Genomic DNA, 57,671 nt, shown 5'->3' on the forward strand with positions numbered 1-57,671 from the left:
TAAACAAGAATAAAGCAATTAAGTAAACGATAAAGCTCACAATGTATTGTGGTACGGCAGCTACATAACCGGCGATGTTTTCAAGCTGTAGGTTATTTTTAATTGTTTCGTTAACAATCAATACATTTTCCTTTATACTATCTTTTACCTGATCTACAAATTCTGTAGGTAGATCCTTCATCACACGGTCCAAATCAGCTTCCCACTCTATGACTTTTCCATTTATTTGATTGACATATGTTGGCGTATTCTCAGCAAGTGTAACGACATGCTTTACAACACTTGTAACTGTATATGTACCAATAATTCCGACAATTAATATAAATACCAGAAAGACAATAGTAACTGCAAACTTCCGATTTATCTTAAAGCGAAATTGTAACCATCGAATGGTAGGGTTCAAGAATAATGCTGTAAAAAAGGCAAGTATTAGCGGAATAGAAACAGGTAATACAAAGTAACCAATCAAAATAAGTAGTAATGCTAATAAAATTAATATCCAATGACGTTTACTAAGATAACGGAACAATTTATGTATGTGACTCCTTTCAAGAGGAAACTGTTTTCAAAAATCCTTTATACAAAATATAGCATGAAGTTGGTTAATTTAATAGTGCTTAAGTAAGTTAATCACTTTATTTTGTGAAATTTAATAATAGACTCAATTTTCCTCAGTTTTTGCTTTCAATATTCAGAGTGGAGAGAAACTGCGACGTAGATTCTATACCCGCTCCACAATTGAAATGGGCTCGCTTTCCGAGTGGATCTTCAGCCCGCGCTGTTCCCACAGAAAGGGAGCCCATTTGCTTCCGTAGCGGGTGTTAAGTCGCAGTTGATATAAATCTTGACGCAAGGAATATTAAGTTGGAGTCTATAGTCATTTAGTCATAAACAATCCTCCTTTAGAAAGCTGCCTACCATTAAGGTGACTATCGGATCTAAATTCACTTCAAGTTTTTTTCTTCAGAAATGCAAGTTTTTTACTTAGTCGGTCATAATAACAAATGATGAATAGTTGTATTCAATCAATTAACACGGAGGAGGATATTTATGAAAACTGTAAAAGATATAATGACGCAGGACGTTACTTATTGTTCCCCAGATGACTCGCTTATTAAAGCAGCTGAAATGATGAAGCAACATAACGTTGGTGCTATTCCAGTTTGTCAAGATAACAAAGAAATAATGGGTATGGTGACTGACCGTGATTTAGTCCTTAGAGGTTATGCTTTAGATAAACCAGGAACAACAAAAATTAAAGAAGTTATGACAGATCATCTTATTACAGCAGAACAAAACACTAATGTTCAAGAAGCAAGTTCTATTATGGCAGAACATCAAATTAGACGCTTACCAATTGTAGAAAACAAGAAAATTGTCGGTATTGTCGCATTAGGTGACTTATCATTAGATGACAAGTCAAATATGGCTGCTGGGCATGCATTAGAAGAAATTTCAGAACGTCCAGAATTACACTAATATAATTGTTGACTATCTAAAGGCTCTTTACTGAAGTTAAGTAAAGGGTCTTTTTATAGTTTCCTAATGCATTCAATAATAAAAGGTTGTACACATACATAATATAGTAGTGCAGGAAATTGGATTCGCAAAGGAGCTAAAATGCATGAAAAATGTAGTAAAAAGAGTCCTCTTTGTTTTTTTATTAGGTGCAGGTGTTTTTTATATGTTACAAGGAAAAGTGGGAACGCAGGAAGTAATATCTAATGTTGAGAGTTTGATGAGCCAAAAAGAAATAGTAAACGATGCTAAAGTATCGCCAGTATATATAGCCTCAAAGACAACTACTCACAATGGAGTATTTAGTTGGATTGGTGAAACAACAGATGCACTACGAGAAGAAAAAGGGGAGCCAATTCGTAAAGATTTAAGTCCATATGGGTATACGTGGTGGGTTTATCAAAATGGTGATGACCAGTACATACAATTTGGCGTGAAGGAGAAAAGGATTGTTACGCTCTATGCTACTGGAGTTGAATCTAACTTTGACCCGATTAAAATTGGGACATCTTATCAAGTATTAGCAGAAGAATATCAATTTGAAGATCAAATTAGTTTTTCTACTTATACATTTAAACTTACAGAAGAAGATAAGAAAATGAGACCATTAAAACAGATTAATGAAAATCTTTTCATTCAATTTTATTTTGATTCATACAATGAAGTATTGTCGTCATTTCGGTTAATGACAGAAGAAGTCTTGCTGATGCAGCAACCTTATGAAATTAGCTTTCGTGGTAAACTTCCTGAATCGCCATTTGTTTCAGAAGAGGATTGGCAGTCTATTGCTTCGGGTGAAGAACAACAAATTTTCGCAATAACAAATGTAATTAGAAATAGATTTGATAGAGATCAACTTGTATGGAATGAATCAGTGCAAGAAGTTGCTTATAACCATAGTAAAGATATGGAAAAAAATAATTATTTCTCTCATTATTCACAATCAGGAGCAAGCCTTAAAGAACGATTAGAAGTAAATGATGAAATATACAAATTAGCAGGAGAAAACATTGCAGCGCAATATGTAGATGCTCCTGCTGCTGTTGAGGGCTGGTTAAATAGTGACGGGCACCGAGAGGCACTTCTAAAAAAAGAATATACAGATTTAGGTGTTGGTGTTTACCGTGACTATTATACACAAAACTTTTTAGGTAAGTAACGATACTATTCACGTATCACCTTTTGTGCCTAATTGACATAAACTATTTTGATAGTAAATAGGGATAAGAGGTGATCGTTTGTGTCTAATCCTGAACTGGATCCGAGCATTGCAAAATTCAAAAAATTTGTTCAAGAACATCCAGGCTTAATTAGAGAAGTTCGAAATGGGAATAAAAGGTGGCAAGATTTCTATGAACAATGGGTGTTATTAGGAGAAGATGATTCAAGTTGGGAAACGTATCTCAAAGATGCATCCAGTAAAAAGGTAGAAGAGCCTGCCAAAAAAAAGAAAAGTAAACAAGAGTGGATGAAACAAGTAACAGGTTTGATGGAAAAAGTAGATATGAATAAAATGGAAGGGAATATTGAGCAATTAAATGGAGCCATTACAAACATCCAATCATTACTGGCTCAATTTAAAGATGAAAATCAACAAACGCCAACTAAACCATCAAATCCATCAACACGTAGACCTTTTCAGTTTTATCGTGATTAGGAGGAGATCTTTATCGATCCTAGAGTATACAATCAAATAAATGCGAAACCGGAGTTGTTGTTTTTTCTGCGTAATCAACCAATTTGGTATCGAACATTATCGAGAGATCCTACCCAATTTGAGCAATTCGAAAAAGAAGCAAAAAGTTACCTTGGTAAAACGATTCCGCAACGTGTTGAGAAAGTATCGGAACAAATGCAAATGATGGCAATGTTTCTTCAAATGGCAAGTGCTTGGAAAGATTAGCACTTGCCCTCTTTTTTTTTAGGCACTTTACTGGTATGATAATCCTTATGGAGGTGAAGATTGTGTTAGCTACATCTGAAATTGTTGATTTGATAGATGAATCTGAACGTATTGGTCAAATGATTATGCAATCAGAACTCATGATTGATTATATAGAAGCAAAAGAAGCATTGGCAAATGATAAAGAAGCACAGCGTCTTATTACTACTTTCCATGATAAAAAGGAACAGTATGAAGAAGTACAGAGGTTTGGGCGTTATCATCCGGACTATAGTGCGATTACGAAAGAAATTCGTGCAACGAAGCGAGAGATGGATATGAATGATTACGTTGCAAAATTTAAAATTACGGAACGAAATGTGCAAACATTATTAGATGAGGTTAGTGAACGTATTGCACAAAGTGTTAGTAGTCAAGTTAAAGTGCCAAAAGATGGCGCATTATTAACAGACAGTGGATGTGGTTGCGGATCTGGTGGCGGTTGCGGCTGTGCATCATAGATAGAGTAATCTATATTTATCCTGTTAGATGCGAAACAAAAAAGTAAGCGAGGAAAACACAAATGCGAACACAACGACAAGGACTTATTATTTGGTTTCAACATATGAAAAATATGAAACAAATCAAGCGGTACGGCCATCTCATTTATGTTTCAAGAAATTTGAAGTATGCTGTAGTATACGTTGATAAAGAAGAAGTAGATGACAAACTAATAAAGTTAGAGAAGCTTCCCTTCATTACACGTGTAGAGAAGTCCTTTAAACCATTTATCAGAACAGAGTTTGAAAATGCTAAAAAGGATAAAGCGAAAGAGTATGATTACAAGATGGGAATTTAGAGGTTTAACTACTTAAATGAACAAAAAAAGCCTGCAGATCAATTAATCTGCAGGCCCTTTTTAACTTCTATATTAGAAATCAAAAAGGCAAAGGGAGAGGAGAAACCGGAGGAAGTACTTATGGGGAAACGTAAGCCTTCTCCGTCTTCAAGAAGTAACCAAAGCCTTGTTTAGCTACCTCACTAGCCTAGTATAGACGAGAAATATTTTTCTATACATTTCTTGTTAAGGAACTTATAAATAAAAGTTTTAGTGCCATGTTTTGACACAGTTTGATTAAAATTTCTGTCATGCAGCATTTTATGGTAGGATGGAAGTCGAATAATATAAATAAGAGGTGTGCATGATGAGAGTGATTGCAGGTACATATAAAGGTCGGAGATTACAGTCCGTTCCGAATAATTTAACCAGACCAACAACAGATAAAGTAAAGGAAGCTTTATTTCAAATGATTGGTCCATATTTTGAAGGTGGAATGTGTTTAGATTTATTTGCAGGCAGCGGCGCATTAGGAATAGAAGCATTAAGCAGAGGGATGGACAAAGTTATATTCGTTGATCAACAGTCAAAAGCAATTCAAACTATCTATGCCAATCTGGAAATTTTAGATCTAGAAGATCATGCTGAGGTATTCCGGACAGAAGCATTTCGTGCATTAAAGGCTGCTGGTAAAAGAGACCTAACCTTTGATCTTGTCTTTCTTGATCCGCCTTATGAAAAGATATCATACGAGAAACTACTAGAAGCTTTACTAACCTATAAGCTTGTAACGGATAAAACAATTATTGTTTGTGAACATGAAAGAAGACAATCATTACCTGACTATTACGAAGGTTTTCACAAGTTGAAAACGGAAAGATACAGTAATTCAACTGCTATTTCATTATATAAGAAGGGAGAAGAAAAGAATGAATGAGAGGCTAGCGATTTGTCCTGGTAGTTTCGATCCAATTACTTTTGGTCATTTGGATATTATTCAACGGGCAGCAAAAGTATTTGATCATGTAATAGTAGCTGTATTTAATAACCAATCAAAATCACCCTTATTTACAGTCGATGAAAGAATGAAGATGCTTGAATTAGTTACAGCTAATATACCAAACGTTTCAATTGATTCGCATGGGGGTCTATTAGTTGATTATGCACGAGAAAAGAATGCGCAAGCAATTGTGCGAGGCCTTCGTGCAGTTAGTGACTTTGAATATGAGTTACAAATAACTTCAATGAATCGCAAACTAAATGAAGATGTAGAAACTTTTTTTATCATGACTAATAATCAATATTCCTTTTTAAGTTCTAGTATGGTGAAAGAGGTAGCTAAATATAAAGGCAATGTATCTGATTTAGTTCCAGAAGTGGTCGACAAGGCCTTAAAAGAAAAATTTATTGAACAGCAAAAAAACAGCTAATCTAATTGATTAGCTGTTTTTTTGGGCTCGAATCCGACTAAGAAGAATTAAAAATGCAACGAAAAGGGAAGCTAGTGTGATAATTGGTCCGTATTCTTGGATAGCTGTATACAATTGGAAAGATCCTTGTGTTTCCGTTGATAAGAAAGCAGGAATTAATTTTCTTGTTTCTAGTGCTTGATTGGAATATAAATACGGAAATAGTAAAATAACTAAGCAACTTGCAAATATACCATGTAAAATTCTTGCGAAAAAGTAGGGGATGAAGCGAATATCTGTTTCTGCTAGTATGCTAGCTACTTGTGCTTGTACGGAAAAACCATTAAAAGCAAAGATAAAACTTAAAATAACAGCTTGTGGTAAAAGATCGGTCATATTTGTATTAGCAATCATTTGGGCACCAAGTGTAATTTCAAAGAGACCTGAGAATAATGGTAATGCTAGTTCGCTTGGTAAATTAAAAGCTACAAGTACCACGCCGATCCCATTAGAAATAAAGGTTGCTAGACCAATAGCGTGAAGTAGTGCGGTAAACACAGAAAACATAATGATAAATCCACCAATCATTAATAATGTTTGTACGGATTGCGTGATAGCATCACCAAAAATTTTACCAAAAGGTCTACTATCTTTTAATCGTGTCTCATGCAGTTCACTAAATGCTCTACCAATGGCAAGTCCTTTCACTCTATATCTTGGTTTAAGCTCTTTCTCCTTACCGTAAAAACGCATGCACACACCAACAAGTGCATTACTGGAATAATGTACGACAGCAAGCAGAAATCCTAGTGAGGCATCATGAAAGAAGCCAACTGATACTGCTGCAATAATAAACAAAGGATTTGAAGCGTTAGTAAAAGAGACTAACCGTTCTGCTTCTATTTTAGTTAATTGTTTTTCTTGTCGCAGTCTTGCTGTTAATTTAGCGCCAGATGGATAGCCGCTTGCCATGCCCATTGCCCAGACAAAGCTTCCAACCCCAGGGACATTAAATACAGGACGCATGATTGGTTCAAATAAAACGCCAATAAAACGAACCACACCAAAACCAATTAATAACTCTGCTGTAACAAAAAAAGGAAGTAAAGAAGGGAAAACTGTTCCCCACCACATATCAATTCCGCGTATACTTGCTTCTAGTGCATCTTTTGGAAAAGTAATCAGCGCTACAGCAACAAATAGTGCTATGCTTGCTAAGAAGCCTGACTTCGTTTTTGATTTCAATTGTTTTATGCCTCCTAATTCGCTTTCACTATTCTGTACTTCTAAATTAAATAATAGTAGAATAAGTATAGTTTCTCTTGTCCAAGCCTCTATAACAATGTATACGCAAGTACCGCTTTTTTTTATGCTTAAGAATAGATAAAAAGTCTATCTAAAATAGAAAAGGCATAAAGTAAATAGTAAACTAACAGACAAGTGGGGGAAAAAATGAATTGGAATAAGAAAAAGATTATAATTTATAGTGTATTAATGATTGTCATTGCTTTTCTAGTTGCTTATCGACTACCGTATTACATATATAAACCTGGTGGAGCAGATGCGCTTAGTCCCGTTGTTGAAGTAGCCGATGGATATGAAAGTGAAGGAGACATGCACTTAGTAACGGTAAGGGGTGGACAAGCAACGCCTTTACAATATATATGGGCTTTAATGCAACCTCATCAAGATATTGAACGTTTGGAAGATGTATTTCCAGAGGGGATTAGTCAAGAAGAATACTTTCAAGCTCAACTACAAATGATGGAAAGTTCACAAGAGGCATCTACTGTTGTTGCCTACCAAGCAGCAGATCAGGAGATAGATATTTCTTATGAAGGGGTATATGTTGTTTCAGTTTTAGAAGATATGCCAGCTTTTGATAAGTTAGAAACAGGCGATAAAATAACAGAGATAAATGATCAAGTAATTAAAGATGCTGATGAATTAATCGAAATGGTAAGTGGCATGCAAGTTGGTGAAGAAATTTCTTTAACGATTGATAGAGAAGAAGAACAAATAAATGAAGTGGTTACATTAGCCGAATTTCCTGATAACCCTGATCAAGTAGGCATTGGGATTCAACTTGTTACCAATAGAGAAGTTACGGTTGATCCTGAAATTACATTTACAAGTGGTGAAATCGGTGGACCTAGTGCTGGATTAATGTTTTCTTTAGAAATATATGATCAATTAACAGAAGAGGATCTTACAAAAGGACAAGAGATAGCAGGTACAGGAGAAATTAGCTATGAAGGAGATGTTTTACCTATTGGTGGTATTGATAAGAAAGTAATCGCTGCTGATAAAGAGGGATGTACGATCTTCTTTGCACCAAATCAAGGTGGAGCTGAAGATTCAAATTATCAAGTTGCACTGGAAACAGCTAATGAAATCGATACAGAGATGGAAATTGTGCCAGTAGACACATTTGAAGACGCCATTACTTATTTAGAAAATCTAGAATAGAACATGAACCCCCATTAGTATGACTAATGGGGGTTCTGTATTATTAAAAGCTGTCGTACCTAAAGCAATTTATCTTTTGTTAAAATGTTGTATCGCATTTTCCATCAACTGAGACTTAATAGAATTTCCTGCCCCGCTCCTCAAGTGAAATTGACTCCCTTTCCGCAGGCACGGCTTCAGCTAACTCGAAAACTAAGAACGTTTCCGAGTGGATCTTCAGCCCGCGCTGTTCCTGCAGGAGTGTCGCCAATTTCACTTGATACGCTAGTTTATTACACAGTAATATTAGAGAGCATAAATTAATCACATGTCGAAAAGGTACGCTATCAAGCGAAGAAAGCAAATGGATGACACTCCTCGAAAATAAAAAACGATTTTCGTGCGATGTGAACTCTTAGAAGCATTCCTTGTCCTGTGGGAACAGCAAATGTTTTAGGGTGGGATGAGTAATCCCAATCCCACAAGTTGATGATCCACTCGGAAAGAGACTTTTGGACCTGCGATTACTCGCCACATCAAGATCGTTTGCTGACGAAGCGGGTAAGGATCTTATAATGGTGAAATGGAAATGTTAACACAAATTAGCGAAGGAAAAATGCGAGACTCCTATGGGAAAGGAACAGTCTGAAGACCCCGCAGTGAGCGTTTTTTGCTCACGAGGAGGCTGAAGCGTTCCCCATGGAAAGCGAGTGTTTTTCTGCAGCGACAGATTAACAAGGAATTATATAGCATAACCTTTATAATCTATGTCGTAGTTTCGTTCGTTCAAGTTCGTCAGTCAAAGCACTATGATACTTACGAAAGGGATACGAAGTCAACTTCAAATTTGTATTATGAGACTTTCTAGTTATGCTAAGACATATCTGCCACTTTTACTCTGCTAAAGTTGAGTAACAAGTAATTAAGTTTACGAAATAAGTTCATTTAAGAACATTTCATTTCATGTATGGTGGATTAAATTCTTGTTTACGCATTTGGTTGCGCATTGTGGCAGGTAATACCGTGTAATAGGCATCACTTGCTCGTTCATCTAATGCTAACATTTGTGATAAGTTACGACTTAATTGCGTCACAATTGGTACGAGACGTTCTTTCTTCGTGTTATTCAAATGAATCTTTCCTTGTTCCGACATACCAAGTAAACGAATGTAAGGAATAGACTGTTCAAATTGGATTTGTTTGATCTCATTCTTTGTTGTATGGGTTAAAATATGAACAAACATACGTTGTATACGCGTATTAGTAAAACGTTTTGTATGTAATGCTGTGAGCCATTGCTTGAAACTCGTTACTTCGTGGACGGTCTTTTTTAACCGATACTCCATCCCTTCATCTACACCTTGGATCATTTGCAACGCTTCTAAAGACATAGTGGCTACACGGTATTGTAGGAATGAAAAATAAGCTTCCCAGGTGTGCCAAATACCTGTTTGTTCCTTATAAGCTGTTAGATACTGTTGAGTACTTTCTGGTAAAGACTGTGACACGTCATCTGAAATGTCATGTCGATCTAATAAACCTTTCCGAATGCTCGTAGCACTAGCATATGGATGCTTAATAACTTGATCATGGTAATCACTTTGTACTCTTTTAATCGTGATAGCTTTAATTAATGGATTAATTTTGTGAATACTTTTTACGTAACTAAAGCCTAAAATGTTATTTGGTTTACTAAGATCAAGGCCATTCGTGTTGGTTGTTAAGCCGATTTTTTGAAAGGCTCTATTATTTGCTACAGGATAGGATTTTCCTAAGGACAACTCATTTTTAATAATAGCATTGAATTCGATTTTATTTTCTTCTAAAATTTGATATGCTTGATGAAAGGAATCTATATTTCCTTGTTCACTACCAAAACAAATAGACGAAACTTTTAGTTCGTTTAATAATGCAATTGCACCAGAAGCGAAATTGTCACTATGTTGTACTGCACTAGCATATGGTAATTCAATGACAATATCGACACCTTGATCAATTGCCATGCGGGCCCGCATAAACTTATCAACAATTGCAGGTTCGCCTCTTTGTAGAAAGTTTCCGCTCATACAGGCGATGACACATGTTGCATCTGTTTGTTCTTTTGCCTGCTTCACATGATATTGATGTCCGTAATGAAAGGGATTATACTCTACAATAATGCCACAAGCTTGCATAGATTTCACTCCTTCTGGATAGTATTGTACCATAGCAAGTAAGTAATAAAAAAATCACATCGAAGTGTAAAGAAAAAATGTTGACAAACAACCAATTTCCTTTTACAATAAACGATGTGCCTTGAGGTGATACAAATGAAAATTTCTATTCAAAAGATAATTCGTTCTGAAGTTATTCAATTTGACGAAAAAGTAGATATTTCGGAAATTGAAACGTGGAACAATGATATTAGAAGGATCGATCCTGTTTTAGTTAAGGGAAGTCTTACAGCACAAGGTGATCAGATAACGTGTCAAATGACACTAAAAGGTATGATGGTCCTACCATGTGCGAGAACATTAATCGATGTCGAATATCCATTTGAATTAGAAGCAACAGAACTTTTTTCTATTAGTCCTTATTACAATGAAGAGGATGATTCAGAAATTCATCCAGTTGATGGAGAATTACTTGACCTTGATCCTTATATCATGGAGAATGTGATATTGAAAATTCCTTTACGTGTTTTTGCTAGTGAGAAAGAATTAGAAGAACACGCGTTAACTTCAGGTAATGGATGGGAACTTGTTCTCGAAGAAAAAAAAGAGGAAACGATTGATCCTCGTATGAGAAAATTACAATTTCTATTAGATAAAGAAAACAAAGAAAATCAATAAGGTAAAGTGATTTAAACTAATGCCACTTCCTTGCCTTAATGTTTGATATAGTAAGGGAAGATTTTCGTTTCGTAAGTGAAGGAGGTGTAAGACATGGCTGTACCAAAAAGAAAAACGTCTAAAAAAGTTAAAAATCAACGTCGTACACATAAAAAATTACATGTACCGGGTATGATTGTATGTTCGAATTGTGGTGAACTTACTAAACCTCACCATGTTTGCAAAGCTTGCGGACAATATGATGGTAAACAAGTAGTAGAACAATAGAACGTTGAAAAGATGGCAGGGACTTCCTGTCATCTTTTTTGTTTGTCAAATTCTATTGATAAACTATGTTGCTTTAACAACATAATAGGATACTGTTCTACTTGTTTTTAAAACGATGACGTTTAAAATTCTGCTATTAAAATAGACAGGTTTGATTCTAGCACTCCTATTTTTTGCATATAGTAATAGCAAAAGTAATAGGAGGGGGAATAAAATGAGTACGACTAGACAAGATGCGTGGTCACAGGATGAAGATGCGCTTTTAGCGGAGACGGTATTACGCTATATACGTAATGGTAAAACACAATTAGAGGCATTTAAAGAAGTTGGTAAAAGGTTAGTTAGAACGCCAGCAGCTTGCGGTTTTAGGTGGAATGCTTCGATACGAAAACAGTATCAACAAGCAATTGATTTAGCTAAAAAAGAAAGAAAAAAACAACCTCATGAGTCAATATATCTTCCGACAGAAATGAATCAGCATCTAACGTTAGAGGCCGCGATTTCTATCTTAGAAAAAGTAAAAGGTAATTATGATGCGATTGAACAAAAGCAAACTATTGATTATCAACAAGTTCATGACATAATAGATGAAAATAAAGCGTTAAAAAAACAACTAGAGAAATATGAAGAGGCTTTTAATGAAATGCAACGATTATGGGGAAATTTTGATAAACCTACTATTAAGTTATAGACCTTGTAGAAAGTTTGCAAGGCTTTTTATTTGCTAAAAAAGAGGAATAACTAGTTTGCACTAGACGGATAAATGACAATATTATATGCTAAGGTATGGAAATATAAATACAATGAGTGAATTGAGTGTATATAAATAGAGCTATTATCTTGACGCGTCTCTAAGAAAAGTGTCATAATTAGCTCGGTTTAACTGGTATTTATAACTAGTTTGTTCTATAAAAAAACAAGCGTGCATTCGTAGTGTAAAAATCAAAGTTAGTGGGTTGAAGTAGATGTCACACATCATTGCATACCTATTTGCAATTAGCATTACATTCCCTATATTAGTTACAGTTGGACTTTATTACATATTCAAAAGAATATATAAACATCCCAAAAAGGTATTGCATAGTAGCATTGCATATTCTACGCTATTTTACATTATTTCTGTTATGATTATGTTAAAACACTTATTCCAGTCATCTTATGTCGGTATAATCATTCTTTTTTTGTTAGTAGTATTGATGAGTTTTGTTATTTTACAGTGGAAATTCACGCATGAAGTTATTTTTAGACACGCTTTTAAATTGTTTTGGCGTTCTATGTTTCTTTTCTTTTTGGTTGCCTATGTCTTACTTGGATTAACAGGTATCATAATGGAACTTATTATCACCATGTAATACTATTTCAATCGTAATTACTTATAATCTAGCATAAATAGAAGAACCCATAACAGAAGGAGCAGGTACTTGTGTACATTAATCCCATAACATTAGCGCATAGTAAGTTATTAGAAGATTATTATCAACAAAAAGAAGAGATTATGCAACAATTTGATTATGATCCATTTATGGAAGAAACAATGAAACAACGTGTATTCGACTTACATAATCAAGCTTATGATCGAGATCGACTTGTTTCTGTATTAAAACACCTAAATAAAAAATGGCATGCAGATGAAGCTGTCTTTGCCAATATAGAACGTCTAAAAGATCCAACAAGTGTCACTGTTATTGGTGGTCAACAAGCAGGACTTTTAACAGGGCCTCTTTATACGATTCACAAAATGATTTCAATTATTGCCTTTGCTAAAAAGCAAGAAGACGAATTAGGGATTCCGGTCATTCCAGTATTTTGGATTGCAGGGGAAGATCATGATTTTGCGGAAATTAATCATATTATGGTAGCACAAGAACAAGGTAAAATGAGAAAACATAAAATTGCGCACTATGTGAAACAAAAGCAATCTATGTCACTATTACCGCTAGATAATCAACTGGCTAGTGATTGGTTAGAATCTCTTTTTAAAGAATTGGATGAAACAATACATACGAAAAGAATCTACAAACAAGTAAAACAGGCATTAAGCCATTCGGATACTTATGTTGACTTTTTCGCGGAAATTACGAGTGTACTATTTCAAGGAGAAGGGTTAGTGTTAATAGACTCTGGTAATCCGATGGTACGTCAATTAGAGAAAAAGCATTTTCAAGCGATGATTAAGCATCAACCAGAGATAAGCAAGGATGTATATCAAAGTTTGCAAACGACGAAAAAAAACGGTTATTCTATATCTGTTGATGTCAATGAGGAAGACGGTCACTTATTTTATCATTTAAATGGAGAGCGGATTTTACTAGTGAAAACGGATAAAGATAAGTGGTCTGGTAAAAATAAAGAATGTCAATTTACAACATCTGAATTAATAGAAATAGCTGAAAATAATCCTGAATTGTTGAGCAATAATGTGGTAACGAGACCATTGATGCAGGAGTGTTTATTCCCCACTCTTGCGTTTATGGCTGGACCAGGTGAATTAGGTTATTGGTCCATTTTAAAACCTGCATTTCATGCAATAGGGTACAAGATGCCACCAGTGTTACCAAGACTTTCATTCACGTTGCTGGATCGTAAGACAGAGAAAAAGATAAAGCAACATGGTATGGATGTTGGAGAAGTAATTCGAACAGGAGCGTTACAAGATAAATTAACTTGGCTAGGCTCTCAATTAAATCCGCCACTAGGTACGTTAGTTGAACAGGTGAAACAGTCGATAGATCATATTCACCAGCCTTTGCGAGATGTTGCGAAATCAATGGGACCAGATCTTGAGAATTTGGCAGATAAAAATTTGGAATATCTCTTACAAAGTATAGATTACTTACATGAATCTCTAGAAAAAAATGTGGTAGGAAGACACGATCAAACGATTGAAATGTTTGATAGGGTACATGTTACGTTGCATCCTAATAATGGTTTACAAGAAAGGTCATGGAATGCAGTTTCCTTCATAAACCAATTTGGAGAAAATTGGATTAGAGATATAATTAATCAACCGTATACGTTTAGACACTTTCATTATTCTGTTACACTATGATCCCCACATCTTACCACTAAATAATAATGAAGCTGATAAAAAGGGCGCTAACCTCATGGTTAGCGCCCTTTTTTATCTGTGTATAAGTCTTACATTATTTACTAAACTAGCTCAAACCATCGCTAAAAGCCAATAAATCTAAAAGGAATGTTACTAAATTAAAAAAATGGTGGAGGATAGTGGGGGGTTGTGGTAAGATAGAAAAAAAGGTGGGCGATCTATATGTTTATGGGAGAATACAAACATAATATTGATACCAAGGGTCGCATTATTGTTCCTTCAAAATTCAGAGATGGGCTTGGTGAAACCTTTGTTGTTACGCGAGGTTTAGATCAATGTTTATTTGCTTATCCAATGACTGAATGGCGCCTTTTAGAAGAAAAGTTAAAAAAATTACCGTTAACAAAAAAAGATGCACGTGCCTTTACACGATTTTTCTTTTCTGGCGCAGTTGAATGTGAGGTAGATAAGCAGGGTAGAATAAATATTCCTGCAGCACTACGCAAATATGCTGTATTAGATAAAGAATGTGCCGTTATTGGTGTTTCGAATCGAGTAGAAATTTGGTCAGATCAAGCTTGGACAGGCTATGTTGAAGAGTCTGAAGAATCTTTTTCTGAAATTGCAGAAAATATGCTTGATATAGACTTTTAAAATTATAAATGTAATCTAAAACCTAGAAAATAGGATGTTTTACTAAAAGAAGAAGGTGGAAGAATGTTTGAACATGAAAGTGTGCTACAGCTACAAGCGGTAGAAGGATTGAATATACGCCCAAATGGTACATATGTTGATGGCACATTAGGGGCCGGTGGTCATGCTGAAAAAATAGTTGAAAAGCTAAATGACGAAGGCTTACTAGTAGCGTTTGATCAAGATCAGATTGCTTTAGAAGCAGCAAAAAAGAGATTAGCTGCACATGACAATAAAATGTTGTTTGTGCATTCGAATTTCAGATATTTACAAGATGTTTTGGCAGAACATCAAATTGATGAAGTAGATGGTATTCTATTTGATCTTGGTGTATCCTCTCCTCAATTAGATCAAAGTGAACGTGGCTTTAGTTATCAACATGATGCACCACTTGATATGAGAATGGATCAAACACAAACAACATCAGCTTATGAAGTTGTTAATACGTGGTCGTATGAAGCGCTAGTTCGGATCTTTTTTAAATATGGTGAAGAGAAGTTTTCCAAACAAGTTGCTCGTAAAATAGAAGCTGCAAGACAAAAGAAACCAATTGAATCTACAGTTGAGCTTGCAGAGATCATTAAAGAGGGTATTCCTGCAGCTACCAGAAGAACTGGTGGCCATCCTGCAAAGCGTGTATTTCAAGCGATTCGTATTGCGGTAAATGACGAGTTACATGCTTTCTATGATGTTTTACATCAAGCAGCAGAGTCTGTATCTGTTGGTGGAAGAATTGCAGTCATTACTTTTCATTCGTTAGAAGACAGAATATGTAAGCAGGCTTTTAAGAAGTGGAGCTCTTTACCACCACTTCCTAGAAACATTCCAATTATACCGGAGACGAGTCAACCACCATTTAAACAAATTACGAAAAAGCCAATTGTGGCAGATGAAGAAGAACTAGATAACAATAGGCGGGCGCGTTCTGCAAAGTTACGTATCGTTGAAAAAGTAAAACCTTGGAATGATCAATTTTTCTTTAAAGAAGGGCGGGATCAGGCATGAGTGCTAGTGAAGCAAGAAATTGGCAACAAACAGCGGCTGAAAGAAGTGAACAAACCTACCGACAAACGGAAACAAAGAAACAAGTTAAGGTAGATGTTACGCAACGTTGGATAACACCAGGAGAAAAGTTTTTATATGTTATTTTTTCTTTGGCTACAGCAGCAACATTATTTTATGTTGTATCGTTTAGTACAAATTTAGACGCTTTAAATCGAGATATACAAAGCTTAGAAAGTACCGTGGAACAGCAAGAAACGATCAACGCTAATTTAACATATCAAGTAAAAGAATATAGTAATCCTGATCGCATTCTTCGTATTGCTAAAGAGAATGGATTGAAAATTCAAAACACAGAAGTAAAGCAAACAGCTACAATTTCTGAATAGACAGTAATGGGGTGATCAAAAGTGAAGAAAAATAAAACGACATCGACGATGGCAAACCTATTCATACTTATATTTGTCGTGATATTTTTAACACTATCTGGTCGCTTTTTATACATACAAGCAACTGGTGAAATTCAGGGAATAGATTTACAAGAATGGGCGGATGATCGTAGGACGAATAATTACGCAATAGAAGCAAACCGAGGAACGATTTATGATCGTAATGGCATGGATCTTGCGCAAGATCGGGCAACATATAGCTTATATGCGATTGTTGATGAGGCTTATTCTACAAACCTTGATAATCCCAAACATGTGGATAATGTAGATAAGACTGCAGAAGCATTAGCACCTTTGTTGGATATGGAAGTAGCAGAAGTTAAATCTGTTCTTCAAACGGGTATAGAAAATGATAAATTTCAAGTAGAATTTGGTGCAAATGGTAGTCAGTTAAGTCAAGAAGTGAAGTTGGATATTGAAGCACTCGATTTACCAGGAATAAATTTCGATGAAGAAGCAAAGCGTTATTATCCAAATGGTACTTTCGCTTCTCAGATAATCGGTCTTGCCCAAAAAAATGATGATTCAATTATTACTGGTATAACAGGTATTGAAGCGCAATTAGATGATTACTTACAAGGAACGAATGGTTCAATTTCGTATAAACGGGATAAATACAATACTAAATTACTAGACCCTGATGAAATTATTCAAGAAGAAGAAGATGGGGACAATGTTTACCTAACAATTGACCAAAAAATTCAAACATTCCTAGAGGATGCAATGTCACAAGTGGTAGAAGATTACAATCCTGCACGTATTACTGCCACAGTCATTGATCCAAAAACGGGAGAAATATTAGCGATGAGTAACAGGCCAAGTTATAATCCAAATGACCTTGAAAACGTTGAGAATTGGTATAATGATGTGGTATCGACGCCAATTGAACCTGGTTCTACTATGAAAGCTTTTACTTTAGCTGCAGCAATTGAAGAAGGCGTCTATAATGGTGATGAACTCTATGAATCTGGAAGTTATAAAATTGATGAAATTGAAAAACCAATTACAGATTATAATCAATCATGGGGTTTGATACCATTTGATGAGGGTATTCGACGATCTTCAAACGTTGCTGTGTCTAAGTTAGTCTGGGAGAAGATGGGAACAGAAACGTTTTTAGAATACTTAAATGCGTTTCATTTCGACCAAAATACGGGGATTGATTTACCTAGAGAGCAGGCAGGGACAATACTGTATAATTATACGATTGAGAAGTTAACCACTGCTTATGGTCAAGGCTCAACTGTTACGCCAATTCAACTCATTCAAGCAGCTACAGCACTAGCTAATGATGGTAATATGATGAAGCCATACGTGATATCAAAAATAACGGATAGTGAAACTGGCCAAATTGTTGAAGAAACAGAATCAGAGGTAGTAGGCAATCCGATATCTGAGGAGACGGCAAACCAAGTACTTGATATATTAGAAACAGTTGTAACCGAAGAAGATGGAACAGCCCATAATATTTATAATTTATCTGATTATTCTGTTGCTGGTAAAACAGGTACAGCACAACTTTCTCAGGGTGGATATTTAACTGGGGCTAATAATTATATCTTTTCCTTTTTAGGGATGGCACCGAAGGAAGATCCAGAGCTTATTATGTACATTACGGTACAACAGCCTGAACTAGAAGTAGGAGAAGCAGGGTCTGCTCCTGTTTCTTACATTTTTAAAAATGTTATGGAGAATAGTTTACATTACTTAAATATTCAACCTGATAAAGAAGAACAAGAAACTGTTGCAACTTATACATTTCCAGAAGTTATAGGAGAATCTGTAGACGAAGTCAAAGCAAATTTAGAAGAAAACGATCTGAAAGTTACCATGATTGGTAATGGCGAGTCGGTTACAGCTTCATCTGTTACATCTGGCGAGAAAGTGGTATCTGGTGAACATATCTTGTTAGTTACAGATAATCCAACGATGCCAAACATTACTGGTTGGTCATTGCGCAATGTTATCGAGTTAGGTGAATTAGTTGATCTGGATTTAGAATATATAGGAAGTGGTTACGCCACCTCTCAAAGTGTCAAAACTGGATCAGATATAGGGGAAAACACCTATATGATGGTTGAATTTTCGCCACCTGAGAATACTGAAGAAGAGTCAGAAGATGAGTCAGAAGAAGAAACAACATCAGAAAATGATTAATTAGAGTGAAGCATTCAAAGTGATGCAGTGTTCTATTCGTTTAACATTTACATATACTAGATACAACTTTACTTGGATAATGTGAGGAGTTATTAAGCCATGAAACGTGTATCAAATGTAACGATGCGAAAACGAATTGTCACTGTATTTCTTTTTGCTTTTCTTTTGTTTTTAGTAATAACGATTCGCTTGGGTTATGTTCAGTTCATAATGGGTGACGAGCTGATGGATAAAGCGGAAGCTTCATGGAGTAGGGACATTGATTTTGAAGCTGAGCGTGGTCAAATCTTGGACAAGAATGGCTTAGTGTTAGCAGAAAATGTTACAGCCCCTACGATTATGGTTGTTCCGAGACAAATCAAAGATTCAGAAAGAGCTGCAACATTACTAAGCAATATCTTAGAAATATCGGAAGAAGACATGTTATTAGAATTAACGAAAAACACGAGTATCGTGCGATTTAACGCCGGAAGAAAGGTTACAGAAGAACAAGCAGAGGCGGTTCAAACGCTAGCTTTAGATGGGGTTTACGTTGCTAAAGATACGAAACGATATTATCCCAATGGCGATTATCTTTCACATGTGTTAGGTTTTAGTGGAATAGATAATCAAGGGTTAATGGGACTAGAGTTATATTATGATGAAGAGCTCAGCGGAGAAAAAGGAAGTCTATCATTCTATTCTGATGCTAAAGGTCAACGATTACCCAGTTTAGCAGATACGTATCAAGCGCCAACTGATGGTTTGGATATGAAATTGTCTATTGATGCGAAAGTTCAAACAATTATAGAAAGAGAGCTGGATCAAGCGGAAGCAACGTATAATCCAGATGGCGCATTAGCGATAGCAGTTGATCCTGATACAGGTGGTATTCTTGCAATGGCTTCAAGGCCTAATTTTGATCCAGAAGATTATCAATCTGTAGATGCAGATATTTATAATCGAAATTTACCAATTTGGAGCACATATGAACCTGGTTCCACCTTTAAAATTATCACATTAGCTGCAGCGTTGGAAGAAGAAGTTGTTGATTTAGAGGAAGATGAATTTTTTGATGATGGAAGTATGGAAGTAGGCGGTGCGACATTACACTGTTGGAAAAGTGGTGGTCATGGCCAACAAACTTACTTAGAAGTTGTCCAAAATTCATGTAACCCTGGTTTTATTTCTTTAGGTCAAAAAATTGGTAAAGAAAAACTGTTTTCCTATATAGATGATTTTGGTTTTGGACAAAAGACTGGCGTTGATTTATTTGGTGAAGAGAATGGGATATTATTTAACTTAGATCAAGTAGGACCTGTTGAACTAGCTACTACTTCATTTGGTCAAGGTGTATCAGTAACGCCAATTCAACAAGTTATGGCGGTCTCAGCAGCAGTAAACGGTGGATATTTATATGAACCATATGTTGCTGCAGAATGGTTGGATCCAGTAACAGGTGAAAGTGTGGAAACAGTTGAACCTACCTTGAAAAGACAGGTAATTTCAAATGAAACTTCTATCCAAATACGTGAGGCTTTAGAAAGTGTTGTGGCAAAAGGAACTGGTAGAGGTGCTTATGTAGAAGGATATCGAGTAGGTGGTAAAACAGGAACTGCCCAAAAAGTTGGAGAAGATGGACAGTATATGGCGGATAATCATATCGTTTCTTTTATTGGATTCGCTCCTGCTAATGACCCAGAAATTGTTGTCTATTTAGCTATCGACAACCCGAAGGACACTGTTCAATTTGGTGGAGTGGTAGCTGCTCCAATTGTTGGAAATATAATGGAGGATAGTCTACGTGCTATGGGCGTACCTACAACTACAGAAGGTTTAGAGAAAGAATATCAGTGGCCAGATCAACCGTTAGTTGAGGTGCCAGATTTAATTGGCGTGTCTCGTAATGAATTACAAGAATACTTAATTAATCTTTCGATAGAAGCATCGGGTGAAGGAGATAAAGTAATTGAGCAGGATCCGGCAGCCGGAACGAAATTAGAAGAAGGAGAAACAGTTCGTCTATACTTTTCTGATTAAAAATAGATACGATTAATCATGAAGATTAAGACTAAATTTGTTATACTAAAGAAGTTGTGAAGAAAACTATAAATAACTTATAAATAATCAGTAAAGATAGTAAGGGTGAAAGCGATGAAAAAACTACAAGAAGTTCTAGACATTATTCCTGTATACCAATTGAATCAGACATTAGATAATATAAATATAAACGGTGTAACAATCGATTCTAGAGAAGTACAAAAAGGTAACTTATTTATTTGTATTGATGGCTATACAGTTGATGGACACAATTTTGCTAAACAGGCTGAAGCGAATGGTGCTCATGCAATAGTAGCTGAAAAACCGTTAGATGGAATCAACATTCCAGTTATATATGTTCGTGATACGATTAAAGCTGTCGGACTTTTAGCTAATAGCTATTATGATAATCCGACACAAGCGCTACAACTTATTGGTATTACTGGTACGAATGGAAAGACAAGTGTTACGTATCTCTTAGATGCAATTTTTCAAAAAAACCAACAAAAAACAGGAGTAATTGGAACGATTCAGATGAAAATAGGAGAAAGAAAAGTTCCTGTTGCAAACACAACACCTGAAGCTTCCTTTTTACAAAAAGGTTTTAAAGAGATGATAGATAGTGGAGTAGAAACAGCTATTATGGAAGTGTCCTCACACGCTTTAGAAATGGGAAGAGTTAATGGGTGTGATTTTAATATTGCAGTCTATACGAATTTATCACAAGACCATTTGGATTATCATGATAGTATGGAGAGTTATTTTCAAGCTAAGAGTCGCCTATTTCAACAATTGGGAAACCGATATGATCCAAAAAAACCTAAATATGCCGTAATTAATCAAGATGATGAGTATAGTGAAAAGTTTATCAATGCGACAACACAGCCTGTAGTTACGTATGGTATAGACAATGAAGCGGATGTCCGTGCAACGAACCTAGAATTAAATGCAAACGGTACGTCCTTTGAACTGGTTACTTATAAAGGGAACATAGCTATTTCTAGTAAGTTAATGGGTAAATTCAGTATATATAATATGCTGGCGGCTGTAGCTACCGCTTTATTATCCAACATTCCTTTAAAGATAATTAAAGAGGCATTAGAAGAAACAGCAGGTGTAAGTGGCAGATTTGAACCTGTTCAAATTGGTCAAACATATGGTGTAGTTGTTGATTATGCACATACGCCGGATTCACTTGAAAATGTATTGCAGACTATGCGAGGGTTTGCAGAAGGTGATATCTATGTTGTGGTTGGTTGCGGCGGTGATCGTGATAAAACAAAACGTCCTTTAATGGCGAATATAGCTGTTAATTATGCTACCCATGCGATTTTCACTTCTGACAATCCACGTTCTGAAGACCCTTCCGTAATCATTGAAGATATGATTAGAGGAATCGATATGAATAATTACGACGTTATTATCGATCGCAAAGAAGCTATAGAAAAAAGTATTGCTTTGGCCAAAAGAAATGATATGATATTAATTGCTGGAAAAGGCCATGAAACATATCAAATTATTGGTCCACAAACGTTAGACTTTGATGATAGAAAAGTTGCTAAACATGCAATAGAAAAACGTTTAAAACAAGAATAAGTGCTTTTATAACAAATGTAAGAGGTTGTATTACTGTTTAATGAGGAGTTATCACTATGTTATTTACCTTACCTTTTCTAAAGGGATTGTTTCCTGATACAAAGGGGGCCATTCATGATCAATTTATAATCAATCAAGTTACAACAGATAGTAGAAAACCAATGTCACATGCATTGTTTGTGCCTTTAGTAGGAGACAAATTTGATGGGCATGCCTATATGAATCAAGCAATTGAACAAGGCGCAGTTGCTACTATATGGGAAAAAGACAAACCGTTGCCGAAGTTTTTGCCAACGGATTTTCCTGTGTTCTTTGTTAAAGATACACTAATTGCGCTACAACAATTAGCACAGGCATATCGGCTAAAGATAAATCCAACAGTTATAGGCGTAACTGGGTCGAACGGTAAAACGACGACGAAAGATTTAATCGCAACTGTTTTGTCAAGCCGCTATCGTGCACATTATACCAATGGTAATTTTAATAATCATATCGGTTTACCTTTAACAATCCTTTCAATGCCAAATGATACCGAAATGCTTGTATTAGAAATGGGAATGAATCATTTTGGAGAAATGGAACGTCTATCTAACATTTCAGAACCTGATATTGCAGTAATTACAAATATTGGAGAATCACATATTGAGTATCTAGGCTCAAGAGCTGGTATAGCAAAAGCGAAGGCTGAAATATTAAGTGGGTTAAAAGTTGATGGTACACTATTAATTGATGGAGATGAACCATTATTATTGCCGTACAGTGAACAAGTTGATACAACTAAAATAGGGTTTGATCTTTCAAATGATATCGTAATAGATCAATTTAACATGCATCCGTTACATTCATCTTTTCGATTAATGGCCAAGGATACATATGAAATCCCGTTATTGGGAAAGCACCATGCCCAGAATGCTGCATTCGCAATTCAAATAGCAGTAAAACTCGGTATGGAGTGCAAAGAAATCCAACAAGCACTTTTAGAAGTTGATCGAACAGGCATGCGTTTTGAAGTAATGAATGGTAGGGGTGGGGTAACGTTAATTAATGATGCATATAATGCCTCTCCAACATCTATGAAGGCTGCTATTAACGTAGTGAAAGAAATTACAGGATACGAAAGAAAAATTGTCGTCTTAGGCGATATGTTTGAACTAGGTAATGCTTCAAAAGAATTCCATCGTTCAATTGCAGATGTACTATCTCTGCCAATCGAGTATGTATGTACAATTGGAGAGGATGCTATTGAAATAAGTAAGGCAGTTAATAAACAAAATCCGTTGATTCATACAAAACACTTTGCGAATAAAGAAGAGGCAATTACTTTTTTAGAGGCGTATTTAGACGAACAAACATTAATTTTAGTGAAAGCTTCAAGAGGCATGCAATTAGAAACAATTATTGATCGACTATTATAAAATTTCAAAAACAATGGGCGGTTTGACTAAAAGAGGAGGAAATAGATCATGAATGAATATATATTAATAATTACGATGAGTATTGCGTTTTTAATTACCGTCCTATTATCACCAATTTTCATACCACTTTTACGTCGGTTAAAGTTTGGTCAGAGTATACGTGAAGAAGGACCAAAGTCGCATATGAAAAAGACGGGAACACCTACAATGGGTGGGGTTGTGATTGTTTTAAGTGTTGCAATTACAACACTGATCATTACCAGCAAATTTAATGCTAGTTCAATAAATTCGGAAACAATGCTACTTATCCTGGTGTTAGTAGGGTATGGTATCCTTGGTTTTTTAGATGATTTTATCAAAGTAGTATTAAAAAGAAATCTTGGTCTGACATCAAAACAAAAAATGTTCGGACAAGTGCTAATTGCGGCTATTTTTTATGTCGTATTAGTCATACAGGACTTTCCTACATATATTTCAATTCCAGGTACGAGTGTACAGTTTGATTTAGGATGGGGATATGCGGTCTTTGTTATACTAATGATTGTTGGAGCATCTAATGCAGTTAACTTAACGGATGGTCTTGATGGACTTGTCGCAGGAACAGCAACGATTGCATTTGGTGCTTTTGGCATTTTAGCGTGGTATGGTATACCTCAATTTGAAGTGACGATTTTCTCTTTAGCGATAGTTGGAGCTTTATTAGGTTTCTTAGTATTTAATGCACATCCAGCTAAAGTATTTATGGGTGATACTGGTTCGTTGGCATTAGGTGGAGCGATAGCTGCTATAGCTATCTTAACGAAAATGGAATTAATGCTTGTTATTATCGGTGGTGTGTTTGTGCTTGAAACACTATCTGTTATTATTCAAGTCATTTCTTTTAAAACAACAGGAAAACGAGTATTTAAAATGAGTCCGTTGCACCATCACTATGAATTAAAAGGTTGGTCAGAATGGCGCGTTGTCACAACCTTTTGGCTTGTTGGACTTTTATGTGCTGCGTTAGGAATTTATATTGAGGTGTGGTTAACATGAATAAACTAAAGAACTTCCCATATCAAAATGTCTTAGTACTTGGTTTAGCTAAGAGTGGCACGGCGGCTTGTAAAGTTTTAGTGAAAAATGGTTGTACGGTCCGAGCGAATGACTTAAAAGTAAAGGAAACAAGTGATCCAGTCATAGCTGAATTAAATAAGTTAGGTATTGAGGTGACCACTGGTTCACACCCATTAAAATTGTTAGATGAAATAGACGTTGTAGTGAAAAACCCTGGTATTCCTTATGAAAATGATCTTTTAATAGAAGCTGAAGTAAAAGGGATACCTATTATTACAGAAATTGAGCTTATTCATTATCTTATTACAGCGCCATATATAGGGATAACAGGTTCAAATGGTAAAACAACAACAACTACATTAATTCATGAGATGTTAGAAAAAAGTAATAAAAGAAGCAAATTAGCAGGCAATATAGGTAAGGTTGCAGTTGAAATAGCTGAAAATCTAAAAGAAGAGGAAACAATGGTTGTTGAACTATCATCCTTTCAATTAATGGGAACCCAAGAATTTCAGCCACATATAGCAGTAATGTTGAATTTGTTTCAGGCGCATTTGGATTATCATAAAACTTTTCATAATTATAAAGATGCTAAGGCACGTATCTTTGCGAATCAAACAGAGAAAGATTACTTTGTTTACAATGCAGAAGATGGTGAGATTGCTACATTAATTGATCATGTTGTTGCAACTAAGGTGCCATTTAGTATTCATGAAAAAGGACTTACAAATGGTGCATGGTGTGATGAGACCTATGTTTATTTTAGGGATAAACGCATTATTGCAAAAGAAAATATTCGCTTAGTTGGTGATCACAATTTAGAAAATGTCTTAGCTGCAGTAGCTGCAAGCATGCTATCTGGTGCGACCAAAGAAGGAATTAACGAAGTTTTAACAACTTTTCCAGGTGTCAAACATAGAACGCAATATGTAGAACAAATCAATGGCAGGCTATTTTATAATGATTCAAAAGCTACTAATATTTTAGCGACTTCAAAAGCATTAGACTCTTTTGAACAACCGGTTATTTTATTAGCTGGTGGTTTGGATCGTGGAAATGATTTTGACGCGTTAATTCCGTACTTAACAAATGTAAAAGCAATGATCTTATTTGGTGAGACAGCTATTAAGTTAAATGAAACAGGGCAGCAAGCAGGTATAGAAGATATCGTGTTTGCTGACAATATGGCCCAAGCAGTGGATTTAGCATTCGAACTTTCAGACGAAAAGGATATCATTCTGTTGTCGCCAGCTTGTGCAAGTTGGGATCAATATCGAACTTTTGAAGAAAGAGGAGACATGTTTATAGAAGCTGTGCATACATTAAAATAAGGGCTTGTACTAAGAGCCTCACCTTCCATATTAATCGGAAGGTGAGGCTTTTGTATTCTTATTTTACATGTAAATGGAAATGGGGTCATGTTAGGTGGAAAGTAGACAAAAGACACAGCTGCGTCCTGATTACCTTTTGATTATCACCATATTAGCACTTTTATTAATAGGAGTTGTTATGGTATATAGTGCATCAGCAATTTGGGCTGATTATAAATTTAACGATTCCCTTTATTTTGCTAAGCGTCAACTTCTATTTGCGACAGTCGGCTTAGTGGCTATGTTTAGTGTAGCACGTGTACCATACCAAGTATGGCGGACCTATTCAAAAGTTATTTTAGTTATTTGTTTTGTTTTATTGATAGCAGTATTAATTCCTGGAGTTGGCTTAGTTCGTGGTGGAGCAAGGAGTTGGATTGGTATAGGTGCCTTTAGTATTCAACCTGCTGAATTCATGAAGTTAGGTCTCGTTATTTTCTTAGCAACTTATCTAGCCGAAAAACAGCGATATATTACATCCTTCAAAGAGGGCTTCTTGCCATTGTTGTTATTAATATTTACAAGTTTTGGACTTATTATGCTCCAACCAGATTTGGGTACGGGTATGATTGTTATCCTAACCTGTTTTGTGCTCTTATTTGTGGCGGGAGCTAGAATTAGCCACTTCGTAGGCCTAGGAGTTTTAGGAGTGATCGGTTTTGCAGGTTTAATTATTTCGGCGCCATATCGAATCAATCGGATTACAGCTTTTCTAAATCCTTGGGAAGACCCACTAGGAAATGGGTTTCAAATTATTCAATCGCTCTATGCAATTGGACCAGGTGGTCTCTTAGGAATGGGCTTTGGAAATAGCCTACAAAAGTTTTTTTATCTACCTGAACCACACAATGATTTTATTTTCGCTATATTAGCTGAGGAACTTGGTTTTATCGGTGCTTTAATACTTATAAGTCTATTCTTTATGTTGTTTTGGAGAGGTACTAAAATAGGTTTAGCTGCACCTGATAAATTCGGTATGTTACTTGGGTTAGGTATAACAGTTATGATTGCGTTGCAAGTAATTATCAACATGAGTGTCGTAATTGGTTTAATTCCAGTAACAGGAATTACATTGCCTTTCTTAAGTTATGGTGGTTCTTCTCTTACATTAACATTGGCTGCCATGGGCATTATTATAAATGTCAGTAAATATAGTAATGAATAAATAGTATATACTCAATTTCGCAAAGTGAAATTGGCAAATAAGTCTTGATATAATTAATAAGACTTGCAAAGGTAAAGTTGACTTCGTACTCCTTTCATAAGCAGCATGGTGCTTTGACTGACGAACTTAAGAGATGCTATGACGTAACATTTGTATAAATTAAAAAATAGATTACTTTAGACACGCTACGTAAGCAAATGGTCTCCCTTTCCGCAGGCACGGCTTCAGCTAACTCGGAAACTAAGTACGTTTCCGAGTGGATCTTCAGCCCGTGCTGTTCCTGCTGGAGAGTCGACCATTTGCTTCCTCCGCTGGTTTGTAGCAATAAAAAAATGCAGAAATGGCGAATCTATTTTATTGGCAACTAATATAAAAAGAGTGATTACAGAGATTCCAATTATTAATAAAATAACTATTTATTTTCTGGGAATCTCGACCACCTCAGTCGCTAATTTAGTTACCAGCCCAATTAACAAAATATTGTTTATTACTTGTAATTGCCTACAAACAAATGAAGTATATTAGCGAAGATTGCAAATGGTTGTGCCCACGGAAAGGAAGACCAATTGCTACCGTAGCATGGTAGCAATCAGTAAATTATTTTGGTAGCCGGTAACAATGTTACCTCGCAGTTGATGATAATTCCTACTCAAGGAACGTTATGTCAGAGTGTATGAATGTTTGTAATATTACAGTCTTTTAGAAAGCAGCTCTGTTAAAAGATTGTCAATAATATAGCAACTATATGCGAAACTTAAAACATACAATGATGTGCACTTATTTTTTTGTGAGAAAGTTGAGTTGTATAATTATTTATACTTTATATATTCTAATTAAAAAGCTTATCTTACACAAAAAGATGAGCTTTTTTGATTGAGTAAATTTTGATAGAAACAATATGTTGTCATAAAATCCTTCAAACTTGCGTAAAAAGATGAATTTTGTAGAAAAATCCATCTTTTGGATCAGAAAATCTTACAACTTTAACTGATAAAATATGATATACTTTTAGAGTGACGAACTATTCAAATATAGTTCTACTATTTTGTTTGTATAAGCTTGTTATTTTGTTTCAATAAAGGAAGAATGAGGAGATGGAAGAAAAAAAGGTTATATCCATAGAAGATCGTATTCCAAAGCTAAAGGAAGCAAGAAAAAAGAAAACAAATAGGCGTTTAGTATTCTATTTATCATTATTTTTTATCTTGATTTCGATAGTTGTATATTTACAATCTCCTCTTAGTTATATACAGCATATTGTAGTGAATGGAAATGAATATGTTGCAGAGGATGTAATAGTTGAATTAAGTGAATTATCAACCGACAATAATTTATGGAGTGTTAGCTTGGATGACACTGCTGCAATAATTAAAGAACATCCAGAATTAAAAGATGTACAAGTCCAAAGAGAATTACCAAATTCGATTGTAATAACTGTAGAGGAATTAAAGAAGGTTGCTTACATAAAAATGGAAGATAGTTACAGGCCATTATTAGAGAACGGGGAAGTTATTGAATCTATTGACGCATCAAAATGGCAAGGTGATGCACCACTACTAATCGATTTTACAAAGGAAACTTATATTAAAGAAATTGCAGAAGAGTTACAGCAATTACCAGTTACAGTCGCTGATTTAATATCGGAGATCTATTGGAAGCCAACAGAGGCAAATCCATATAAAGTTTTATTATTCATGGATGATGGTTATCAAGTAGAATCTTCTATTAGGAATTTTGCTACCTACTTACAAACTTATCCTTCTATCGTTAGTCAGCTAGAAGAAAAAGCTGGAATCATTCGTATTGGTGAAGGCGGAGCTGTATTCGATCCTTATAATGAAACTGATGAAGAAGAGGAGGCGGAAAATGAAACTGAGGGGTAAACATGTAGTACTCTCGTTTGTATTATTCATTTTTGGTTTTCTTGTCGCCTTTAGTTATCAAAATACGAAAGAGCAAGCAGAAGTGATTCAATTATCCCAGCAAGAGTGGGAAAAAGATTTTTATTACAGACAGCAATTACTTCAATTTGAAGAACAAAGTCTTGAATTACAAGAAAAGGTAGATGATTACCGACAAGAAATAAGTACACTGGAGGAATCGTTAGGTGAACAAGAAACAGCGATAGGTGAATATGTTGAAACGAAGCGTAAACTCCAAATTTTAACGGGAGAATTACCTATTACTGGTCCTGGTATTCGCGTAACTTTGTCTGATGCGAATTATATACCAACTGCTGAGAATGCAAATCAATATATTGTTCACGACCGTCATGTTCAATTAGTAATAAATGAATTATATAGTGCGGGGGCAAAAGCAATTGCAATAAATGGTCAACGCATTTATAAAGATAGTTACGTTACGTGTATTGGTCCAGTAATATCTGTTGATGGAAAACAGTATCCGGCACCATTCTCTATTGAAGCGATAGGTGAACAGGAGACTTTAGAAGTAAGTTTAGAACTGAAAAACGGTGTAATTGATATGTTAGTAAATGATAATGTAGAAGTTGAGGTTGGAACTACCGACCAGATTGCTATGGATGCAAGAGTTAATTAAGAAAGGTGATCGGTTTGTCAACTAAAAGTAAAATCATTTTGGCTCTAATATTTTCCTGTATTGGATTTATGATTGCAATCCAATTCCAATCCATACAAGAACCAAAGGAACGGGACACAAGAGATATGTGGGAAATCCGTACCCAATTACAAGCTGAACAAGAGACACAACAAGAACTCTATCAACAATTAGATGAATTAGAAACAACATTACAAGAGTATAAAGATAATGCAGAACAAGACCAGATTAACACCTTAATGGAATCGGTTGAAGTACTGGAAATGGAAGCTGGATTAACCGATAAAACAGGCAGAGGCATTACCATAACAATTAATCCAGTTTTTGAAGAGTCAAATGAAGAACAAGTTTATCCAAGTGTTACACCGGAATTGCTAAATCGACTTATTAATGAGTTGAACAATTATGGTGCTACAGACATCGCAATTGGAAATGAGAGATATATTGGCGTTACACCAATTCGAAATGTAAATGGTGAGACTTATGTTAATAATCGTGCCTTACCAGATATTCCGTTTGTCATTAAAGTTTTATCAAATGAACCGGAACGATTACTAGATTATATGGAAGTTAGCCAATCAAAAGATGACTTTTCCATCGAGAATATGGAATTTGATATCAACGTTGAAGATACGGTAACTTTACCTTCCTATGATGGAAACATCGATTTAGAAATAGTAGAATTAGATGAAACTAACGAAGCAGGTGAAGAATAATGTGGTTACCAGCATTGTTCTTAGTCGTCGGTATCGCATTAGGTTTTTTATCAGATATTACGATTCCAGAACAATATACGTTGTATCTATCGATTGCGGTTTTAGCAGCGCTTGATACGCTCTTGGGTGGTATACGTGCTTATTTAGACAAGAAATTTGATCAAATGATTTTCATTTCAGGATTTTTCTTTAATATTGGTTTAGCGGTTGTACTAGCATTTTTAGGTGTGCAATTGGGTATTGACCTTTATTTAGCTGCAATATTTGCATTTGGTGTAAGACTGTTTCAAAACATAGCGATTATTCGACGACATCTATTTAAAAGTAGAAAAAAACAAGAAAATATATAAAAAAAGTTATTTTAAACAGAAAATAGTCGTAATATGTTGCATAATGTACTAAAGTAGAGATATAAAGATATTGTTAAAAGAATGACTATAAAAATGGTATACTGAATGAGAGATAGTATTTTGTGAAATTATTTTAAGATATCGATTGTAATTTTAATGATTATTCGTTAATATTTGTACTATTCAGATGCCTTAGATTGGGAGGGGCCTTACTTTTGAACAACAATGAAATTTTAGTCAGCCTGGATATAGGTACATCAAAAATAAAAGTAATTATCGGTGAAGTATTAAGTGATTCGTTAAACATTATTGGGGTAGGGACAGCAAAATCGAATGGAATGAAAAAAGGAGCAATCGTAGATATTGATCAAACGGTGCAATCTATTCGTGCTGCCGTAGAACAAGCGGAGAGAATGGTAGATTTAAAAATTGATCGTGTGATTGTTGGTGTGAATGGTAATCATGTTCAGTTACAACCGTGTCATGGTGTTGTTGCTGTTGCAAGTGATAATCGTGAAATAGGTAATGAAGATGTAACAAGAGTTATCGATGCGGCACAAGTTATATCGATACCTCCTGAACGTGAAATTATTGATGTTATCCCTAAACAATTTATTGTAGACGGATTAGATGAGATTACGGATCCAAGAGGAATGATTGGTGTACGCCTTGAAATGGAAGGTACAATTATTACTTGTTCTAGAACGATGTTACATAATATTTTGAAATGTGTAGAACGCGCTAACTTAGATGTTATAGATATCTGTTTACAACCACTTGCTACGGGTTCGATAGCTTTATCAAAAGATGAAATAAATTTAGGCGTCGCGTTAATTGATGTAGGTGGAGGTAGTACAACTGTTTCAGTTTTTGAAGATGATCACCTAGTTTCCACAAGTGTAGTCGCATTAGGTGGAGACAATATTACAAAAGACATCTCCATCGGGTTACGCACTACATCAGAAGATGCAGAAGAAATTAAAATTAATCATGGCCACGCTTTTTATGAAGATGCTCGTGAAGAGGAAACATTTGAAGCAGCAATTATAGGAAGTGACCAAAAACAGACATTTAATCAATTAGAAATATCTGATATGATTGAAGCTAGATTAGAAGAAATTTACACTTTTGCAGCACGTGAAATTAAAAAAATGGGTTATTCAGAAGTTCCAGGTGGCTTCGTTCTTACTGGTGGTTGTATTAAAATGCCTGGAGCAATTGAACTTGCACAAGATTTATTTCATGCCAATGTACGAATGGCCATTCCTGATTATATTGGAGTGCGAGAGCCACAGTTCACGTCTGGTGTTGGTATCTTGAAATTCGCATATCGTAATGCGAAGATTCAGGGTAAAGAACTATCAGCTGCAGTAACTTTAGCTGACCAGTCTATGGAAAAGCCTAAGAAACAAAAACGAACACCAAATACAAATGAGAAATCAAGTTCAAATAAGAAAAAGGAATCAAGTATTGCTAACTTATTCAAATACTTTTTTGATTAGAATAGTTTCTGAAAGAATTCTTATAGTAGGAAGCTAACTTCATTGAATCTTGTAAACTTGCAAATTAGGAGGAACGAACATGTTAGAGTTTGATACAGAAATGGATCAGCTAGCAACGATTAAAGTAATCGGTGTTGGTGGTGGTGGAAGCAATGCTGTGAACCGTATGATTGAACACGGTGTACAGGGTGTTGAATTCATTGCTGTTAACACTGATGCGCAAGCTTTAAATTTATCAAAAGCAGAAGTTAAAATACAAATTGGTACAAAATTGACGAGAGGATTAGGTGCAGGTGCTAATCCAGAAGTTGGTCGAAAAGCTGCTGAAGAAAGTAAAGAGCAATTAGAAGAAGTTCTTGCAGGAGCAGATATGATCTTTGTAACAGCTGGTATGGGTGGCGGAACTGGTACTGGTGCTGCACCTGTTATAGCACAAGTTGCAAAAGAATTAGGCGCGTTAACTGTAGGAGTTGTAACACGACCATTTACGTTTGAAGGAAGAAAACGTTCTACACAGGCAGCAAGTGGAACAGATGGTCTAAAAGCTAGTGTAGATACTTTAATTGTCATTCCAAATGATCGTTTATTAGAAATTGTTGATAAGAACACACCTATGTTAGAAGCGTTCCGTGAAGCAGATAATGTTTTACGACAAGGTGTACAAGGTATTTCTGACTTAATCGCTGTACCTGGATTAATTAACGTCGATTTTGCCGATGTAAAAACAATAATGTCTGATAAAGGTTCTGCGTTAATGGGTATTGGTATTGCCACTGGAGAAAATAGAGCAGTGGAAGCAGCGAAGAAGGCAATCTCTTCACCTTTATTGGAAACTTCAATTGACGGTGCTCATGGTGTTTTAATGAATATTACGGGTGGTAATAATTTAAGCTTGTATGAAGTGCAAGAAGCGGCAGATATTGTTACATCTGCTGCAGATCAAGAGGTAAATGTTATATTTGGTTCTGTTATCAATGAGGAATTAAAAGATGAAATAGTGGTAACAGTTATTGCAACTGGATTTGATGAATCGCAGTTGAATACGCCCAAAACCAAGCAACAACGTCCAAGCGCTGCACAACAATCACCTAAAGCGCCAGCACAATCGGATGATAAACCACGACGTGAAGAAAGTAATCGTGAAGCGTCTCCACAGCAAAATACACGTCAAGAAGAAGATACACTAGATGTACCTACATTTTTACGTAACAGAAACCGAAGACGATAAATTAAAAATAAGTTATCAAAAGGACAAGTGGCTATTGCGCATTTGTCCTTTTTTTTGGACATTTTTAAATAATGTTATATAACTTTTAAACCTCGAAAGTGTCGAAAATTCCGAAGTGGTTAAAAAGTTTCGTTGTATTCTTTATAAATGCTATTTTATTCGAAGAGTTGGTTAGGAAATAGCACATCAAATTATTTGGTTTTTACAAAAAATAGAATTATATAGTTAATTGCATGTGATTTAAATAGAGAAGAATATCCTAGGATATTCTTCTCTATTTTTAATGCGACAATTTACTATCGAAACTCTAAAAATTAGCGGTAATTCCCTTACAACATATGACAGACTTTTAGAGATAGCTTCGGTATACTTGCAACAAATTAGTAAGCAATTAGTAGAGAGGAAGTAAAATGTGACCATCTATGTTGATGCAGTATTTTTATTGAATTTTTTAATTGATTGGATGATTCTATTATTAACCCAACAGATGTCTAAAATGGCAACAGGTAAATTCTCACTTCTTATTGCTGCTGTAATCGCGGCATTATTAGTTCCTATAACCATCTTCTATCCAAATTCAATTATACTGCATCCCATTGGAAAAATAGTGTATTCTGTTCTAATCGTATTCGCAGGCTTTGGATTTCATAACATGCGACGATTCACCAAATTACTAGTTACATTTTATTTTATTTCTATTGCATTGGGAGGTGGATTAACAGGATTACATTTTTTTATTAAGAGCCCTATGTATTATTCAGAACACGGGTTTTTAACTTGGAGTAGTGGTTATGGTGATCCGATTAGTTGGTTGTTTGTTGTGATAGGATTTCCAATTGTTTGGATCTTTACAAAAAAAACAATGGACAAGCACGCACTACTTAAATTCCGTCAAGATCAGTATATGCAGGTCACGATTGTTTTAAAGGAAAAGGAAGTATCTACAATCGGATATGTTGATAGTGGCAATCATCTAGTCGATCCAATAAGTCAAAAACCTGTTATTATATGTGATTACAAAATTATTAATCAATTATTTCAGGAAGAAGAAGTAGCGCAATTAAAAGAGGCGCAAGAAACGTGTGATTTTGACTGTATTCCGGATCATCTAATGACACAGGTTCAATTTGTACCGTATCAAGGCGTTTCAGGTGATCAACGGTTTCTTGTAGTCGTAAAACCAAAATTTATAACGATAGAATATGGTAATCAATTAATAAAAGTATCTAAGGTACTTATTGGCATTCAATTTGGCAAGCTTACAGCAGATGAAAGTTATCATTGCTTGTTACAACCAGGATTGTTTAATGAAATTGCTACGAACTCAGCATGAACATGAAGGGGAGATATATATATGAAAAGATGGTTAATTCGATTTAAATTAGGCTGGTATAAAATTCGTTTGAAATTAGGTTTTAAACCAAAGGAGATTTATTACATAGGAGGGAGCGAACCCTTACCCCCGCCTCTATCAAAAGAAGAAGAACAAGTTTTATTGCAAAAATTGCCTAGTGGAGACAAGTCAGCAAGAGCTGTTTTAATTGAACGAAATCTGCGTCTTGTTGTCTATATCGCAAGGAAATTTGAGAATACGGGAATAAACATTGAGGATCTGATTAGTATTGGCACAATTGGCTTAATCAAAGCGGTTAATACATTTAATATTGAGAAGAAGATTAAATTAGCTACCTACGCCTCCCGTTGTATTGAAAATGAAGTTTTAATGTATTTACGGAAAAATAACAAACTTAAATCCGAAGTTTCATTTGATGAACCGTTAAACATTGATTGGGATGGAAATGAATTACTGCTTTCTGATATTTTAGGAACAGATGAGAATATTACAATTAAAGACGTAGAAGCAGATGTTGACAAATCCTTATTAAGAAATGCTTTGGAACAGTTAAATGAAAGAGAGAAACAAATTATGGAATTAAGGTTTGGATTAATTGGTGATGAAGAAAAAACACAGAAGGATGTTGCAGATATGTTAGGTATCTCACAATCCTATATTTCACGTTTAGAGAAAAAAATTATCCGACGTTTACAAAAAGAATTTAATAAGATGGTATAGCAAGTAATGACTTGTTTTCCGGAAAATTGAGAGCCTGTACGGGATAATTTTCCTGCATAAAAGATCCTCCTCGTGGTGATACTGTTCCATGAGTAACATCTCCAAATGGGAGGGTGGAAAATGGCAAGACATAAAGTAGAAATATGTGGTGTAGATACTTCTAAGTTACCAGTACTTAAGAATGACGAAATGAGAAAACTGTTTAAGCAACTACAAGAAGACAACGACCTTTTTGCCAGAGAAACACTTGTAAATGGAAATTTACGATTGGTGTTAAGCATTATTCAGCGATTCCAGAATCGTGGAGAATATGGTGATGATTTATTTCAAGTTGGTTGTATTGGTTTGATGAAATCCATTGACAATTTTGACTTAGGGCAGAATGTAAAATTTTCAACTTATGCTGTACCTATGATTATTGGAGAAATACGCCGTTATTTACGTGATAATAATCCAATTCGAGTTTCACGTTCTCTCCGCGATACAGCTTATAAAGCGCTACAAGTGAGAGAAAAGTTAATGAGTAAGACATTAAGAGATCCGACAGCCATGGAAATTGCAGAAGAAATGGGTGTATCTCATGGGGATATCGTTTTCGCTATGGATGCGATCCAAGACCCAGTGTCATTATTTGAACCTATTTATAATGATGGGGGCGATCCAATATTTGTAATGGATCAAATAAGTGACGATAAAGATAAGGAATCAAATTGGCTTGATCAAATATCTTTAAAAGAAGGTATGCATCGTTTAAATGAAAGAGAAAAGATGATTTTGACAAAACGATTTTTTCAAGGGAAAACACAAATGGAAGTTGCAGATGAAATTGGAATCTCACAAGCACAAGTTTCCCGTTTAGAAAAAGCAGCAATTCAAGAAATGAATAAAGAAATGTTTGAATAAACACGTTATGCATGCATCCCATTGCAATCATCAGTAAGACTCTTGGTTCAACTATTAATCAGTTTGAAAGGAAAACCCCAACTGATTGAAGTTTGACTTTATATGAACCCGACTATACGTTATTGTATAGTCGGGTTTTTTGTTTTGATGAATAATACGAAAATATTAGGTTTATGTGCATATAGTAGTAAAAAGGAAGGTGATTATATTATGGTAACATTGACAAATATGCAGGTGAAAGAAATTATATTCGTTGAAACAGGAGAAAAGATTGGGAACATAATTGACTTGGAGATAGATGTTGACAAAGGTATTATAACGCATGTTGTAATTGCGATGAAAAATAAAATGATGGGCCTATTTGGAAAACAAGAAGAAGTAATTATTCCATGGGACCATATTGTCACTGTTGGTTCAGATGTGATATTAATAAAAGAAACTGATTTGAAGTAAATAAGGTAGAAATAAATAAAGTTCAGATAAAAATCTAATTCTTCTGCGATTGAGAGGAGAATTTAGTCAGGTTATATGATAAAATAGTGAAAAATGCAAGGAGAGATCAAATTGGAACCTTTTAAACAAAAAAATGAATCCATTATGGAGCTCTCATATGGACAAGGTAACAATCCAAAGCTAATTGCAGGAATCACAACGCGCTTTGGAGGGGAAAGTACTGCACCATTTGATTCTTTAAATATGGGATTTCATGTTCCAGACGATCCGAAGCGTGTGCTCGATAATCGAAAGAAAGTTGCTGAACTGTTAGCATTTCCTTTACATAATTGGATTATGGGAGAACAAACGCATCAAACAAATATTCATGTTGTAAAGCAGGATGATCCAAACATTGGATCAGGTGCTTTAACGAATAAGGATGCACTGAAGGATATAGATGGTCTCATTACGAATCAACAGAATGTGTTATTAACGGCAATGTATGCAGACTGTGTTCCATTATACTACTTTGATCCTACTACAGACTGGATTGGTATTGCACATGCTGGATGGCGCGGTACTGTAAATCAAATGGCTAAGCATATGGTAGATAAATTAACGGACCACGGGGCTAATATCGCTACGTTGCAAGTGACAATAGGACCATCTATTTCTGTATCAAATTATCAAGTAGATGAAAAGGTTTATCAACTTATTCCTAATAAATGGAGAGAAGAAGTTACGCAGAAATTTGATGCGACACATTATTTGTTTGACCTACATAAATTGCATCAATTAATATTGATTGATAGTGGGGTAAAACCAAATAACATTTTTATAACGAATTATTGTACTTATCAAGATGACGCTTTTTATTCCCATCGAAAAGAAGAGGGGAAAACAGGAAGAATGCTAGGCTACATAGGTTTAAAGACAGCTAGATAAGTTGATACCAAATGCTGATTCGTAGTAAGAAAGGATAGAGAAATATGAATGTAGAACAAAACTTAAAGACAATTGAAACGAATATAATAGAAGCGTGCACACGGGCAAATCGTAATCCTGAAGAAATTACAATCATTGGCGTGACGAAATATGTTACAATAGAACGTACAGAAGAAGCGTTCCAAGCTGGTGTTGTTGATCTAGCAGAGAATCGACTAGAAGGTCTGTCTGAGAAACAAGCATTTCTCTCTCAAGAGCAAATAAATTGGCATTTTATTGGGACACTTCAATCACGTAAAGTAAAGAGTGTTATTGGCTCAATAAATTACTTGCATTCACTTGATCGTTTGTCTTTAGCAAAAGAAATTAATAAACGTTCGGATGATGTTTTGTCCTGTTTTGTACAGGTTAATGTTAGTGGAGAAGAATCCAAGCAAGGTTTAGATAGTAAAGAAGTGATGGATTTTATTACCGCTTTAGAAGAGTATCCTGCTGTTAAAGTAATTGGGCTAATGACAATGGCTCCTCATATAAAAGATGAACAAGAACTTCGCAGTACTTTTCGATCTTTAAGAGAGTTACGAGATGCTATTAAACAAAAACAGTTGGCCCACGCACCATGTAAATACCTATCCATGGGCATGAGTAATGACTATCAAATTGCTATTGAAGAAGGGGCTACACATATTCGAATTGGTTCTAATTTGGTAGGGACAACAACTGAAACGAGGTGAGCAAAATGAGCATGAAAAATAAATTTAAAACATTATTTTCAGTCGAAGATGACTATGAATATGTTGATGAGGAAGAAGTGAATTCAGAGGAACCTTCTACTAGAAGCGAAAAACGTACTGGGCAAAATGTTGTGAGCTTAAAATCTGTTCAAGCATCTGCAAAGGTGGTTCTATCTGAGCCACGTTCTTATGATGAAACACAAGAGATAGCTGATCATATTGTTAATCGTCGGTCTGTTGTAATCAATTTACAACAAGTTGATTTTCAACAAGCAAAACGAATTGTTGATTTCTTAAGTGGTACTGTTTATGCTGTTTCAGGTGAAATACAAAAACTTGGACCGCACACCTTTTTATGTACACCGGATAATGTTGATGTTTCAGGAAGTATTACACAAATGATTGAAGAAGAGGAAGAATTTGAGCAGAGGTGGTAAGTGGTCATGTATATGCTTTATGAAATAATTACAGGTGCAATTGAACTGTATAGTTATGTGTTAATTATCTATATTTTAATGTCTTGGTTTCCAGGAGCAAGAGAATCATCGTTTGGAAATATCATATCTAGATTAAGTGAACCATATTTGGAACCATTTCGTAAAATCATCCCACCATTGGGAATGATCGATATTTCACCAATAGTAGCTATATTTGTACTTAGGTATTTAATACCAAGTGGAATTAACGTATTGTTTGGTTGGTTTATTTAATTGTTTTAATGGAGTGAAGAGAAGATACAATGGAAATATATCAACATTTTAGAAAAGAAGAGCAGCCATTTATCGATCAAGTCCTTTCTTGGAAAGAACAAGTGGAAAAGCAATACCAACAAAAATGTAGTGACTTTTTAGATCCACGCGAGCAAAAGATCTTTCAAAGTTTAATTGGAAATGACGATCAATTTACGCTTTCCTTTTTTGGTGGTACAGAAGAAACAGAAAGAAAACAAGCTATTTTAGCCCCTTATTACCAGTCAATTGAGCAGATGGATTTCCCGATTACTTTATTGCATGCTGTTTATCCAACGAAGTTTATCACAATTGAGCATCGTGACGTACTAGGGGCATTTCTATCATTAGGTGTTCAACGAAAAAAATTAGGGGATATTGTCGTAGATGACGGCACTATTCAACTGTTGGTTTCATCTGATATTGCTCCTTTTATCTCGTTTAACTTAACATCTGTTAAGAAAGCGACGATTGAATGGGTAGAGAAACCTTTAGAAGAAGTTATTCTATCACGTGAAACATGGCAGTCGCATATGACGTTTGTAAGTTCTTTACGGCTGGATATTATGATGAAAGAAATATACGGTATATCAAGGCAAACTGCAGTACAAGCAATTCAAAAGAAGCTTGTAAAAGTGAACTTCAGAATTGTCGAAGATATTGCTTTTGTAGTAGAAGAAGGGGATGTATTTTCTTTGCGAGGTAAAGGAAGAAGCAGATTGAAGGAAATACTCGGTACTTCTAAAAAAAATAAAACGCAAATAAATTACGATATCCTAAAATAATTAAAATTTTAGCAGGAATTGTACTAATTTTGTCGAATTATATAAAGAAGCTATAAAACTTCACAAGGAGGTGGCCGATGTGCCATTGACACCATTGGATATTCATAATAAAGAATTTTCTCGAGGATTTAGAGGTTACGATGAGGATGACGTAAACGAATTTTTAGACCAGATTATTAAAGATTATGAGTTGGTAATAAGGGATAAAAAGGAATTGAAGAATCAAGTAGAAGACATGAAAGATAGACTTGGTCATTTCTCTAATATTGAAGAGACATTAAATAAATCAATTCTAATTGCACAAGAGACTGCAGAAGAAGTAAAAGGAAACGCGAATAAAGAATCAAAACTCATTATTAAAGAAGCAGAAAAAAATGCAGATCGTATTATTAATGAAGCACTTCAAAAATCAAGAAGTATAGCAATTGAAGTAGAAGAATTAAAGAAACAAGCAAAAGTATTCCGTACACGCTTGAAGATGTTAGTAGAAGCTCAACTTGAATTAGTTGAAAATGACGATTGGGATGGTTTATTCCAAACACGTATGGATGAAGAGTATGAAAATGATGAAGAAGTAGAAACAAATCGTTACTAAAACTTGACGTTTTTATCGTTAATACATATAATGGATTAACTTAAAGCTATTATAATTTATAAGATTTAATTTTCTATAACAAAGAAAAGCAATGCAAGGGAAAGTAGAATAGATTTAGACTGTTAATAAGCGAGTTAGGGTTGGTGTAAGCCTGACACAGTATCTATTTTAAAATCACCCTTAAGCTTCCTACTTGAAAGGTTTCGAGTAAAGTAGGACGTGTCCATCACGTTACGATGCTAAGCGGATAAAAATCTTAAGAACGTTTTTATCTAGTAAGGGTGGTACCGCGAGTCTTCTCGTCCCTTTAGGGATCTTGAGGGCTTTTTTTGTTGAAAAAAATAAGTAAAAGTAATGTTACGATCATTCAAGGAGGAAGAAAAATGGATTATAAAGACACGCTATTAATGCCAAAAACAGAATTCCCAATGCGCGGTAATTTGCCTAATAAAGAACCGAAAATGCAAGAAAAATGGGATGAGGACAACATGTATCAACAAGTACAAGCGCGTACAGAAGGTAGACCGCTATTTGTTTTACATGATGGCCCTCCGTACGCAAATGGTGATTTGCATATGGGTCATGCCTTAAATAAAGTACTTAAAGATTTTATTGTTAAATACAAATCAATGTCAGGATTCCATGCGCCATATGTTCCAGGATGGGATACACATGGACTGCCAATTGAGCAAGCATTGGCTAAAAAGAAAGTTAATCGTAAGAAGATGTCAATTGCTGAATTTAGACAAAAGTGTGCTGAATATGCGCTAAAACAAGTGGACAATCAACGTATTCAATTCAAACAACTTGGTGTACGGGGAGATTGGGATAACCCATATATTACATTAGAAAAAGAATATGAAGCTGCACAAATCCAAGTATTTGGTGACATGGCGAAAAAGGGATACATTTATAAAGGGTTAAAACCTGTTTACTGGTCACCATCGTCTGAATCTGCATTAGCTGAAGCAGAAATTGAATACCAGGATAAACGTTCAGCATCAATCTACGTGACTTTTGATGTAAAAATTCCAGGTGACTTGCTCCAAGGAGATGAGAAGTTCATTATTTGGACAACAACACCTTGGACAATTCCTGCAAACTTAGCAATCGCACTGCATCCTGATTTAACATACGCAGTAGTAAAAGTAAATGATGCGAAGTATATTGTTGCAGAAGAAATGATCGAGCAAGTGAAAGAAACACTAGAATGGGAAAAAACAGAGGTTGTCCAAACATTTAAAGGGCAAGAAGCAGATCATCTAGTTGCAAAACACCCTTTCTATGACCGTGATTCATTAGTTATTTTAGGTGATCACGTTACGACTGAAAGTGGTACTGGACTTGTTCACACAGCGCCAGGACACGGTGAAGATGACTTTATCATTGGTAAGAAGAATGGCTTAGAAGTTCTTTGTCCTGTTGATGAAAAGGGTGTGTTTACTGACGAGGCACCTGGATTTGAAGGATTATTTTACGATGCTGCAAATAAAGAAATTACTGAGAAGCTTGAGGAAGTTGGGGCACTACTAAAACTTACTTTCATTACACACTCGTATCCACATGACTGGCGTACGAAGAAACCGACCATTTTCCGTGCAACAAATCAGTGGTTTGCATCAATTAAAGATTTCCGGGAAGATATTCTTGCTGAAATCAACAGAGTTAACTGGGTACCAAAATGGGGCGAAACGCGTCTTTATAATATGGTGCGTGATCGAGAAGATTGGTGTATTTCACGTCAACGTGCATGGGGAGTTCCTATTCCTGTATTCTACGGGGAAGATCGTCTACCAATTATTACGGATGAAACGATTCAACATGTTTCTAACTTATTCCGTGAACATGGTTCAAATATTTGGTTTGAATGGGATACGAAAGATTTATTACCAGAAGGATTTACTTCAGTTCAGAGTCCAGGAAATACATTTACAAAAGAAATGGACATCATGGATGTATGGTTTGATTCAGGTTCATCTCATCAAGGTGTTCTAAATGAACGTCCTGAATTACAACGTCCAGCTGATGTATATTTAGAAGGTTCTGATCAATATCGTGGATGGTTTAATTCCTCAATTTCTACAGCAGTGGCTGTAACTGGTAAAGCGCCATTTAATACAATCATTAGTCATGGTTTTGCTTTAGACGGTAAAGGAAGAAAAATGAGTAAATCGGTAGGTAATGTGGTTGTTCCATCAAAAATCATGAAACAATATGGTGCTGATATTTTACGTTTGTGGGTTGCATCAGTCGATTATCAAGCAGACGTTCGTATTTCGGATGAAATTATTAAGCAAGCATCAGAAGGTTATCGTAAAATCCGTAATACATTCCGCTTCATGCTTGGAAATATCGCTGATTTTGATCCGGCTATTCATACGATCAAAGATAAGGATTTGCAAGAAGTAGATCAATATATGCAAGTTCGTTTACAGAGCTTAATTAAAAAAGTAACAAAATCATATGAGGAATATGATTTCTCAAGTGTTAATCAAGCAATTCACAATTTCTGTTCGATTGAATTAAGTGCATTTTATTTAGATTTTGGAAAAGATGTACTATATATCGAAGCTGAAGATAGTTCAAGACGTCGAAGTATTCAAACAGTTTATTATGAGATCGTTACTAGCTTAGTTAAACTATTAGCACCGATTCTTTCGCACACAGCAGAAGAAGTTTGGGAACACATTCCACACGTACAAGAGAAAAGTGTTCAATTAACAGATATGCCTGTTGCCAGAGAAATTGCTAATCAAGAGCAAATTCAAGCAAAATGGGATCATTTCATGACAATTCGTGATGATGTTCTAAAAGCATTAGAAGAAGCACGAGCTGAGAAAGTAATTGGTAAATCTTTAGAAGCAAAACTGCAAATTGTTGCAAAAGATGCTGATACAAAAGAATTGCTTACAAGTATGGAGGATATCCATCAATTGTTTATTGTCTCCGAAGTTGAAGTAGTAGCAGAATTAACGGATGTTAAAGAATTTGAACAAGTTTTTGTTAAAGTTGAAAAACATTGCGCTGAGCGTTGTGAACGTTGTTGGGTAGCTTCCGAAACAGTTGGAGAAGATCCAGCACATCCAGCACTATGTACAAGATGTGCAGCGATTGTTACAGAACATTATCCCGCATAATACAGATTTAAATAAAAACCATCAAATTGCACGTTGATTTGATGGTTTTTTATAATTATTAATCTTTTGCATGCTAACTGGTAATAAGAAGCGTCAGAATTTATAGACACTATTAGTACACACGTCAACTTATTCTCTTTTCACTAACATATTTTATTTGAATATATTATTTCAGAACTGTTTTTCAGAAAAGGGGGTAGTGGTTTATGTATTATGTTTATCAGCCCGGTTACTATTATTATCCTGATTATATGTTCGATAGGCCGTATGATCAAAGTATAAGGCAGCAGTTTCCTCCAATTAATCCGAACTTATTGTATCAATCAGCAAATGAAACTAGAAGACTCATGAAAGATGCTAATATGGTTCTTGATAAGCTGTCAAATTCAAAGGAATTTAACACCGAACTTATGTATGCTGCACAATCTTCAAATAAAAAAGAGGTTAATCGCTTAATTAATTCATTGGGTTTAGCATCTGATGTAACAATAGATTTTAATCCAGATGGATTACATCTGGAATTTAAATCACAAGTGGAATCAAAAGAGTGTTGTCACCTAAAGATTGCGCTCCGTTGGCGTTAAAAGGGATCTTATGTGCTAAAAGCAAATAAATAAATCAACTTGCTCATTTGAAAAATGGGAGCTATTCATTGGTTGGTTGCGTTTGAACTATATTTATTCTATTACATGTCCATATTAAAAAAGGCCTACTAGCTAAAAGATTAATACCTATGACGGAATTAACATACATTGCGAGGTAACTTACCTTAAGTCACAATGTTGATTAACTGCGACATAACAGAATTCCCTGACCTGCTTCTCAAGTGAAATTGACTCCCTTTCCGCAGGCACGGCTTCAGCTAACTCGGAAACAAAGTACGTTTCCGAGTGGATCGTGCGCCCGGCATGGGTTATAACTAGCTGGTGAAAGTCCACTACAGGTTTGGCAGTAGGAACTGTTAGCGAATGGCAAGGGTGTCTATCGTGAGGTAGAATCTGAAGGAAGCCGGACGCAAAATCCCGAACTGACGAACAGAAACTGTATATAAGGCTGAATCGGAACGGACGAGTTTGCGATCCCTTACAAAGTCCAATACTGCCCAAATTCCGTACAGTAAATACAGCAGTTACATGGGAGGAAAGTTATAACTCTTACCCGGGGAGGTCTCACGAAGGTCTAATAAGACAATTGTATTAGTGATAATACGATGAATTGTGAGAAGTCAGCAGACGCCATAGTAGTTTCTCAATGAAACGAAGGGCAGAACAACCTTAAATCTTGGAAAACAGGGAGGTGTAGACATCGCCGCCTAAGCACAGAAAACAGTGTGGTAAAGACCGAATAGATGGCTACCTATGAGTAAATACGTTGGAAACGGAAGGATTCATAGGAGTGTGCAGGCATGTCGCATAAGAAATGAAAGAACAAGATAGTATCAACTTAATCGAAAAAGTGATAAAAACGGATAACCTCTGGAAAGCACATGATAAAGTGAAAAGCAATAAAGGTGCCCCAGGAATAGATGGGATCACAATAGATGAATTGGAAGATCACATGAAGGGATACTTTGATCACCTACAAAGGAAATTAAGGGATGGAACTTACGCCCCCCAACCGGTTAAAAGAGTAGCTATTCCAAAGGCAGATGGTTCCAAAAGATATCTAGGGATTCCATGTGCACTTGATAGAGTAGTTCAACAAGCGATCTTACAAGTCATAGATCCCATCATTGACCCGTATTTTTCTAAATATAGTTACGGCTTCCGGAAAGGGAAAGATGCTCATCAAGCTATTCAAAAAGCGCAAACCTATTATGAAGAAGGTTACCGAACAATTGTAGACTGTGATCTAAAAAGTTATTTTGATACCATTCATCACCAACGATTGCAATCCTACTTGGAATACTTCATCAAAGATAAGATCGTCTTGAAATTGATCTGGAAGTTCCTATGCTCCGGCATTATAGATAGGAACATCTTTATCGAAACCAACGAAGGAGCACCGCAAGGTGGCCCACTATCACCAATTTTAGCGAATGTCTATCTCAATCAATTAGATCGCGAACTGGAGAAACGAGGACATCGATTCATTCGATATGCCGATGATTTCATTATCTTTGTGAAGAGTCCACGAGCTGGAGAGAGAGTGATGATAAATATCACCGCATTTTTGGAGGGGAAACTTCAATTAACGATTAATCAGAAGAAAAGTCACGTAACTTCAGCGACAAAAGCGACCTTTCTGGGTTTCCAACTACTAGACTACATGGGAAAGTAGGGTGCCGGCCAAGTCGGTCGGCGAAGCAGAAGTTCAAAGAGAAACTTAGAACAATGACAAGTCTCAAAAGACCAGGAAAATTCGAAGAAATTGTTGCAGAGATTAATCAAACGATAGTTGGTTGGATTAACTACTTCGGAATAGGTTATATGAAGGCATTTATAAAAGAAACCCAACAGTGGTTAAACCGTCGATTAAGACAATTGATATGGAAAAGATGGAAGAAAACAAAGACGAAGTACAAAAGACTTCGGAAATATGGGATATCACATGTGGATGCGATCAAACTCGCTAGCTCAAGGAAAGGGTATTGGCGATTAGCATTCAACCATATTATCCATCAAGCCATCTCCATAGAACGTTTAGGGAAATGGGGTCTAAAGGATATGAATATCCTTTACCATATAAGATACTTAAAAGGTTGAACCGCCGTATACGGATCCGTACGTACGTACGGTGGTGTGAGAGGTCGGGGCTGTGAAGCCCCTCCTACTCGATTTCAGCCCGTGCTGTTCCTGCAGGAGTGTCGCCAATTTAACTTGATCCGCTAATATCCAGCTTTCCATCACTAACAGAGAGTAAAAGTCTACAAATAAAAATGAAAGGATTTAAACCATATTTTATTAGTTAGAAATTATTACGTAGATTATCATTTTCATCTAGTTTAATCGATCTTTTCTATCTATAAGGATGTAAATAGACATCAGCGAAGGAAGCAAATGGATGACACTCCTGTGGGAACAGCACAAGTTGAAGATCCACTCGGAAAGCGACTTTTGCTTATCCGAGTTAGCTGAGACTGTGCCCACGGAAAGGGAATCCATATGCTGACGAAGCGGGTAAGGGGATCTTCTCTTATGTCGCTGTTTCTCTCAAATTAATCAGATAAAAAGGTAGATGATTTCAGGCGAAGAGTGAAGTCAATTTTTACTCTGGATTGTGAAAATTTCTAGTAATTGTAAAACTTAAATGCCTTTTATACACTATAAAAGTTGAGTAAATAAAGTAAAACAACAATTAATTTAGCAAGTAAATCAAAAGCCCACTTGGAAGTAAATCCAAGTGGGCTTTTATATACATATTAATCGATCAATTGTGCATCGCGTCTGTTTTTTAAGTCGACCATAATACGTTTCATTAGCATAAAGCTCAAAAATCCACAAAAAAGAATAAGTGTAGACATAATTTCACTAGAGAATATGCCACCTAAGGTAACAAAAAATGAACTAATCATCATCGATCCATTAAAGACTAATCCATAGACAGCCATGTAAGAACTCCTCTTATCATCTGTCGGAATACTAGCTAAGAAATCCGATTGTATAGGTACACGCATCAATTCTCCGATTGTTGCAAGAACCATAAAGGCAAACAATAGCCAAATATTATTGAAATAACTGATACCTACATAGCCTAATGTGAATATGCCAATTGACCAAAGGAAAATGGGGCCTTCTTTTTGTTTTACTACCCATCTTGTTACAAATACAGTTAAGAAAACAACAAGTATTGTATTTTCAGATTTAAGAAACCCGACCATTTCTACCCCTGAAAAAGGAAATCCTAAAATGGTTTGGAGTGGCATCTCATTGTTTAACCGAATTGCAATATAGTTTTCCATTTGATTTTCCATAGATTGCAATAATAGCCCGGCAAATACAAATAGTAAGAATAACTTATCTCCAGCGACATCTTTATAACTGGTGAACATACTTTTTAACACATTGGTTTCAATTGGTTTTTCTTTTTTCTCCATTGTTTCTGAGATGAAAAAGATAACTAAAACATTAGCTGCTATACTTGTGATTACCATAATGACTAATAATTCGAATAGATAATGATTAAATGTTAAGGCACCGACAATACCACCAACAGCAAAAGCAAGATTGAAACTCCAATAAATAAGTGCATATACACCTTTTCTTTCGGAAGGTTTTGTAATATCAATAATCATTGCGTCAGCTGCAGGACCATCTAAACCAAATGATGCGGTAATAAGTACTGCCATTAAAAATGTTAATTCAGGTGAAGTTAGTAATGGTGAATTTGCAACAGCCATGACGATAAAAGCAATCATTCTTATCAGGCCAGCTATAACCATTAATTTTTTTCTGCCCATGATATCGGCATAATAGCCCCCATATAATCCAACAATAAGTCCAACGACTACATTAATAATGAGTAAAAGTCCAGTAATAGCTGAACCAAAGTATGTAGCAAAATAAATTGCGATAAATGGAAATATTGCACCAGCTACCATATCTGATAAAAATATTTGTCCAATACGGATTTTAATATTGCGGTGATAATTTCGAAATTGACCCATCTCTTTCTCTCCTTTGATGCTTAAAAACTTTTGTATGTCGTATTAAAATCATAGCTCTCTTATCATAATGTATATGGGATCAATTTACCACCGACTTAAGACGGATGTAAGCCACGTCTTAAATAGTAGAATAAGTTTTTCGCTTTTGTCGTAATTTATGGTAAAATGCTAGAGAAGGAAGAAGAGAGTTTGAACGGGGGAGAGATTGAATGCGTTATTATTTGCTCGCATTTGTCATTATTATTATTGATCAATTAACAAAGTTTTGGGTTGTAGCAAATATGGAACTTCGGGAAAGTATTACAGTTATAGAAAATATCTTTTACATTACATCTCACCGAAATACAGGTGCTGCGTGGGGAATCTTAGCTGGTAAAATGACATTCTTTTATATTATAACTGCAGTTGTTATTGTTCTGATTTGTTATTACATACAAAAATTTGCTAAAGATAGTTTATTAACAGGTCTTGCATTAGGATTAATCTTAGGAGGAGCTGTTGGTAATTTTATTGATCGGATAGTACGCAAAGAAGTTGTTGATTTTTTTGATGTCTATATTGGTAGTTACAATTATCCGATTTTTAATATAGCAGATTCAGCTTTAGTTGTCGGCGTTATTCTGGTTTTAATTGCAACCATACTCGATGAAAGAAAACAAAGGAGAAAAAAGGCATGACAGAGAATAAATTGATCGTATCTTCAGAACAAGATGGGGAGCGAATTGATAAAGTATTAACCGAAATTATTAAAGAAGCATCACGTTCGCAAGTTCAAGCGTGGATTAAAGAAGGCTACGTACTTGTAGATGATGCTACTGTAAAGAGTAATTATAAGTGTGAAGAAGGCACTACCATAACATGGCAGGTACCAGAACCAGAAACAATTGATCTTATTGCTGAGGATATTCCATTAGATATTATCTATGAAGATAAAGACTTACTCGTTGTTAATAAGGCAAGAGGGATGGTCGTGCATCCATCAGCAGGTCATAGAGGTGGAACGCTAGTAAATGCATTATTATATCACTGTGATGATTTATCTGGGATAAATGATGTTATTCGTCCAGGTATTGTACATCGAATTGATCGTGACACAAGTGGCCTATTAATGGTTGCTAAAAATGATCAAGCTCATCGTGCATTAGCTGAACAACTGGAAGCTAAAACGGTCAAACGGTCTTATGAAGCGATTGTTCATGGTGCAGTTCCACACGAATACGGTACGATTGATGCACCACTAGGACGTGATCCAAAAGATAGACAAAAGATTGCTGTCGTCTCAGGTGGCAAAGCAGCCGTTACCCACTTTGAAGTGATCGAGCGTATTGGTGATAAGTTTACACATGTAAAATGTGTGTTAGAAACAGGTAGAACACATCAAATTCGTGTTCATATGAAATACATTGGCTTCCCGTTAGTAGGTGATCCAAAGTATGGTCCACGCAAAATTATTGCGATGGGTGGACAAGCTCTTCACGCAAAAGAATTAGGTTTTGAACATCCACGTACTAAAGAATGGATGCACTTTGAAGTTGAACCACCAAAAGATTTTCAAGAAGGTTTAAAAAAGATCAAAGAAATTCGTTGACAGAGTGGTTTTTTTTTGGAATAATAGAGAGTAATAAAATGACCTTTAAATACAGTCCCGTGAGGCTGAAAAGGATTCGGCAAATAGAAGTGTAAGTCTGTCTAAATCCATTTTCTTCCACGCGGAGAAAATGGATTTTTTTCGGTCATTTATCATTAAATGGGGGTGAGTGCAATAAAACAAAAAGCAGTAGTCTTGGATCAGTCAGCAATAAATCGCGCACTTACTAGAATTGCCCATGAAATTTTGGAAAGAAACAAGGGTGTCGATAATTTAATGCTTGTCGGGATTAAAACCAGAGGTGGTCCATTAGCTGATCGATTGCGGGCAAAGATTGCTGAAATTGAAGGGATCGAGATACCGATTGGTGAGATTGATATTACGCTTTATCGAGATGATCTAAGTCATGTTTCTGCTAATGAAGAACCGATAATTCATGATACTGATTTTCAAACCCAAATAACAGATAAAAAGCTAATCGTAGTTGATGATGTATTATATACAGGTAGAACTGTGCGGGCGGCAATGGATGCGATAATGGATCAAGGTCGACCATCCCAAATTCAATTGGCAGTTTTAATTGATCGTGGTCACCGAGAATTGCCAATCAGAGCTGATTATATTGGGAAGAACATTCCAACATCACAAGATGAAGTGATTGTAGTTGCATTAGATGAAACAGATAAAGAAGAAAAGGTTAGTATATACGAAAGTGAATAATGGAAACCTTTAAGTAAGTCCTGTGAGACTTGCAAGGTTGTTAAGGGATACGTGTACGCACGTCTACCTCTTTGCGACTTTGCAAAGAGGTTTTTTTATGGAGAAAGAGAGATTAGAGGGGGAAGTCAGCAAATGACAAATTCAAAAATGGTAATGGACGTAAGAGATGTACCACAAAAATCAAAATGGTTAATGTTAAGTTTACAGCACTTATTCGCAATGTTTGGTTCTACAATTTTAGTACCTTTTCTAACCGGATTACCACCAGCAGTTGCACTTATATCAAGTGGATCAGGTACACTTGCTTACTTATTAATAACAAGAGGTAAAATTCCAGCATATCTAGGTTCCAGTTTCGCTTTTATCGCTCCAATTGGTGCTGCGATAAGTGAAAGTGGTGTTCCAGGGGCCATGGTTGGTAGTTTCTTTGCAGGTTTGGTTTACGGTATACTCGCACTTTTGATTGGTGCATTTGGATTAGACTGGTTAATGAAAATATTACCACCAATTGTCGTAGGTCCAGTTATTATCGTAATTGGTTTAGGTTTAGCACCTACAGCAGTAGATATGGCAATGAATGTTGATGGAAGTTATAGTGAAAAACACTTTCTTGTTGCAGTTGTAACATTAGCAATAACAATTATTGGCTCTTTATTTTTCAAAGGGTTCTTTGGACTTATTCCGATACTGATTGGTATCGTATCTGGTTACGTTTTCGCCTTAACACAAGGAATCGTTGATACATCTGCATTAAGTGCCTCATGGTCAGCTATTGTTAGTGCTGGCTCAATCGGAGGATTCTTATCAGCAGTTTTCGTTCTACCGGAGTTTGTTATACCATTTAAAGATTACAATCCGATAGATGTATTTAGCTGGAGTATATTTTGGATCATGGTCCCTGTATCAGTCGTTACGATTGCAGAACATATTGGTGACCAAATGGTTTTATCGAAAGTTGTTGGACGTAATTTCATTAAAGAGCCTGGATTACATCGTTCGATTCTAGGCGATGGTGTTGCAACATTAATCGCTTCTGTTTTAGGCGGACCACCAAACACAACATATGGTGAAAATATTGGTGTCTTAGCTATTACGCGTGTGTTTAGCGTCTTCGTTATCGGTGGTGCAGCAGTTCTAGCAGTTACATTCGGTTTTGTCGGTATCGTCTCAGATCTAATAAGCTCGATACCAACAGCTGTAATGGGCGGTGTTTCGATTCTATTGTTCGGTATTATTGCAGCAAGTGGTTTACGAATGTTAGTTGATAATCAAGTTGATTTAGGAAATAACCGAAACTTAATCGTAGCATCAGTCATTTTAGTAATTGGAATTGGAGGAGCGTTAGTACGTTTCAATGTTTTTGGACAAAGTATTGAGATTCAAGGCATGGCATTAGCTGCCATTACAGGAGTTATTCTTAATCTAGTATTACCAGGCAAAGAGTCAGGCTTTGGTAATGGAAATATGTTCAAAACGGAAGAACAAATAGAAGCAGAAAATACAAAATAGCATGAGAAGGACTGTCTAACTAGACAGTCCTTCAGACTAAAAGGAGGAGTAAGTTATGAAACATTTTGTCTCGATGAAGGGTTTATCTGAACATGAATTGATGCGGTTAATGAAAATAGCAAGCGATATTGAGGAAAATGGAATTGCACCATTTTCAGAGCAATTCTTTGTTGGGAATTTATTTTTTGAACCTAGTACGAGAACGAAAATGAGTTTTATTGTGGCGCAGAAAAGACTAGGCATCGAAGCACTTGATTTTCATGCTGAAACTTCTAGTGTTAAAAAAGGGGAAACAGTCTATGATACTGCTAAAACATTTGAATCAATAGGCGCTTCTCTTCTGGTAGTGAGGCATCCAGAAGATGATGCTGTTCAACAACTAGCTGATCAGCTGTCGATCCCTGTTATAAATGCTGGTGATGGAGCTGGTGAACATCCAACACAATCATTACTAGACTTATACACAATGTATCAAGAGTTTGATAGATTCAAAGGTCTCAATGTTGCGATTATTGGAGATATAAAACATAGCCGTGTTGCTCGATCAAATGCTTTAGCTTTACAAACGTTGGGAGCAAATGTCTACCTTTCAGCTAAGCCTGAATGGCAGGATGACACGTTACCTTTTCCATATATAAATATTGATGATGCCGTTACACTAGCTGATGTGGTTATGCTACTTCGCGTCCAAACGGAAAGACATCAAGAAGAAGACTATCCTCAAGAAAAAACATATCTCGAAAAATATGGCTTAACAGTAGAACGAGAACAAAAAATGTTAGCTCATGCAATTATTATGCATCCGGCGCCAGTTAATCGAGGTGTAGAAATAGATGATACGTTAGTAGAGGCGAAAAGATCACGCATCTTCAAACAGATGAAAAATGGTGTAACGGTAAGAATGGCTGTTATTCATCATTTACTTCAAACAGGGGGAATTACACATGCAACTAATTATCACGAACGTCAAGCAACTGTTACCAACTAATGAATTAAAAGCGTGTGAAGTAAAGGTCAAAGATGGAATGATTGAAGAGATAGCCGATTATATTGAAAAAAAACCAACAGATACACTGATTGATGGTCAAGGAAATCTCATTGCACCAGGTTTTATTGATATTCATGTTCATTTACGAGAACCTGGTGGTGGTGCAAAAGAAACGGTTGAAACAGGTACGAAGGCTGCTGCAAGAGGTGGATTTACAACTGTATGTACAATGCCAAATACGAGACCTGTTGTAGATAATCCGGAGATTTTACATCAATTGAACCAAAAGATAGCCGATACAGCATCTGTTCGTGTTTTACCGTACGCTGCGATCACACAAAGTTTACAAGGTGAAAAGCTAACAGATATGGTGAGTTTAAAAGAAGCTGGTGCCTTTGCTTTCACAGATGATGGCGTTGGTGTCCAAACAGCAGATCAGATGTTACAAGCGATGAATATTGCAGCAAAGCTGAACATGCCGATTGTGGCACATTGTGAAGATAATTCCTTAATTCATCAAGGGGTTGTCCATGAGGGTGAAGTGAGTAGTAGATTAGGAATCAATGGTATCCCTGCAGTATGTGAGTCGGTACAAATTGCTCGAGACGTATTATTAGCAGAAGCAACTGGTTGCCATTATCATGTCTGTCATGTCAGTACAAAAGAGTCCGTTCGGGTAATTCGTGATGCAAAACGAGCAGGAATCCATGTAACAGCAGAAGTAACACCACATCATTTGCTATTAAATGAAACGCATATTTTGGATTTGGATACGAATTTTAAGATGAATCCACCATTAAGAGCAAAAGATGATCAACAAGCGTTATTTGAAGGATTACTAGATGGAACAATAGATTTTATTGCAACAGATCATGCGCCGCACACTGAATCAGAAAAGCAAACAGATATCAATAAATCGCCATTTGGTATTGTCGGCTTAGAAACAGCTTTTGCTCTTTTATATAGCCATTTCGTACAAACAGAAAAAGTTACATTAAAGCAATTGATTGATTGGTTAACGATTAAGCCAGCAGAAGTATTTCATTTAGCATCTGGTGAGTTAAAAGTTGGACGTGCAGCTGATTTAACACTAATTAACCTCGATCAAAAATGGCTAATAGATAAAGAGAAGTTTTATTCAAAAGCGAAAAATACACCATTTCAAAATTGGGAAGTAACTGCTAATCCAATTCTAACAATGGTAAACGGAAAGATCGTCTATGAGGAGGCATCATATGTTAAACCGTAAGCTTGTACTAGAAGACGGAACGATATTTACTGGGAAAGCATTTGGTAGTTTAAATAAAAGTGTTGGTGAAGTTGTCTTTAATACAGGGATGACGGGTTATCAAGAAATATTTTCAGATCCTTCTTATTGTGGACAAATTGTAACGATGACCTATCCGTTAATTGGAAATTATGGTGTCAATCGGGATGACTTTGAGACGATCAATCCATCTATTCATGGATTGGTAGTAAAAGAAATGTGTGAAATGCCGTCTAATTTTAGAAGTGAAGAATCATTAGATAGTTATTTAAAAGCAAAAGATATACCGGCTATTTCCGGAATAGATACACGAAAATTAACCAAAATCATTCGTAAGCATGGAACGATGAAAGCCATTTTGACAGAAGCATCGTTGGAGGTCAGTGAGAAGGATGAATTAGCAGCATTATCAAATGCAACATTCATGCGAGATCAAGTCGAGCGTGTTTCGACAGTTAAGCCTTATGTCGTACCAGGAAGAGGATACCGGATAGTTCTAGTGGACTTTGGGATGAAGCATGGCATTTTACGTGAATTAACAAAGAGAATGTGCCATATTACAGTTGTGCCGTACCACTATTCAGCAGAAGAAATCTTACGGTTAAAGCCAGATGGAATTATGCTTACGAACGGACCTGGAGATCCCAAAGATGTACCAGAAGCAATTGAAATGATTGCTACTATTATCAACCAAGTTCCTATTTTTGGAATTTGTCTAGGTCATCAACTATTAGCTTTAGCATGTGGAGCCGATACGGAAAAAATGACGTTTGGCCATCGGGGATCAAATCATCCAGTAAAAGATCTAGAAGAGGATAGAACTTATATTACATCACAAAATCATGGGTATGCTGTAACAGCAGATTCACTGGTAGGAACTGACTTAGTCTTAACGCAAATTGCATTAAATGACAGTTCTGTTGAAGGAATTCGTCACCAAGCGTTCCCAGCCTTTTCCGTACAGTACCATCCGGAAAGTTCACCAGGTCCAGAAGATACGAGTCATTTATTTGATGCTTTTTTAACTGAAATAAACACACACCAGAATACAGTCAAGGAGGCTCTCGCATGCCAAAACGTACAGATTTAAATAAAATATTAGTTATTGGTTCAGGGCCAATTATCATCGGACAAGCTGCAGAGTTTGATTACTCAGGAACGCAAGCCTGTCAATCGTTAAAAGAAGAAGGATATAGCGTTATTCTAGCAAACTCAAATCCCGCTACAATTATGACAGATCATACGGTAGCTGACACAGTTTACATGGAACCTTTAACAGTTGAATTTTTAACCAAAATCATTCGTAAAGAACAACCAGATGCTATTTTACCTACATTGGGTGGTCAAACAGGCTTAAATTTAGCTGTTGCAATTGAAAAAACAGGCATTCTTGAGACATATAATATTGAAATGTTGGGGACATCATTAGAAGCCATTCAATTAGCAGAAGATCGTGAGAAATTCAGATCGCTAATGTATCAGCTAAATGAGCCCGTACCTGAAAGTGAAATTGTTACAACAGTTGAGCAAGCAGTTGATTTCGCCAATAAAATAGATTATCCGTTGATTGTACGACCAGCGTACACATTAGGTGGTACTGGTGGGGGCATGTGTTATAACGAAACCCAATTACGTGAGATTACAAGAAGCGGACTAGCTTTATCTCCTGTAACACAATGTTTAATAGAACGGAATATTGCCGGGCTTAAAGAAGTTGAGTATGAAGTAATGCGTGATAAAAAGGATCAAGCAATTGTTGTCTGTAACATGGAAAATATTGATCCAGTTGGAATTCACACAGGTGATTCGATTGTTGTAGCACCATCTCAAACATTAAGTGACCGAGAATATCAATTATTACGTAATGCTTCATTAAAAATTATTCGAGCACTCAAAATTGAAGGTGGCTGTAACGTTCAACTTGCAATTGACCCAGACAGTTTCGACTATTATATCATCGAGGTAAATCCTAGAGTTAGTCGTTCGTCTGCATTAGCATCAAAAGCTACTGGCTACCCAATTGCTAAAATCGCAGCAAAAATAGCAGTTGGTCTAACGCTAGACGAAATAAAAAATCCGATTACCCAGACGACTTATGCAGCATTCGAACCAGCACTTGATTATGTTGTGACAAAGTTCCCACGTTTTCCTTTTGATAAATTTACGACAGGAAACCGCACGCTTGGTACCCAGATGAAAGCTACTGGTGAAATAATGGCGATTGGGAGAACATTTGAAGAATCGTTTTTAAAAGGAATCAGGTCATTAGATATTAGTGAAGAAGAGTTCTGGATTCCGCAACTTGAAAAACTCAACGAAACTGAATTAGCTGAAAGGCTTACAAAAGCAGATGATGAAAGAATTTTTGTGTTAGCTGAAGCATTGCGTAGAAATATGACTGTTGATGAAATATTTGAACTAACGAAAATAGATCGTTTCTTCCTGAACAAAATAAATAGAATAATTAAGATCGAAAATAGATTAATAGATGAAGTAGAATCAATAGAATGCCTTATAGAAGCGAAACAGGCTGGATTCTCCGACACGCAAATTGCTCGTTTATGGAATCTTGATGTGGATACGATTTACCATCTTCGACAAAAGCATAATATCAGACCAGTATATAAAATGGTGGATACGTGTGCAGCTGAATTTGAATCAGCTACACCATATTTTTATAGCACATATGAAGATGAACAAGAATCAATTACAACTTCTAATCAAAAAGTACTCGTACTCGGATCAGGACCAATTCGAATTGGTCAGGGCATAGAATTTGATTATGCAACAGTACATTCTGTTTTAGCTTTAAAAGAAGCGGGATATGAAGCAATTATAATGAATAATAACCCGGAAACAGTATCCACTGATTTCAGTGTCTCCGATAAATTATATTTTGAACCATTAACGCTAGAAGATGTTATGCATGTCGTCGAATTAGAGAATCCTCTAGGTGTCATTGTTCAATTTGGTGGGCAAACAGCGATAAACTTAGCCTCAGGTTTAGAGAGGCGTGGTGTGAAGATTATGGGGACATCACTTGAAGCAATTGATCTAGCTGAAGATCGCGATAAGTTCGAACAATTGCTAACGAGCATAGACGTACCACAGCCAAAAGGA

56 protein-coding genes and 1 other annotated feature (2 of these 57 running past the window's edge) are annotated in these 57,671 nt (G+C 35.8%); of the genes, 52 read left to right on the plus strand and 4 right to left on the minus strand.

The genetic code is table 11. The annotated features are described in order from the left end of the window. Window positions 1-529, minus strand: the beginning of a protein-coding gene (ytvI, locus tag DM447_RS08075) for a sporulation integral membrane protein YtvI (protein WP_112180732.1). The gene continues 530 nt to the left of window position 1, outside the view; only the first 529 of its 1,059 coding nucleotides appear in the window; its start codon is at window positions 527-529; its stop codon lies beyond the left edge, outside the window. Window positions 530-1,050: 521 nt separating this feature from the next. On the opposite strand from ytvI, the gene DM447_RS08080 reads away from it, so the two are divergent. The 8 genes from DM447_RS08080 to coaD all read left to right on the plus strand — a co-directional run bounded on the left by DM447_RS08080 (window position 1,051) and on the right by coaD (window position 5,668). Then, on the plus strand, window positions 1,051-1,479 hold the full coding sequence (locus DM447_RS08080; protein ID WP_112180733.1) for a CBS domain-containing protein: 429 nt from the start codon (window positions 1,051-1,053) through the stop codon (window positions 1,477-1,479). Window positions 1,480-1,624: 145 nt separating this feature from the next. Continuing rightward, window positions 1,625-2,677, plus strand: coding sequence for a CAP domain-containing protein (locus tag DM447_RS08085; RefSeq protein WP_112180734.1), 1,053 nt, complete (start codon window positions 1,625-1,627; stop codon window positions 2,675-2,677). A gap of 81 nt (window positions 2,678-2,758) precedes the next feature. Further along, complete coding sequence (gene ylbD / locus DM447_RS08090) at window positions 2,759-3,175, plus strand: YlbD family protein (RefSeq protein WP_112180735.1); 417 nt, start codon at window positions 2,759-2,761, stop codon at window positions 3,173-3,175. A gap of 57 nt (window positions 3,176-3,232) precedes the next feature. Then, on the plus strand, window positions 3,233-3,421 hold the full coding sequence (locus DM447_RS08095) for a YlbE-like family protein (RefSeq protein ID WP_232824016.1): 189 nt from the start codon (window positions 3,233-3,235) through the stop codon (window positions 3,419-3,421). Window positions 3,422-3,483: 62 nt separating this feature from the next. Further along, a complete protein-coding gene (locus tag DM447_RS08100) occupies window positions 3,484-3,921 on the plus strand; it encodes a YlbF/YmcA family competence regulator (protein WP_112180737.1) in 438 nt (145 codons plus the stop codon). 62 nt (window positions 3,922-3,983) lie between these two features. Beyond that, window positions 3,984-4,259, plus strand: coding sequence for a YlbG family protein (locus DM447_RS08105; RefSeq protein WP_112180738.1), 276 nt, complete (start codon window positions 3,984-3,986; stop codon window positions 4,257-4,259). Window positions 4,260-4,605: 346 nt separating this feature from the next. Then, on the plus strand, window positions 4,606-5,175 hold the full coding sequence (gene rsmD / locus DM447_RS08110; RefSeq protein ID WP_112180739.1) for a 16S rRNA (guanine(966)-N(2))-methyltransferase RsmD: 570 nt from the start codon (window positions 4,606-4,608) through the stop codon (window positions 5,173-5,175). Next, a complete protein-coding gene (gene coaD, locus DM447_RS08115) occupies window positions 5,168-5,668 on the plus strand; it encodes a pantetheine-phosphate adenylyltransferase (protein ID WP_112180740.1) in 501 nt (166 codons plus the stop codon). The genes rsmD and coaD overlap by 8 nt, the downstream gene beginning before the upstream one ends. Window positions 5,669-5,677: 9 nt before the next feature. Here the strand turns inward: coaD and ylbJ are convergent, their stop codons facing one another. Next, window positions 5,678-6,892 carry a sporulation integral membrane protein YlbJ gene (gene ylbJ / locus DM447_RS08120; RefSeq protein WP_112180741.1) on the minus strand — a complete coding sequence of 405 codons (1,215 nt, stop codon included), beginning with the start codon at window positions 6,890-6,892 and terminating at the stop codon, window positions 5,678-5,680. Between the two features lie 207 nt (window positions 6,893-7,099). Here ylbJ and DM447_RS08125 point away from each other — a divergent pair, with 207 nt between their 5' ends. Continuing rightward, entirely contained in the window at window positions 7,100-8,116 is a 1,017-nt protein-coding gene (locus DM447_RS08125) for a SepM family pheromone-processing serine protease (protein WP_112180742.1), read from the plus strand. 935 nt (window positions 8,117-9,051) lie between these two features. Here DM447_RS08125 and DM447_RS08135 read toward each other — a convergent pair. After that, window positions 9,052-10,269 carry a nucleotidyltransferase gene (locus DM447_RS08135; RefSeq protein ID WP_112180744.1) on the minus strand — a complete coding sequence of 406 codons (1,218 nt, stop codon included), beginning with the start codon at window positions 10,267-10,269 and terminating at the stop codon, window positions 9,052-9,054. A gap of 135 nt (window positions 10,270-10,404) precedes the next feature. On the opposite strand from DM447_RS08135, the gene DM447_RS08140 reads away from it, so the two are divergent. From DM447_RS08140 to DM447_RS18525, 35 genes are all read left to right on the plus strand, one after another. Continuing rightward, window positions 10,405-10,926: a YceD family protein gene (locus DM447_RS08140; protein ID WP_112180745.1), complete on the plus strand. Its 522-nt coding sequence runs from the start codon at window positions 10,405-10,407 to the stop codon at window positions 10,924-10,926. Window positions 10,927-11,019: 93 nt separating this feature from the next. Continuing rightward, complete coding sequence (gene rpmF / locus DM447_RS08145; protein WP_112180746.1) at window positions 11,020-11,193, plus strand: 50S ribosomal protein L32; 174 nt, start codon at window positions 11,020-11,022, stop codon at window positions 11,191-11,193. A gap of 214 nt (window positions 11,194-11,407) precedes the next feature. Beyond that, window positions 11,408-11,884 carry an RsfA family transcriptional regulator gene (locus tag DM447_RS08150; RefSeq protein ID WP_112180747.1) on the plus strand — a complete coding sequence of 159 codons (477 nt, stop codon included), beginning with the start codon at window positions 11,408-11,410 and terminating at the stop codon, window positions 11,882-11,884. Between the two features lie 274 nt (window positions 11,885-12,158). Then, on the plus strand, window positions 12,159-12,545 hold the full coding sequence (locus DM447_RS08155) for a DUF3397 domain-containing protein (protein ID WP_112180748.1): 387 nt from the start codon (window positions 12,159-12,161) through the stop codon (window positions 12,543-12,545). A 71-nt stretch (window positions 12,546-12,616) separates the two neighbouring features. Next, a complete protein-coding gene (bshC, locus tag DM447_RS08160) occupies window positions 12,617-14,242 on the plus strand; it encodes a bacillithiol biosynthesis cysteine-adding enzyme BshC (protein ID WP_112180749.1) in 1,626 nt (541 codons plus the stop codon). Between the two features lie 222 nt (window positions 14,243-14,464). Continuing rightward, window positions 14,465-14,896, plus strand: a complete 432-nt coding sequence (mraZ, locus tag DM447_RS08165) for a division/cell wall cluster transcriptional repressor MraZ (protein ID WP_112180750.1) — start codon at window positions 14,465-14,467, stop codon at window positions 14,894-14,896. 63 nt (window positions 14,897-14,959) lie between these two features. Next, entirely contained in the window at window positions 14,960-15,940 is a 981-nt protein-coding gene (gene rsmH, locus DM447_RS08170) for a 16S rRNA (cytosine(1402)-N(4))-methyltransferase RsmH (RefSeq protein ID WP_112180751.1), read from the plus strand. Continuing rightward, window positions 15,937-16,326 (plus strand): cell division protein FtsL, encoded by a 390-nt coding sequence (ftsL, locus tag DM447_RS08175; protein ID WP_112180752.1) that lies wholly within the window; start codon window positions 15,937-15,939, stop codon window positions 16,324-16,326. The genes rsmH and ftsL overlap by 4 nt, the downstream gene beginning before the upstream one ends. 21 nt (window positions 16,327-16,347) lie before the next feature. After that, a complete protein-coding gene (locus DM447_RS08180) occupies window positions 16,348-18,543 on the plus strand; it encodes a penicillin-binding protein (RefSeq protein WP_416143260.1) in 2,196 nt (731 codons plus the stop codon). A gap of 99 nt (window positions 18,544-18,642) precedes the next feature. Beyond that, entirely contained in the window at window positions 18,643-20,562 is a 1,920-nt protein-coding gene (locus DM447_RS08185) for a stage V sporulation protein D (protein ID WP_112180753.1), read from the plus strand. A gap of 114 nt (window positions 20,563-20,676) precedes the next feature. Next, a complete protein-coding gene (locus tag DM447_RS08190) occupies window positions 20,677-22,158 on the plus strand; it encodes a UDP-N-acetylmuramoyl-L-alanyl-D-glutamate--2,6-diaminopimelate ligase (protein ID WP_112180754.1) in 1,482 nt (493 codons plus the stop codon). 56 nt (window positions 22,159-22,214) lie between these two features. After that, window positions 22,215-23,573 carry a UDP-N-acetylmuramoyl-tripeptide--D-alanyl-D-alanine ligase gene (locus DM447_RS08195; RefSeq protein WP_112180755.1) on the plus strand — a complete coding sequence of 453 codons (1,359 nt, stop codon included), beginning with the start codon at window positions 22,215-22,217 and terminating at the stop codon, window positions 23,571-23,573. Between the two features lie 48 nt (window positions 23,574-23,621). Further along, window positions 23,622-24,608 (plus strand): phospho-N-acetylmuramoyl-pentapeptide-transferase, encoded by a 987-nt coding sequence (gene mraY / locus DM447_RS08200; protein WP_112180756.1) that lies wholly within the window; start codon window positions 23,622-23,624, stop codon window positions 24,606-24,608. Then, a complete protein-coding gene (gene murD / locus DM447_RS08205; protein ID WP_112180757.1) occupies window positions 24,605-25,960 on the plus strand; it encodes a UDP-N-acetylmuramoyl-L-alanine--D-glutamate ligase in 1,356 nt (451 codons plus the stop codon). The genes mraY and murD overlap by 4 nt, the downstream gene beginning before the upstream one ends. Window positions 25,961-26,054: 94 nt before the next feature. Then, on the plus strand, window positions 26,055-27,164 hold the full coding sequence (gene spoVE / locus DM447_RS08210) for a stage V sporulation protein E (RefSeq protein ID WP_112180758.1): 1,110 nt from the start codon (window positions 26,055-26,057) through the stop codon (window positions 27,162-27,164). A 1,094-nt stretch (window positions 27,165-28,258) separates the two neighbouring features. Then, window positions 28,259-29,047, plus strand: coding sequence for a cell division protein FtsQ/DivIB (locus tag DM447_RS08215; RefSeq protein WP_112180759.1), 789 nt, complete (start codon window positions 28,259-28,261; stop codon window positions 29,045-29,047). After that, window positions 29,031-29,723: a DUF881 domain-containing protein gene (locus DM447_RS08220; RefSeq protein WP_232824018.1), complete on the plus strand. Its 693-nt coding sequence runs from the start codon at window positions 29,031-29,033 to the stop codon at window positions 29,721-29,723. Before DM447_RS08215 ends, DM447_RS08220 begins: the two co-directional genes overlap by 17 nt. A gap of 14 nt (window positions 29,724-29,737) precedes the next feature. After that, entirely contained in the window at window positions 29,738-30,457 is a 720-nt protein-coding gene (locus DM447_RS08225) for a DUF881 domain-containing protein (RefSeq protein WP_157967300.1), read from the plus strand. After that, a complete protein-coding gene (locus DM447_RS08230) occupies window positions 30,457-30,807 on the plus strand; it encodes a small basic family protein (protein ID WP_112180761.1) in 351 nt (116 codons plus the stop codon). The genes DM447_RS08225 and DM447_RS08230 overlap by 1 nt, the downstream gene beginning before the upstream one ends. A gap of 215 nt (window positions 30,808-31,022) precedes the next feature. Further along, window positions 31,023-32,309: a cell division protein FtsA gene (gene ftsA, locus DM447_RS08235; RefSeq protein WP_112180762.1), complete on the plus strand. Its 1,287-nt coding sequence runs from the start codon at window positions 31,023-31,025 to the stop codon at window positions 32,307-32,309. A 79-nt stretch (window positions 32,310-32,388) separates the two neighbouring features. Next, the gene (ftsZ, locus tag DM447_RS08240) at window positions 32,389-33,537 is read left to right on the plus strand and encodes a cell division protein FtsZ (RefSeq protein ID WP_112180763.1); all 1,149 of its coding nucleotides are present in this window, start codon (window positions 32,389-32,391) and stop codon (window positions 33,535-33,537) included. A gap of 412 nt (window positions 33,538-33,949) precedes the next feature. Beyond that, on the plus strand, window positions 33,950-34,870 hold the full coding sequence (gene spoIIGA / locus DM447_RS08245; protein WP_112180764.1) for a sigma-E processing peptidase SpoIIGA: 921 nt from the start codon (window positions 33,950-33,952) through the stop codon (window positions 34,868-34,870). A 21-nt stretch (window positions 34,871-34,891) separates the two neighbouring features. Further along, window positions 34,892-35,611 carry an RNA polymerase sporulation sigma factor SigE gene (sigE, locus tag DM447_RS08250; RefSeq protein WP_112180765.1) on the plus strand — a complete coding sequence of 240 codons (720 nt, stop codon included), beginning with the start codon at window positions 34,892-34,894 and terminating at the stop codon, window positions 35,609-35,611. Window positions 35,612-35,731: 120 nt separating this feature from the next. Continuing rightward, window positions 35,732-36,514, plus strand: coding sequence for an RNA polymerase sporulation sigma factor SigG (gene sigG, locus DM447_RS08255; RefSeq protein ID WP_112180766.1), 783 nt, complete (start codon window positions 35,732-35,734; stop codon window positions 36,512-36,514). A 147-nt stretch (window positions 36,515-36,661) separates the two neighbouring features. Continuing rightward, complete coding sequence (locus DM447_RS08260) at window positions 36,662-36,967, plus strand: YlmC/YmxH family sporulation protein (RefSeq protein ID WP_232824020.1); 306 nt, start codon at window positions 36,662-36,664, stop codon at window positions 36,965-36,967. A gap of 111 nt (window positions 36,968-37,078) precedes the next feature. Beyond that, on the plus strand, window positions 37,079-37,894 hold the full coding sequence (gene pgeF / locus DM447_RS08265; protein ID WP_157967301.1) for a peptidoglycan editing factor PgeF: 816 nt from the start codon (window positions 37,079-37,081) through the stop codon (window positions 37,892-37,894). A 44-nt stretch (window positions 37,895-37,938) separates the two neighbouring features. After that, window positions 37,939-38,628, plus strand: a complete 690-nt coding sequence (locus tag DM447_RS08270; protein ID WP_112180768.1) for a YggS family pyridoxal phosphate-dependent enzyme — start codon at window positions 37,939-37,941, stop codon at window positions 38,626-38,628. A gap of 5 nt (window positions 38,629-38,633) precedes the next feature. After that, window positions 38,634-39,065, plus strand: coding sequence for a cell division protein SepF (locus DM447_RS08275; protein WP_112180769.1), 432 nt, complete (start codon window positions 38,634-38,636; stop codon window positions 39,063-39,065). Between the two features lie 6 nt (window positions 39,066-39,071). Then, window positions 39,072-39,338: a YggT family protein gene (locus tag DM447_RS08280; RefSeq protein WP_112180770.1), complete on the plus strand. Its 267-nt coding sequence runs from the start codon at window positions 39,072-39,074 to the stop codon at window positions 39,336-39,338. A gap of 29 nt (window positions 39,339-39,367) precedes the next feature. Then, window positions 39,368-40,141: a YlmH family RNA-binding protein gene (locus DM447_RS08285; protein ID WP_112180771.1), complete on the plus strand. Its 774-nt coding sequence runs from the start codon at window positions 39,368-39,370 to the stop codon at window positions 40,139-40,141. Between the two features lie 79 nt (window positions 40,142-40,220). Then, on the plus strand, window positions 40,221-40,736 hold the full coding sequence (locus DM447_RS08290) for a DivIVA domain-containing protein (protein ID WP_112180772.1): 516 nt from the start codon (window positions 40,221-40,223) through the stop codon (window positions 40,734-40,736). 82 nt (window positions 40,737-40,818) lie between these two features. After that, window positions 40,819-41,046, plus strand: a binding site (T-box leader). Window positions 41,047-41,119: 73 nt separating this feature from the next. Next, window positions 41,120-43,873 carry an isoleucine--tRNA ligase gene (ileS, locus tag DM447_RS08295; RefSeq protein WP_112180773.1) on the plus strand — a complete coding sequence of 918 codons (2,754 nt, stop codon included), beginning with the start codon at window positions 41,120-41,122 and terminating at the stop codon, window positions 43,871-43,873. 206 nt (window positions 43,874-44,079) lie between these two features. Beyond that, the gene (locus tag DM447_RS08300; RefSeq protein WP_112180774.1) at window positions 44,080-44,457 is read left to right on the plus strand and encodes a YuzC family spore coat inner layer protein; all 378 of its coding nucleotides are present in this window, start codon (window positions 44,080-44,082) and stop codon (window positions 44,455-44,457) included. Between the two features lie 835 nt (window positions 44,458-45,292). Next, the gene (gene ltrA, locus DM447_RS08305) at window positions 45,293-46,153 is read left to right on the plus strand and encodes a group II intron reverse transcriptase/maturase (protein WP_232824021.1); all 861 of its coding nucleotides are present in this window, start codon (window positions 45,293-45,295) and stop codon (window positions 46,151-46,153) included. Between the two features lie 53 nt (window positions 46,154-46,206). Next, a complete protein-coding gene (locus DM447_RS18525) occupies window positions 46,207-46,578 on the plus strand; it encodes a group II intron maturase-specific domain-containing protein (protein WP_232824023.1) in 372 nt (123 codons plus the stop codon). A gap of 656 nt (window positions 46,579-47,234) precedes the next feature. On the opposite strand, the gene DM447_RS08310 is transcribed toward DM447_RS18525, so the two are convergent. Beyond that, the gene (locus DM447_RS08310) at window positions 47,235-48,479 is read right to left on the minus strand and encodes an MFS transporter (RefSeq protein ID WP_112180775.1); all 1,245 of its coding nucleotides are present in this window, start codon (window positions 48,477-48,479) and stop codon (window positions 47,235-47,237) included. A gap of 209 nt (window positions 48,480-48,688) precedes the next feature. On the opposite strand from DM447_RS08310, the gene lspA reads away from it, so the two are divergent. The 8 genes from lspA to carB form a co-directional block, all read left to right on the plus strand. After that, window positions 48,689-49,156: a signal peptidase II gene (lspA, locus tag DM447_RS08315; protein WP_112180776.1), complete on the plus strand. Its 468-nt coding sequence runs from the start codon at window positions 48,689-48,691 to the stop codon at window positions 49,154-49,156. Next, window positions 49,153-50,067, plus strand: coding sequence for an RluA family pseudouridine synthase (locus tag DM447_RS08320; RefSeq protein ID WP_112180777.1), 915 nt, complete (start codon window positions 49,153-49,155; stop codon window positions 50,065-50,067). The genes lspA and DM447_RS08320 overlap by 4 nt, the downstream gene beginning before the upstream one ends. A gap of 174 nt (window positions 50,068-50,241) precedes the next feature. After that, window positions 50,242-50,787 (plus strand): bifunctional pyr operon transcriptional regulator/uracil phosphoribosyltransferase PyrR, encoded by a 546-nt coding sequence (gene pyrR / locus DM447_RS08325; RefSeq protein ID WP_112182697.1) that lies wholly within the window; start codon window positions 50,242-50,244, stop codon window positions 50,785-50,787. A 132-nt stretch (window positions 50,788-50,919) separates the two neighbouring features. Next, window positions 50,920-52,296: a solute carrier family 23 protein gene (locus tag DM447_RS08330; RefSeq protein ID WP_112180778.1), complete on the plus strand. Its 1,377-nt coding sequence runs from the start codon at window positions 50,920-50,922 to the stop codon at window positions 52,294-52,296. 55 nt (window positions 52,297-52,351) lie between these two features. Next, window positions 52,352-53,284, plus strand: coding sequence for an aspartate carbamoyltransferase catalytic subunit (locus tag DM447_RS08335; protein WP_112180779.1), 933 nt, complete (start codon window positions 52,352-52,354; stop codon window positions 53,282-53,284). Further along, window positions 53,241-54,533 carry a dihydroorotase gene (locus DM447_RS08340; RefSeq protein WP_112180780.1) on the plus strand — a complete coding sequence of 431 codons (1,293 nt, stop codon included), beginning with the start codon at window positions 53,241-53,243 and terminating at the stop codon, window positions 54,531-54,533. Before DM447_RS08335 ends, DM447_RS08340 begins: the two co-directional genes overlap by 44 nt. Continuing rightward, complete coding sequence (locus tag DM447_RS08345) at window positions 54,520-55,641, plus strand: carbamoyl phosphate synthase small subunit (RefSeq protein WP_112180781.1); 1,122 nt, start codon at window positions 54,520-54,522, stop codon at window positions 55,639-55,641. Before DM447_RS08340 ends, DM447_RS08345 begins: the two co-directional genes overlap by 14 nt. Continuing rightward, window positions 55,620-57,671, plus strand: the 5' portion of a protein-coding gene (carB, locus tag DM447_RS08350; protein ID WP_112180782.1) for a carbamoyl-phosphate synthase large subunit. Its footprint extends 1,149 nt past the window's final position; 2,052 of the gene's 3,201 nt are visible here — the first part of the coding sequence; its start codon is at window positions 55,620-55,622; its stop codon lies off the right edge, out of view. The genes DM447_RS08345 and carB overlap by 22 nt, the downstream gene beginning before the upstream one ends.

Origin of the sequence: Paraliobacillus zengyii (assembly GCF_003268595.1) — a bacterium.
In the GTDB taxonomy this organism is placed as follows: domain Bacteria; phylum Bacillota; class Bacilli; order Bacillales; family Amphibacillaceae; genus Paraliobacillus_A; species Paraliobacillus_A zengyii.

Coding starts and splice junctions, on each gene's coding strand:
- DM447_RS08190 (WP_112180754.1), top strand. CDS start 20,677: ATGAAAAAACTACAAGAAGTTCTAGACATTATTCCTGTATACCAATTG.
- DM447_RS08125 (WP_112180742.1), top strand. CDS start 7,100: ATGAATTGGAATAAGAAAAAGATTATAATTTATAGTGTATTAATGATT.
- DM447_RS08220 (WP_232824018.1), top strand. CDS start 29,031: ATGAAACTGAGGGGTAAACATGTAGTACTCTCGTTTGTATTATTCATT.
- ftsL (WP_112180752.1), top strand. CDS start 15,937: ATGAGTGCTAGTGAAGCAAGAAATTGGCAACAAACAGCGGCTGAAAGA.
- rsmH (WP_112180751.1), top strand. CDS start 14,960: ATGTTTGAACATGAAAGTGTGCTACAGCTACAAGCGGTAGAAGGATTG.
- DM447_RS08215 (WP_112180759.1), top strand. CDS start 28,259: ATGGAAGAAAAAAAGGTTATATCCATAGAAGATCGTATTCCAAAGCTA.
- DM447_RS08270 (WP_112180768.1), top strand. CDS start 37,939: ATGAATGTAGAACAAAACTTAAAGACAATTGAAACGAATATAATAGAA.
- lspA (WP_112180776.1), top strand. CDS start 48,689: ATGCGTTATTATTTGCTCGCATTTGTCATTATTATTATTGATCAATTA.
- DM447_RS08230 (WP_112180761.1), top strand. CDS start 30,457: ATGTGGTTACCAGCATTGTTCTTAGTCGTCGGTATCGCATTAGGTTTT.
- DM447_RS08300 (WP_112180774.1), top strand. CDS start 44,080: ATGTATTATGTTTATCAGCCCGGTTACTATTATTATCCTGATTATATG.
- rsmD (WP_112180739.1), top strand. CDS start 4,606: ATGAGAGTGATTGCAGGTACATATAAAGGTCGGAGATTACAGTCCGTT.
- DM447_RS08260 (WP_232824020.1), top strand. CDS start 36,662: ATGAATAATACGAAAATATTAGGTTTATGTGCATATAGTAGTAAAAAG.
- DM447_RS08275 (WP_112180769.1), top strand. CDS start 38,634: ATGAGCATGAAAAATAAATTTAAAACATTATTTTCAGTCGAAGATGAC.
- DM447_RS08310 (WP_112180775.1), bottom strand. CDS start 48,479: ATGGGTCAATTTCGAAATTATCACCGCAATATTAAAATCCGTATTGGA.
- coaD (WP_112180740.1), top strand. CDS start 5,168: ATGAATGAGAGGCTAGCGATTTGTCCTGGTAGTTTCGATCCAATTACT.
- DM447_RS08285 (WP_112180771.1), top strand. CDS start 39,368: ATGGAAATATATCAACATTTTAGAAAAGAAGAGCAGCCATTTATCGAT.
- DM447_RS08155 (WP_112180748.1), top strand. CDS start 12,159: ATGTCACACATCATTGCATACCTATTTGCAATTAGCATTACATTCCCT.
- DM447_RS08105 (WP_112180738.1), top strand. CDS start 3,984: ATGCGAACACAACGACAAGGACTTATTATTTGGTTTCAACATATGAAA.
- sigE (WP_112180765.1), top strand. CDS start 34,892: ATGAAAAGATGGTTAATTCGATTTAAATTAGGCTGGTATAAAATTCGT.
- DM447_RS08320 (WP_112180777.1), top strand. CDS start 49,153: ATGACAGAGAATAAATTGATCGTATCTTCAGAACAAGATGGGGAGCGA.
- DM447_RS08345 (WP_112180781.1), top strand. CDS start 54,520: ATGTTAAACCGTAAGCTTGTACTAGAAGACGGAACGATATTTACTGGG.
- DM447_RS08085 (WP_112180734.1), top strand. CDS start 1,625: ATGAAAAATGTAGTAAAAAGAGTCCTCTTTGTTTTTTTATTAGGTGCA.
- mraZ (WP_112180750.1), top strand. CDS start 14,465: ATGTTTATGGGAGAATACAAACATAATATTGATACCAAGGGTCGCATT.
- DM447_RS08140 (WP_112180745.1), top strand. CDS start 10,405: ATGAAAATTTCTATTCAAAAGATAATTCGTTCTGAAGTTATTCAATTT.
- DM447_RS08080 (WP_112180733.1), top strand. CDS start 1,051: ATGAAAACTGTAAAAGATATAATGACGCAGGACGTTACTTATTGTTCC.
- DM447_RS08195 (WP_112180755.1), top strand. CDS start 22,215: ATGTTATTTACCTTACCTTTTCTAAAGGGATTGTTTCCTGATACAAAG.
- mraY (WP_112180756.1), top strand. CDS start 23,622: ATGAATGAATATATATTAATAATTACGATGAGTATTGCGTTTTTAATT.
- murD (WP_112180757.1), top strand. CDS start 24,605: ATGAATAAACTAAAGAACTTCCCATATCAAAATGTCTTAGTACTTGGT.
- ileS (WP_112180773.1), top strand. CDS start 41,120: ATGGATTATAAAGACACGCTATTAATGCCAAAAACAGAATTCCCAATG.
- DM447_RS18525 (WP_232824023.1), top strand. CDS start 46,207: ATGACAAGTCTCAAAAGACCAGGAAAATTCGAAGAAATTGTTGCAGAG.
- rpmF (WP_112180746.1), top strand. CDS start 11,020: ATGGCTGTACCAAAAAGAAAAACGTCTAAAAAAGTTAAAAATCAACGT.
- DM447_RS08280 (WP_112180770.1), top strand. CDS start 39,072: ATGTATATGCTTTATGAAATAATTACAGGTGCAATTGAACTGTATAGT.
- ltrA (WP_232824021.1), top strand. CDS start 45,293: ATGAAAGAACAAGATAGTATCAACTTAATCGAAAAAGTGATAAAAACG.
- DM447_RS08330 (WP_112180778.1), top strand. CDS start 50,920: ATGACAAATTCAAAAATGGTAATGGACGTAAGAGATGTACCACAAAAA.
- ftsZ (WP_112180763.1), top strand. CDS start 32,389: ATGTTAGAGTTTGATACAGAAATGGATCAGCTAGCAACGATTAAAGTA.
- DM447_RS08185 (WP_112180753.1), top strand. CDS start 18,643: ATGAAACGTGTATCAAATGTAACGATGCGAAAACGAATTGTCACTGTA.
- DM447_RS08335 (WP_112180779.1), top strand. CDS start 52,352: ATGAAACATTTTGTCTCGATGAAGGGTTTATCTGAACATGAATTGATG.
- DM447_RS08340 (WP_112180780.1), top strand. CDS start 53,241: ATGCAACTAATTATCACGAACGTCAAGCAACTGTTACCAACTAATGAA.
- DM447_RS08150 (WP_112180747.1), top strand. CDS start 11,408: ATGAGTACGACTAGACAAGATGCGTGGTCACAGGATGAAGATGCGCTT.
- DM447_RS08135 (WP_112180744.1), bottom strand. CDS start 10,269: ATGCAAGCTTGTGGCATTATTGTAGAGTATAATCCCTTTCATTACGGA.
- sigG (WP_112180766.1), top strand. CDS start 35,732: ATGGCAAGACATAAAGTAGAAATATGTGGTGTAGATACTTCTAAGTTA.